Genomic DNA, 55,709 nt, shown 5'->3' with positions numbered 1-55,709 from the left:
TCGAGATCAAGGGCGCCGAGGTCGTGGTCGTCGGCCGCGGTGTCACCATCGGCCGCTCGATGCCGCTGCTGCTCACCCGGCGCAGCGAGAACGCCACGGTGACGCAGTGCCACACCGGCACGCGTGACCTGTCCTCGCACCTCAAGCGCGCCGACATCATCATCGCCGCGGCCGGCTCCGCCCACCTGATCCGTCCCGAGGACGTCAAGCCCGGCGCGGCCGTCCTCGACGTCGGTGTCTCCCGCAACGCGGAGGGCAAGATCGTCGGCGACGTCCACCCCGGTGTCGCCGAGGTGGCCGGCTGGATCTCCCCCAACCCCGGCGGCGTGGGCCCGATGACCCGCGCCCAGCTCCTGGTCAACGTGGTCGAGGCGGCGGAGCGCAGTGCCGCCGGCTGAGCCGCGGGGAACCGGGCGGGGAAACGCCGGAGCGGCGGACGCCGGGTCGGCCGACGCGGAGTCGGGCGAGCGGCACGACGCCGGATCGGCCGGACCGCGGTACCCCGAGCGGGGGAGCGCGGGATCGGAGGAGCGGCCGGGCGGTCGCGAGGCCGGTGTCGCCGAGCCCGCTGAACGGGCCGATCGTTCGAAGGCCGGTGCGCCGGAGGCGCGTGGTGTCGGGACCGGTGGGGCTCAAGAGCCCGAGCAGCAGGCGGAGGCTGTCGTGCGGAGTGCGATCAGTGTGAGCGGTGCCGAGGGCAGTGGTACCGAAAGCAGTGGTGCCGAGGGCACTGATGCGGAGGGCGGCGGTGTCGGGAACGGGCGGAAGTCGCGCCGCGGTACCCGGCGGTTTCCGTTGTTCACGCGGGACACCGCGCGGCCCGAGGGCGGCGGCCGGGCGGCGGCCGGTGACGCGCCGGCGCCCGCGCGGCAGTGGCCGATCCTCGCCGTGCTCGGGCTCGTCGCGCTCGGCCTGCTGCTGACCGCGCTGGACGCCTTCCGCTACGGCACGCTGCTGATCGGCATCGCCCTGGTGGCCGGCGGAGTGATGCGCTGGGTCCTGCCCGACGTCGGCATGCTCGCCGTACGCTCCCGCTTCACGGACATCGCCACGTACGTCCTGCTGGGCCTCGCGATCGTCCTGCTGGCGATGATGGTGCAGCCGAAGCCCTGGCTGCAGATCCCGTTCCTGAAGGACACCCTGCACTTCACGGTGAGCAGTAGTTAGGGCCACCACGCACGACGACGGCCCGTCCTCTCCCCCGAGCAAGGACGGGCCGTCGCCACGCCCCACCCTCGTGCACGCCGAACCGCCTGTTCAACGCCTGTCAGCGCGCTGTGGCACAGCGGTGACCGTTCCGCGACGGTGTCCGCCTCTCGCCACGGGACGCACGGGAACCAACAACCGTCCGACGTCGTCCATCGCACCGACCGGACAACGTGACGCCATGGAGGTGTGTGATGAGCGCCTGGCAGCCGCTGCCCGACGATCTGCCGCCGGAGGTGCGGCACTTCGTGGAGCAGTTGCGGCTCCTCAAGGACCGCACGGGGCTCAGCCTCGTCGCACTCGGCGCCCGCACCGCCTACAGCAAGTCCTCCTGGCACCGCTACCTCAACGCCACCCAGCCCCCGCCCCGCCAGGCCGTCACCGCCCTGTGCCGGATCGCGGGCCTCGCCGGCCCCGACGCCGAACGCTTCACCGTCCGCTGGGAACTGGCCGTCCGCGCCTGGCCCCGCCCGGCCACCCTGCCCGCGAGCCCCGGCGGAACCCCGGGCGGCACAGGCGTCCCCGGCGGCGACGGGTACGAGGACGACCCCACCCTGCCCTGGTGGGACACGCCCCCCGAGGAAAAGCGCGGGCGCCTGCCGGGCGGGAAGCTGCTCCTGTACGCCGTACTGCTGCTCCTCTTTTTGCTGCTGGCCGCGGTCGTAGGCGCCGTCGCACTGGGGTGAGTTGCCCCTGGGTGGGCTGAATAGGGCCGAGGCGGGTGGGGTTGTCCATGTGTGGCTGGGGTGTCGATGTATTGACAAGTTTGCGGATTTGACACGGGGTTGTTCGACGCGGGCGTTAGCGTGGGCGAGTCCGGCCGGCGCAGGCGAGGGGGGCTGCCGGTGGGACACTGGACCATGAGCCGCCGGGCGTGCAACGGTGCATGTCCGCGGCTCGATGCTCCCGTGCGCCCCCACCCCGGGAACTGAGATCCTTAGTGGGCGCATCCCTGTGGGTAGCCAGAACGGGGACTCGGAAGAGGGCGCCACGTGCGGGGGAAAAACGCGAGGAAGACCAGCACGAACCGGGGGGAAGAGGGGGGAAGCAATGCCTCGTTGGAGGGCCTTGCCGGATGAACTCGATCCGCAGGTAAGGGAGTTCGCGAGCCAGCTGCGTCGGCTGGTGGACCGCAGCGGCCTGAGCATCGCATCGGTGGCCGACCGCACGGGCTACAGCAAGACGTCCTGGGAGAGATATCTCAACGGGCGGCTGCTGGCACCCAAGGGCGCGATCGTCGCCCTGGCGGAGGTCACCGACACCAACCCGATCCATCTGACCACGATGTGGGAGCTCGCCGAGCGTGCCTGGAGCCGTTCGGAGATGCGCCACGACATGACCATGGAGGCCATCCGGATCTCCCAGGCGCGCGCCGCGCTCGGGGAGTTCGGGGCGCCTCCGGCGAACGCCAAGGGCAGCAAGACCGCCCGCAAGAGCGGCAGCGCGACGGCGATACCCGGAGTCGCCGGCCCGGCGGGCGTGGCGCCGACGGTGCCGCCCCAGCCGACGGCACCCGACACCCATGACTCGCGGGATGTACGGGACTCACGGGACGTACGAGACGTACGGGATCCGGCGGCGGCTCCGGCCGACGCGTCCGGGAGTTCCTCGGGGGCGTCTTCCTCCGGCGGCAACTCCTGGGGGATCGCCGCGTACCAGCGGCCGCCGCAGACCGCTGCTCGGGCGTCCGGGACCGCGTCACCGGCCTCGACACCGGCGCCGGCCTCGGCACCGGCGTCCGACGGCCCCGGCTGGACGCCGGGGACGCCGAATCCGTTCGGGGAGCCGTCGAGGGGCGGTTCCGCAGGGTCCGGCGGTTCCGCCGGCCCGCGCGGCGACGGCGGTGGCAGGCGGCGGCTGACGATGTTCCTCGCGGGGGTCGTCGGCGTGCTGGTCGTCATAGCGGCCGTGTTCTTCCTGACCGACAACGGCAAGGACGACAAGGACGACGACGCCAAGGCCTCGGCGTCGCCCTCGGTCAGCGCCCAGACCGACCTGCCGCCCGGGGTCAAGTGCGCGGGCGCCTCCTGCACCGGCAAGGACGCCGAGGCGATGGGCTGCACGACGGACGCCAACGCGGTGACGACCGCCAAGACCGCCACCGTCGGCACGACCACCGTCGAGGTCCGGTACAGCGAGACCTGCGGCGCCGCGTGGGGTCGTATCACCCAGGCCGCCCAGGGCGACCAGGTCCAGGTGGCGGCGGGTACCGCGAAGGAGAACGACAGCATCACGACGGCCGGCGACACCATCGCGTACACGCCGATGGTCGCGGTGAAGGACGCGGGCGAGGCGACGGCGTGCGCGACGCTCGCGTCCGGGCAGAAGGGGTGCGCCCAGTAGCGCGGCACGACAGCGGCACAGCGGAAAAGGCAGAAAAAGGGGGGCGGCCGCCCGGTCCGGGAGAGGGGGACCGTGGCGGCCGCCTTGTGGGGGTACCGACTTTGCCGGACTCCCGTGGGGGTACGGTTCGCGTGCCCGGGTTGCGGGCGACTATGCGTACCGCCCGCGAAATGTTGCGACGGTTCACTCGACGGAGTGAGTCACTCCGTGGGGCGAGCCACATGGGACGTGTGGAACGAGCCACATGAGACCTGTGGGACGGGCCACATCGGACCCGGACGTACGCGATCCCGGATGCGCGATAGCCTGACCGGTGGATCTCTCTTGATACCAAGAGATCGATCATCTGTACGTCCCACCCGGACGCTCCACCGCCAGCTGTATACGGAGAACGCCATGACCCGCACTCCCGTGAACGTCACCGTCACCGGCGCGGCCGGCCAGATCGGTTACGCCCTGCTCTTCCGCATCGCCTCCGGCCAGCTGCTCGGCGCGGACGTGCCGGTCAAGCTGCGACTCCTGGAGATCACCCCGGCGCTCAAGGCCGCCGAGGGTACGGCGATGGAGCTCGACGACTCCGCCTTCCCGCTCCTTCAGGGCATCGACATCACGGACGACCCGAACGTCGCCTTCGCCGGCGCGAACGTCGCCCTCCTCGTGGGCGCCCGCCCCCGCACCAAGGGCATGGAGCGCGGCGACCTGCTCTCCGCCAACGGCGGCATCTTCAAGCCGCAGGGCAAGGCCATCAACGACAACGCCGCGGACGACATCAAGGTCCTCGTCGTCGGCAACCCGGCCAACACGAACGCGCTGATCGCGCAGGCCGCCGCCCCGGACGTACCGGCCGAGCGCTTCACCGCGATGACCCGCCTGGACCACAACCGCGCGCTGACCCAGCTCGCGAAGAAGACGGGCACCACGGTCGCCGACATCAAGCGCCTGACCATCTGGGGCAACCACTCCGCCACCCAGTACCCCGACATCTTCCACGCCACGGTCGCCGGCAAGAACGCCGCCGAGACCGTGAACGACGAGAAGTGGCTGGCCGAGGACTTCATCCCGACCGTCGCCAAGCGCGGCGCCGCGATCATCGAGGCCCGCGGCGCGTCCTCCGCGGCCTCCGCGGCCAACGCCGCCATCGACCACGTCCACACCTGGGTCAACGGCACGGCGGACGGCGACTGGACCTCCATGGGCATCCCGTCCGACGGCTCCTACGGCGTCCCCGAGGGCCTCATCTCCTCCTTCCCGGTCACCACGAAGGACGGCGTCTACGAGATCGTCCAGGGCCTGGACGTCAACGAGTTCTCCCGCGCGCGCATCGACGCGTCGGTGCAGGAGCTGGCGGAGGAGCGCGAGGCGGTCCGCGCGCTCGGTCTCATCTGAGCCACCCTCAGTAGGGCTTCGCAGCCCCGTACTCCCCACGGCTTCTGTCACGAGCCTGCACGGGCCCTGTTCCGGTTCCATCCGGAACGGGGCCCGCGTCCGTTTTCGCCGCTACGGTCAGGACAGATGCCCGCCAGGGTGATATCGGGGGGTTCGCGATGAGCGGATGGAACGGCTACAGCTCGGGTTCCGGTGAGCGTGAGCCGAGCGAGGAGAGCGGGCAGGCGGCCTGGTCGGGAGGGCGGCCCACGCCGCCGCCGGAGTGGGCGTCGGCCGAGACCCGCACGAACGTCACGCCACCGGGTCACTCCGTTGGGCAGGGGCAGGGGCAGGGGCAGGGGCAGGGGCAGGGGCAGGGCAACGCGGCCGGTCCGGCACCCGTGCCGGGGTGGCCGCCACCGCCCCCGTCTCCCTACCCGGCCACGTCCCCGTACCAGCCGCCGGCTCCACCGCCCGCCCGGTCCGGCGGTGCCCGTCGGCTGCTCGTCGCATTCACCGCGACGGTGGTTCTCGGCGCGGGCGCGGGAGCCGCGTTCTGGTACGTCAACCGGGACGGTTCGACCGGTGACACGGCGGCCCCCGCGACCAGCGTCAGTGCTGGTACCGGAGCCGGCGCGAGCACGGAGGCGCCCGCCTCCACCCCGCCTGTCTCCACCTCGCCCTCCTCCGCCTCGCCCCTGAACTCCGTGGCGCCCAACTCGCCGTCCCCGTCCACCGGTTACCGCCGCGCCCAGGACCCGACCGGCTACACCGTCGACGTCCCCGCGGGCTGGAGCCGTCGGCAGAAGACCGGGCAACTCGCGCCGGTGGTGTTCTACGACGCTCCCGGCGACGGCCGTCAGTTGCAGATCTTCCGGATCTCCGAGGCGACTCCCGCCGAGTCCCTCGAACTGGCCGAGACCGACCCCGGGTACGGGTTCGCGAAGCAGCCCGGATATCAGGTGATCGAGCGGGACCGCGGGGACACCTGGGCCGAGTTGACGTACCGCTACGACGATCCGGACACGGGGGCGCGGCAGATCGTCGACCATCGGTTCCGGGCGGCCGACGGTTCGCTGTACGCGATTCGTGCGGGTGGACCGGCGGACCTGGCGCAGGAGTCGGTGCGGGAGCCGCTCGCCATGGCGGTGCGGTCCTTCTGTCCGGCGGGCGCCGAGTGCACGTGAGTCGGCCTGCGGCTACTCCAGGCCGCGCTTGCCGGGGGCCCAGAACGGCTTGGTGAGTACCGAGCGCCGGTCCCAGCCGGCCTCGCGGACGAGGACCTGGCGCACCTGCTGCACGGTCCGCGCCTCACCGGCGACGTAGGCGATCCCGCCCGGCTCGGGGGCGAGGTGCTTTACCGCGTCGGGGAGGGAAGTGCCGCCCCTGGTCAGCCAGTTGAGGCGGTCCGTGTGGGGAAGCGTGAGTCGGTCCGCGGGGGTGTCCGTCTCCACGCAGCCGGAGATGCGGGCGTCCTCGGGCAGCGCGGCCAGCATCGCGCCGAAGGCGACGGACGCCGTCTCCTCGCCGACGAAGACGTGGTGGGCGGCGTCGGGCCGGAGGGTGAACGAGCCCTCGGGCTTCCGCAGGCGCACCTGCTCGCCGACGCCGACGCTCTTCCCCCAGCGGGCTCCGGGTCCGCCCTCGGAGTGGTCCAGCACGCACAACTCGACGCCGCCGGACGGGTCGTAGCGCCATATGGAGTACGTCCGCAGGGTCAGGCCGGTGACCAGGACGCGTACCTGTTGGCCGGGGTGGACGTCGAGGCCGGCGAGTGTGTCGCTCTCGATGCGCAGTCGGCGCATACGGGCGGTGATCGGTTCGGCCGCGGTAACGGTGCCTCGGAGTGTCACCAGGTCGAGGACGGGGTTCAGGAGGGCGACGGGCACGGGTGGCTCCTCAACTGGGTGGCGCGTGGGGGGAGTTGATGATCAGGGGCGAGATGGACGCGATAGTACGCGTTCCTCGCCGGACGCGATAGTGCGTGTGGTGGGCCGGTCGCGGTGTCCGACGATCACGAGTGCTGTGGCCGCGAGGACGATCAGGGCCACCGTGCGCAGCGCCGGGGCCATGCCGTCGGCGAGGTCGGGGTGGGCGGCCAGGATCGTGCCGGTGACCGCGACGCCGAGGGCCGCGCCGAGTTCGCGGGCAGAGGTGCCGAGACCGGAGCCGAGCCCCGTCCGGTGCGGCGGGAGCGAGGTGACGACACCGACCGTGAGCGCGGGCATGGAAAGGCCGGTGCCCGCCGAGATCACGAGCGGCCAGCAGGCGTACGTCCAGTACGGGGTGCCCGCGTCGGCGGTGGACGCGCCGAGCAGGCCCAGGCCGATGAGGGCGAGGCCGGTGCCGATGACCGGACGTGGGCGGTGCGACCAGCGGACGGCGAGTTTCGGGACGAGGGCCATGCCGATCGTCAGCGGCACGATCGCGACGCCGGTGACGGCGGCGCCGTAGCCCTTGATGCCTTGCAGGTACTGGGAGTTGACGTAGAAGAGGGAGAACAGGCCGAAGAAGCCGGTGGCCGTGCCGAGGGTGGCCGCGCGGAGGGTGGGGGAGGCGGGTCAGCGGGCGCCGGCCAGCCGCTTCTCGAACCAGTGGTCCGCGTAGACGTGATCGACGTAGGCCGGGATCTCCGTGTAGCCGCACGCCCGGTACATCGCCTGCGCCTCCGTGAGCACGGCGTGCGTGTCCAGTCGTACGACGTCGAAGCCGTGCGCCACGGCCGCGCGCTCCAACTCCGCCAGGATCCGGCGGGCCAGGCCGAGGCGGCGGGCGTCGGGATGGACCCAGACGTGCCGGATCTCGCCCACGCCGGGCTCCAGCGTCCGTAGCGCCCCGCACGCCATCGGCCGCCCCTCCTCGTACGCGACGAAGAAGGCGCCCGCGTCGCCGGTGACCTCCCGCGGCCGTACGAGATCGGACTTGTCGAAGCCCTCCGGGAAGCGGGCGCCGATGTCGGCGGCGTAGGCGTCGAGGCAGGCGCGGGCGTCCTGGGCGGCGCCGTCGACCAGGGCGACCGTGATGGCGGCCAGGCGGAGGAGGCGCTGGGCGGTGGCCATCGCACGGGTGAGTTCGGTGCGCTGGGGCTCGCTGAGGGTGTCGAGAAGGCCGGCCGCGAGCGCGTTGGCCCGGCGGTTCTGCTCCTTGATCTCGACGCGGCCGGCCGCGGTGAGCGCGACCCTGCGCAGCCGGTTGTCGTCCGGGTCCACGCTGACCCGGACCACGCCCTGCGCCTCCAGGGTCTTCGCCATCCGGCTCAGATATCCGGCGTCCAGGCCGAGGCGGCTCCGCAGCTCGCGCAGCGAGACCCCGTCGCCGGACTCGGCGTCCCCGGACTCGATCTCGAACAGCAGCCGGGCCTCGCCGAGCGGGCGGTCCTGGCCGAGGTAGTGGTCGTCGAGCGCGCCGATCCGGCGGGTGAAGTAGCGGTTGAACCGGCGGAGGGCCGCGACCTGCTCCGCCGGGACCGGTTCCGAGTGTTCTTGCTCCATATTTCTTTGACTTTAGTCAAAGGTTCCGGATCCGTCCAGGCCTGCCATTCGCCTTACGCCCGTCACTTCCGTCGCTCTATGCTGACGGTTTGTCAACTGAACGTATGACAACGGTCTTTCCACGCATCGGGGGAACAGCGTGACTACCGCTTCCTTGCCTTTCTTACCTCCGCACGCGAGTGAGGCGACCCGGCTGCTGTGTGCCGGTACCTATGTGGACCCCGGTTACCGCGACCGCGTCATCGAGGAACTCCACCTCAACGAACAGCGGATGGTGGCCCCTTCACTCGGCTTCGACGCCGCCGTGTCCTCGCCCACGCCCTGCGCGCCCGCCGCTACGAACTGCTGTGGGCCGGCGCCGTCATCGGCCTGTGGGTGGTGGGGGCGTCGCTCAGCGGCGGGCTCCTCTGCTCCCGGCGTTCCTGATCCGGTGGTGGGGGCGGGTGTTCTTCGCGGTGTTCCTGGTGTTCACGGTCGTCGCCGCGTTCGGCAGCGGCCCGGACGACCCGTATGCGTCCGGCTCCTCGGACCCGGCGAGCCTCAGTGACGTCCTCGTCCCGAGCGCCGACGGCATCAGCGGCCTCACCGAGCCGTGGCACGCCTGGGTCACGCTCGGGGTGTTCGCGCTCATCGCGCTGTGCCTGCACGCCCAACGCACCCAGTTCAGCCGGGTGTTGGCCGCCGAACTCTCCCCGCAGCGGTTCCCGGACGCCGCCTCCGACCCCGCCGAACAGGCCGAGGGCCACCGTTTCCAAGAGCTCAAGCAGCGCATCCGGCTGGAACAGCACGCGCCGCTGGTCATGTACCACTAGGCCCGTCCGTTCTGCGGGGCCGGTTCGGCGTACGACACCTGGGTGCTCGCGGTGGAACTGCGGCCGGACGAGACCCAGAAGCGCCGGCCGCTGAGCAACCGCACGGTCCTGGAGCGGATCCGTCCGCTGCTCGAACAGCTCCGGGTCCCCGCCGAGTACGCGGGCCCCGGCGTCCGCGACCGGCTGCGCTGGCTGGAGATCGACGAGTGCGTGTTCCTGCCGGCCGAGGGGCTGACCAGCCGGGAGCAGGCGCCGTACACCCCGCAGGCCTTCGAGGAGCACCGGGCGCGGGCGGTCGAGGAGGGCGCCGAGAAACGGCGGCACTTCCTGCGCATCCGCGTCGGCGGCTGGGAGGAGGAGCTGGTCGTCACGGTCTTCGTGCGCATCCACACGCAGGGCCGGATGCTGATGCTGGAGATCGCTCCGCATGTACTGACGCCGGTGCGGGCGGAGTTCAAGGACGCCGACCGTACGGCGCACCGGTTCCGCAACAACAACGCGCTCGGCAAGGCGGCCGAGGCGATCACCCTGGTGCCGGCCTCGGCGGGGCGCGCGCTCGCCCAACTCGGCCGGGGGCTGCTCTACTTGTGGCGCCTGCTGACCGGCGGTTACGCGGGCGCGCTGCCCGACGGTCCCGCGCTGTCCGTACGCGAACTGGGCGCGGAGCCGAACGGTTCGCTCTTCCAGGAGATGGACGTCGCCCGCTATCTGCGCAGCGTGCAGGACCGGGTCGCGAACGGCGTACGGTCCGCGCTCGCCGAATGCGGTTACGAGACCGGCGAGTTCGTCCAGAAGATCGTCAACATCAGCAACGGCGACGTGAACATCGGCCGGGTCGAGGGCAGCACGTTCGCCGTCGGCAGCCATGCGACCGCGTCCGCCACCGCCACTGTCTCGGGCGGCCCCGCGCCGTCGAAGGGAGCCGACAGCAATGGCCAGTGAAGAGCCCAAGGTCAGCTTCGGGAACGTCTCGGGGAGCACCTTCGCCGTCGGCAGCCACGCGCACGCCGAGAGCCATCACCAGCACGGGGCGGGTGGAGAGCGCGACCAGGCGACGGAGGAACTGCTCGCCGCGGTACGGGAGTTGAGAGCCGACCTGGAGCGCGTGCGGGCGAGCGAGCAGACGGCGGCGCTGGCTGCCGAGCTTGCGGAGACCGAGGCCGAGATCACCGGGACGGGGCAGGCGGGGTCCACTCGTCGGCAGCGCTTGCGTGAACTGCTCAACGACTCCCAGTCCTTGCTCAACGTCCTTGCCTCGGCGGGGGCGGTCGCCGGGTTGTTGGGGATGTGAGAGGGGCGCCATGAGCGGGGGAGAGCGGTACTGGAACGAGGACACACAGCGGTGGGAAGAGGGGGAGCGGGAGGAAAAGGGGTCGGTGACTCCGTCGGCCCCGCCGACTCTGCCACCGCCTCGCCGGCCGGAATTCTTGCCCGGGGCCGGGGCGGGTGACGAGAACCGGGCGCCGGGGGCGGACGCGGGGAACGGCACTGCCGGTGCCGGTGCCGGTGGTGGTGGCAGTGCGTGGCATGGGCCCGGAGCCGGGGGCACCGTGGTGGACGGCGGTGCGGGGAGTGGAAACGGTGCCGCTCTGCCTCCGGCCGGTGCGGCTGCCGGGGACGGGGGTGCTTGGCCTGCGGCGGGTTCGGCCGGGGGCAGTGCTCCCGGGGCGTGGCCTCCCAACGAGTGGGCGACCGCAGGCGGTTGGGCGCCCGGCGTGCCAACCCACGTCCCCGTGCCCGCCCCCGCGCCCGCCGGTGGGATGAATCGGCGCCTCGTGTGGTCCGTGGTCGTCGGGGCCGCCGTGGTGGGCGTGGCCGTGAGTCTCGTACTGACGTTGGTCGTCGGGAAGGACGACGGTGGGTCGGACAAGAAGCCGCTCGGGGCGAGTTCCGTGGGGTCGCCGACGCCCTCGGAGTTGAGTGCCTCCGGGGTGACGCCCACCGAGGACACGGCCTCCCCGTCGCTGTCGGCCGCCGTGCCCGCGGACGGGTACGAGAAGTACGACGACGCGGAGGGGTTCCAGATCGCGATCCCCGAAGGGTGGACGCGCAGTACGGTCGACTCCCAGTTCGGGATCGCCGTGGTCAACTACCGCAGCGCGGACCGTACTCGCCGGCTGCAGGTGTATCAGGTGTCGGAGCAGTCGCCGGCCGCCTCCTTCGAGCTGTATCTGTCGGACCAGACCGGCAAGCCGGCCGGCTTCCAGAAAATTGATCTGGAGACGCTCGACGACGGGGAGTTCACCGGCTCCCGCCTCGAATACCTGGCGGACACCATCAAGGGCGACCCCGACGTCGGTACCTGGCACGTCTACGACGAGCGTTTCGTCGCGGCGGACGGCAACATCTACGCCCTCGCCTCCTACGGTCCCGACTCCAACGGCAGTGACGACGAATTCGCCGTCCTCACCAACGCGTTGGAGTGGTTCTGCCCGCCGTACACCAGCTGCGGTACGGATTCCGGCCTGGACTGATCGGAAACAGAGACGGGACAGACACAGAGACGGGACGGGAGCGGGGACGGCGGGGTGACGGACGCTCACACGTTCCGCAGTTCCTGCTGCAACTTCCCGATGTCCACCGTCTCGTCCGGCGCGGGCGTCGCCGACGGCACCGGTTTGCCGTAGTCCGTGAAGGTCAGCGTCATGTCGGTGCCGCCGCCCTTCTCGGTGGCCTCGACCAGCCGGTGCGGCGCGGCCGAAGTGACGTACAGGACCGCCTGTTTGCCGTCCCGTGTGCCCTTCAGCGGAATGACCTTCGTGCCGTCGATCTTCGTCTCGGCGCCCTTGGTGAGGGGTGCGTCGGTGGACGAGCCGGTGTCGACCTCCTTCTGGAAGGCGGTGAGGTCGCAGGTGTCGGAGAGGCCCTTCAGCATCGTGTCCTTCGTGGAGCCGTGGATGTAGCGGTTCTTGAAGAGTTCGGCCACGGCGTCGCCCTGGCTGCCGGGCACCTGGGCCTTCCAGAACGCGGTGTCGGGCTTCATCCACACCTCCTTGCCCCGCTTGACCAGTTCGAGGGTGCCCCCGCCGGAGCCCATCCGCATCGTGCCGACGCAGTTGCCGTCCCGGTCCAGGGACAGGTCCATCGAGGTGGGCTGTGTCCTGCTGCCCTTCGCGTCCGCACCGCGGTCGGTCAGCTTCAGGTGCACGGAGTCGGTCTTGAGGAGGTTGTCCTTGGCCTGCTCGGACAGTTCCTTGGCGGAGGGGCTGTCGTCGTCGGCCGCCGCGAGGGCGGGTGACAGCAGCGGTGGCAGCAGCAGGACCGCGCTCGCCGCCGTGCAGATCGCCGCCGTGCGGACCGCCCCCGTACTGATCGGCGCCTTCCTGATCATGGCGTCACCTCCAGGCTCTGCCCCACCGGTCCGCCCCGTCTCGCTCACTGTTCAGCGTACGGTTCGCCCCATTTGCCCGCATGCCCAGTGACACAGCGCACTTTCGGCCACCGATTGCGCATGCAATTCGGGGGTGGGGGCATGTGCTCACGGTCCCGCTGGGTGACATCCGTGTGACCCAGGGGCACTGAACAGGAACGGAAGGCAACACCGATCATGGCGGACACAGCAGACGGCCTGGGGCTAGAGGCGCAGGCGACCATCCACGTGAGCGGGGAATGGCGTGAAGCCGTCTCCGGCGCCACGCGTGAGGTCCTCGACCCCGCGGACGGACTGCCGTTCGCCGTGGTCGCGGAGGGTGACGAGAAGGACACGGACCTGGCGGTCGCCGCCGCCCGCCATGCCTTCGACCACGGCGACTGGCCGCGCACCCCCGTCACCGAGCGCGCCGCCCTGCTGCGCCGCGTCGCCGACCTGCTGGTGCGCGACCGCGAACAGCTCGGTCTGCTGGAGAGCCGGGACGCCGGCAAGACCGCCGAGGAGGGCCGCGTCGACATCGACTGTGTCGCCGACGCCTTCCGCTACTTCGGCGACCTCGTCGCCGCCGAGTCCCCGGGCCGGATCGTCGACGCGGGCTCGCCCGACATCCACAGCGTCGTCGTACACGAGCCCGTCGGTGTCTGTGCGCTGATCACCCCCTGGAACTACCCGCTGCTGCAGGCCAGTTGGAAGATCGCCCCGGCGCTCGCGGCCGGCAACACCTTCGTGGTCAAGCCCAGTGAGATCACCCCGCTGACCACGATCGCCCTGATCGACCTGCTCGCCGAGGCCGGCCTGCCCACCGGCGTCGCGGGCCTGGTCACAGGACCCGGCCACACGGTCGGCGCCCGCCTCGCCGAACACCCCGACGTCGACCTGGTCTCCTTCACCGGCGGCCTGGTCAGCGGCACCAAGGTCGCGCAGGCCGCCGCGCCCAGTGTGAAGAAGGTCGCCCTCGAACTCGGCGGCAAGAACCCCAACGTCGTCTTCGCCGACGCCTGCGCCACCGACGAGGACTTCGACACCGCCGTCGACCAGGCCCTCAACGCGGCCTTCATCCACAGTGGCCAGGTCTGTTCGGCAGGCGCCCGCCTCATCGTCGAGGAGTCCCTGCGCGAGCGCTTCGTCGCCGAACTCGCCCGCCGGGCCCAGAAGATACGCCTGGGCCGGGGCACCGAGGACGGCGTCGAGTGCGGCCCGCTCGTCTCCGAGCAGCAGCGCGCCAAGGTCGAGGCGTACGTCGCCTCCGCGCTCGCCGAGGGTGCCGTGCTGCGCGCGGGCGGCCGACGCCCCGAGCCGTCCGCCGAACGGGCCGCCGGCGGCTACTTCTACGAGCCCACCGTCCTGGACCAGTGCCACCGCGAGATGCGGGTCGTGCGCGAGGAGGTCTTCGGCCCGGTCCTCACCGTCGAGACCTTCCGCACCGAGGACGAGGCCGTGACGCTCGCCAACGACACCGAGTACGGCCTGGCCGGCGGCGTCTGGACCACCGACGGCGCCAAGGCCCGCCGGGTCGCCGCCCGGCTCCGACACGGCACCGTCTGGATCAACGACTTCCACCCCTACCTCCCGCAGGCGGAGTGGGGCGGCTTCGGAAAGAGTGGCGTGGGGCGGGAGTTGGGCCCCGCCGGACTCGCCGAGTACCGCGAGACCAAGCACGTCTACCAGAACCTCGCGCCGAAGCCGGTGCGTTGGTTCGCGGGCTGAGTCACCCGGCTGACCCGGCCGTCCTTCGACCTCTCCCTCGTCGACCCCTCCCTGGAGCAACAGGAGTAACACCGCCATGTCCCACACCCCCCACGAGTACGACTACGTCGTCATCGGCGGCGGCACCGCGGGCTCCGTCATCGCCTCCCGCCTCACCGAGAACCCCGACGTCACCGTCGCCGTCATCGAAGGCGGCCCCAGCGACGTGGGCCGCGAGGACGTCCTCACGCTGCGCCGCTGGATGGGCCTGCTCGGTGGCGAACTCGACTACGACTACCCCACCACCGAGCAGCCACGCGGCAACTCCCACATCCGCCACAGCCGCGCCCGGGTGCTGGGCGGCTGCTCCTCCCACAACACCCTGATCGCCTTCAAGCCGCTGCCGTCCGACTGGGACGAGTGGGAGGCGGCCGGCGCCCGGGGCTGGGGCGCGGTGCCGATGGAGGCGTACTTCGCCCGGCTGCGCAACAACATCGTGCCGGTCGACGAGAAGGACCGGAACGCCATCGCCCGCGACTTCGTCGACGCGGCCCAGACGGCCCTGGGTGTCCCGCGCGTCGAGGGCTTCAACGGCAAGCCGTTCACGGAGGGCGTCGGCTTCTTCGACCTCGCCTACCACCCCGAGGACAACAAGCGGTCGAGCGCGTCGGTGGCGTATCTGCATCCGGTGATGGACGAGCGGCCCAACCTCCGCATCTTCCTTGAGACCTGGGCCTACAGGCTGGAGCTCGACGGCACCCGTGCCAAGGGCGTGCACGTGCGCACCCAGGACGGCGAGGAGCTGCTGATACGGGCCCGCCACGAGGTCGTCCTGTGCGCGGGCGCCGTCGACTCGCCCCGCCTGCTGCTGCATTCGGGCATCGGCCCCCGCGCCGACCTCGAAGCGCTCGGCATCCCGGTCGCCCACGACCTGCCGGGCGTCGGCGAGAACCTCCTCGACCACCCCGAGTCGGTCATCGTCTGGGAGACGAACGGACCCATCCCCGAGAACTCCGCGATGGACTCCGACGCGGGCCTGTTCGTGCGCCGCGACCCCGAACACCCGGGCCCCGACCTGATGTTCCACTTCTACCAGATCCCGTTCACGGACAATCCGGAGCGCCTCGGCTACCAGCGGCCGGAGTTCGGCGTCTCGATGACCCCCAACATCCCCAAGCCGAAGAGCCGCGGCCGGCTCTTCCTCACCAGCGCCGACCCGTCGGTCAAGCCCGCCCTCGACTTCCGCTACTTCACCGACCAGGACGACCACGACGGCCGCACCCTCGTCGACGGCATCCGCATCGCCCGCGAGGTCGCGAAGACGGAACCGCTGGCCGGCTGGCTGAAGCGTGAGGTGTGCCCCGGCCCGGAGATCCTCGGCGACGCCGAGCTGAGCGAGTACGCCCGCAAGGTCGCCCACACCGTGTACCACCCGGCGGGCACCTGCCGCATGGGCGACCCCGACGACGAACAGGCCGTGGTGGACCCGGAGTTGAGGATCCGCGGCCTGGACGGCATCCGCATCGCCGACGCGTCCGTCTTCCCGACCATGCCTGCCGTGAACCCGATGATCGGGGTGTTGATGGTCGGTGAGCGGGCTGTCGACCTGATCGGAGGTGGTGCGTGATGAGCATCGACGACACCAGCGCCAGTACCGGTATCGCTACTGCCACCAGTACTTCCACCGCTTCCCAGAACCCCGTCTTCTCGGTCGACGGTCTCTGGAAGGTATTCGGCCCCAAGGCCGACACCGTCCCCACCGACCCCGACCTGCGCGCCCTCGACCCCGTCGAGCTCCGCGCCCGTACCGGCTGCACGGCCGCCGTCCACGACGTCTCCTTCGACGTGCGCAAGGGCGAGGTCTTCGTGGTGATGGGCCTGTCGGGCTCCGGCAAGTCGACCCTCGTGCGCTGTCTGACCCGGCTGATCGAGCCGACCGCCGGCACGATCGCCATCGACGGCGAGGACGTCCGCGCGATGGACAAGGCCCGGCTGCGCGAACTGCGCCGGCACCGCGCCGCGATGGTCTTCCAGCACTTCGGCCTGCTCCCGCACCGCACGGTCCTCGACAACGTGGCCTACGGCCTGGAGATCCAGGGCATGGGCAAGGCCGAGCGCCGGGCGCGGGCCCAGGAGGTCGTCGCCAAGGTCGGGTTGGAGGGCATGGAGCAGCGCAAGCCGGCCCAGCTCTCCGGTGGTCAGCGGCAACGCGTGGGCCTGGCCCGGGCTTTGGCGGTCGATCCCCAAGTCCTGCTGTTCGACGAGCCGTTCAGCGCGCTCGACCCGCTGATCCGGCGGGACATGCAGGAGGAGGTGGTCCGCCTGCACCGCGAGGAGGGCCGCACGATGGTCTTCATCACCCATGACCTCAGCGAGGCCCTGCGGCTCGGCGACCGTATCGCCCTGATGCGCGACGGCCGGGTCGTCCAGTTGGGCACGCCCGAGGAGATCGTCGGCAGCCCCGCCGACGACTACGTCCGCGACTTCGTCCGGGACGTCCCGCGCGAACAGGTCATGACCGTCCGTACGGCCATGCGTCCAGGCGACTGCGGCGGCCCGGACCACCCGGGCGCGCTCGCCCCCGACGCCGTGGTCGCCGACGCGATCAAGGTCGTCGCGAGCAGCGGTCGGGCGGCCTGCGTGGTGGCCGACGGCCACTGCCTGGGCGTCGTCGACCACGAGCGCCTCCTCGCGGTCGTCGCGGGGACGGAGCGGTTCGAGGAGGCGGTCTGATGGCGACGTTCACCGCATCCGTCCCCCGTACCCTGCCCACCGATCTGCTCAGGCGCCGCGCGGTCCAGAAGCTCCTGCTCCTCGCGGTCGCCGCGGCGATCCTGGTACCGCTCGCCAACGCCCGCTGGGCCAGCGGCAGTTGGCCTGATGCCCTCACCGTCGACCTCACCAAGCCGCTGACCGACGTCAGCGACTGGATCATCGACAACCGCGACAGCCACCCCCTGTTCCTCTACTTCTTCGGCTACGTCAGCAACGCGGTCGTCATCTGCGTACGCGCCGTCTATCTCGTGCTCCTCGCCGCGGGCTGGGCCGGCGTCACGGTCTTCGGCGCGCTGGTCGCCTGGCGGGTGGCCGGCGTCCGGCTCGCACTCGGCACGGGCGCCGCTTTCCTCGCCTGCGGGCTGCTCGGCATGTGGGTGCCGACCATGCAGACCCTCGCGCTGATGGTGGTCGCCGTCCTCGCATCGGTCGCCGTGGGCCTGCTGCTGGGCCTGGCCGGCGGTCTCTCCGACCGGCTCGACCGCGCCCTGCGCCCGGTCCTGGACACCATGCAGGTGCTGCCCGCCTTCGCCTACCTGCTCCCCGTCGTCCTGGTCTTCGGCATCGGCGTGCCCGCGGCCGTCCTGGCCACCGTCGTCTACGCCGCCCCGCCGATGGCCCGCCTCACCACCCTCGGCCTGCGCGGCGCCGACAAGGAGGTGCTGGAGGCGGTCGACTCGCTCGGCGCGACCGCCCGCCAACGGCTGCTGACCGCCCGTATCCCGCTGGCCCGCAGGGAACTGCTGCTCGGCCTCAACCAGACGATCATGATGGCGCTGTCCATGGCGGTCATCGCCTCGGTGATCGGCGCCGGCGGCCTCGGCGACCGCGTCTACCAGGCGCTCGCCTCCGTCGACGTGGGCGCGGCCCTCGCGGCCGGCATCCCGATCGTGCTCCTCGCGGTCGTCCTGGACCGGGTGACCGGCGCGGCGGGCGAGAGCGCGGGCGAGGAGACCGGCAGCCGCCGCTCCTGGCTCTACGCGGCCGTCGCCGTCGTGGTCGTGGCACTCGCCGCACGTCTCGCGGGCCGCCTGGACTGGCCCGACGCCTGGACGCTGAACATCGCCACCCCGGTCAACCGTTCCGTCGACTGGATGACCGCCCACCTCTACTCGGGAGTCCCCGTCGTGGGCGGCACCGCCGACTGGGCCGGGCACTTCACCACCTGGGTCCTGGACCCCGTCCGCGGCGGCCTGCAGTGGCTGCCCTGGTGGTCGGTGCTGCTCCTGGTCGCCACCCTCGCGTGGCTGATCGGCACCTGGCGCACCGCCCTGACCGCGGTTCTCGCCATGGCCGCGATCGGTGTCCTCGGCGTGTGGAAGCCGTCCCTCGACACGCTCTCGCAGGTCCTCGCGGCGGTCGCCGTCACCCTCGTCCTGGGCTTCGCGACGGGCATCGCGGCGGCCCGCAGCGACCGCTTCGAACGGCTGCTCCGCCCCGTCCTGGACGTCTTCCAGACGATGCCGCAGTTCGTGTACCTGATCCCGGTCGTCGCGCTGTTCGGCGTCGGTCGCGCACCCGCCGTCGCCGCGGCCGTGGTCTACGCGCTGCCCGCCGTCGTCCGCATCACCACCCAGGGCCTGCGTCAGGTCGACCCGGCCGCCCTGGAGTCGGCCCGCTCACTCGGCGCGACCCCCGGCCAGCAACTGCGCCAGGTCCAACTCCCGCTCGCCCGACCGGCGTTGCTGCTCGCCGTCAACCAGGGGGTGGTCCTCGTCCTCGCCGTCGTCATCATCGGCGGCCTGGTCGGCGGTGGCGCGCTCGGCTACGACGTCGTCTTCGGCCTGGCCCAGGGCGACCTGGCGACCGGCCTGGTCGCGGGCGGCGCGATCGTCTGCCTCGGCCTGATGCTCGACCGGGTGACCCAGCCGACACAGCGCCGCACGAAGAAGGGAGCGTGACATGCGCGTCCGTACGACCGCCGCCGTCGCGTCGCTGGTCCTGCTGACCGGCTGCGGCGCCGCCGACATGACCAAGCAGGCCTCGCCCTTCGCCAACGCGCAGGGCGCCAAGACCGTGACCCTGTCCGTGCAGTCCTGGGTGGGCGCGCAGGCCAACGTGGCCGTCGCGCAGTACCTGTTGGAGCACCGGCTCGGCTACCGCGTCGACACCGTCCAGGTCGACGAGGTGCCCGCCTGGGACGCGCTCAGCCAGGGCCGGGTCGACGCGATCCTGGAGGACTGGGGCCACCCCGACCAGGAGAAGCGCTACGTCGACGACAAGCACACGATCACCCGGGGCGGCGGACTCGGGGTGACCGGCCACATCGGCTGGTACGTGCCGACGTACCTGGTCAAGCAGCACCCCGACATCACCAACTGGAAGAACCTGAACAAGTATTCGTCGCTGTTCCGCACCCCCGAGAGCGGCGGCAAGGGCCAACTCATGGACGGCTCCCCGTCGTACGTCACCAACGACAAGGCCCTGGTGAGCAACCTGAAGCTCGACTACCAGGTGGTGTTCGCCGGTTCGGAGGCCGCGCAGATCACGCAGATGCGGCAGTTCGCCAAGGAGAAGAAGCCCTTCCTGACGTACTGGTACGCGCCGCAGTGGCTGTTCAAGAAGGTCCCGATGACCGAGGTGAAGCTGCCCGCGTACAAGGAGGGTTGCGACGCGGACGCGGCGAAGGTCGCCTGCGCCTATCCGCACACCCCGCTGCAGAAGTACCTCAACGCGGACTTCTCGAAGAAGGGCGGCAAGGCCGCGGTCTTCCTGAAGAAGTTCAAGTGGACGACCGAGGACCAGAACGAGGTCTCCCTGCTGATCGCCGACCAGAAGCTCACACCCGAGCAGGCGGCGAAGAAGTGGGTGGACAGCCACGCGTCCACATGGAAGGCGTGGCTGTCCTGAACGCCCTTGTCCCTTGGGGCGGTCGGCCGTGTCCTACTTCTTGAGTCGGTCGGCCGTCCCGCGCAGCGCCTGCGCCGCCGCGCGCTGCAGCCCCGGCCCGAACGTCACACGAGTGGCCCCGAGTTCACCGAGTTCGGTGGGCGAGGGGCCCTCGCCGTCCAGCCGCCCCAGCACGTTCATCGGCCCCTGGATCCCGGACCGCAGCAGCGGCAGTACGTTCTTCGGGGCGCCGATCGGATAGACGCAGTCGGCGCCGGCGGCGACGTACAACGCGGCCCGCTCGATGGCCCGTTCGGGATCGCCGTCCCCGTACAGGAACGTGTCCACCCGGGCGTTGACGAAGAGCCGGTCACCGGCCGCGTACCGCACCTCGGCGAGCCAGTCGGCGTGCTCGCGCGGGTCCTTGAGAACTCCACCCCCGTGGGAGTCCTCAAGATTGCAGCCGACGGCTCCCGCCTCCAGCAGCCGCTCCACCAGCTCCTTCGGCGCCAGCCCGTACCCGCCCTCCACATCCGCGGAGACCGGCACGTCCACGGCCCGCGTGACCCGCGCCACCGCGGCGAACATCTCGTCGCCCGGTACCTCCCCGTCCGCGTACCCGAGCGACGCGGCGACCCCCGCGCTCGGGGTGGCGAGCGCGGGGAAACCGGCCTCCACCAGGACCCGCGCACTGCCCGCGTCCCAGGGACCGGGCAGCACGAGGGGGTCGCCCGGCACACGGCCCCGGTGCAGGGAGCGGAAGGCGGCGACCTTGCTCAGGGTCACTGGTGCTGGCCCGCGGTGTAGTGGCCCGGGACCATGCGGCAGGTCACGCCGAAGCGGTTCCAGGCGTTGATCACCGTGATCGCGGCGACCAGCTGCGCCAGCTCGGCCTCCTCGAAGTGCTTGGCGGCCTTCTCGTACACCTCGTCCGGCACGAAACCGTCGGTCAGGACCGTGACCGCCTCGGTCAGCTCGATCGCCGCGAGCTCCTTCTCCGTGTAGAAGTGCCGCGACTCCTCCCACGCCCCGAGCTGGATGATCCGCTCCACGCTCTCGCCCGCCGCGAGCGCGTCCTTGGTGTGCATGTCCAGGCAGAACGCGCAGTGGTTGAGCTGCGAGGCACGGACCTTGACCAGCTCGCGGAGCTTCGGGTCGAGGCCCTTACGGGCGGCGGCGTCCAGGCGGAGCATCGCCTTGTAGACGTCGGGCGCGTGCTCGGCCCAGTTCAGGCGGGGAGTGTGCTCGGGGGCGTATTCGTTGGCGTATTCGGCGGTCTGCTCTGTGGTCATGTCTCGACCCTAGGTTCCGGGCAGCCCAGGAGTATGGTCCATTTCCATGGAGAAAACGTGGGCCACTTTCGGCGTAGACCTCCACCTGGAACCCACCGGACCGGGCGTCCGCCGCGGCCTGACCGACGCCCTCCGCGAGGCCGTCCGCACCGGCCGCCTCACCCCCGGCACCCGCCTCCCCTCCTCCCGCACCCTCGCCACCGACCTGGCCATCGCCCGCAACACGGTGGCCGACGCGTACGCCGACCTGGTGGCGGAGGGGTGGCTCACGGCCCGACAGGGCTCGGGCACGCGGGTCGCGGCGGGGGTGGGCGACGGCGGTGTGGAGGCCGGCGTGGAAGGGGGCGCGGAAGGAGGTCCTGCCGCGGGCTCAAGTTGGAGGGCGCATGCCACGCCCGCGGAGCAGCGGGGGAGGCCCGACGCCCGGCCGACGGACTCCGCACCCCGCCCCGACCCCCGACGCCCCCGCGAAGAACACCGCCCTCGCCCCCGCGAAGAACACCGCCCCGCCTACGACCTGGTCCCCGGCACCCCCGACCTGGGCTCCTTCCCGCGCGCGGAATGGCTCAAGGCCGCCCGGCGCGCCCTGGCCGAGGTCCCGTCCCAGTCGCTCGGCTACGGCGACCCGCGCGGCCGCATCGAACTGCGCACCGCCCTCGCCGGCTACCTGGCCCGCGCCCGGGGCGTACGCGCCGACCCCGACCGCATCCTGGTGTGCGCCGGCATCTCGCAGGGCCTGCGCATCCTCGGCGCGGTGCTGCGGGCGCGCGGCGCGAGCACGGTCGCGGTGGAGTCGTACGGCCTCTACATCCACTGGCGGCTGCTCGCGGCCGACGGCCTGCGAACCGTCCCTCTTCCCTTCGACGAACGCGGCACGGACCCACGGGAGTTGACCGACGAGGGCGCGGTCCTGCTCACCCCGGCCCACCAGTTCCCGATGGGCGGCACCCTGCACCGCGACCGGCGCGCGGCCGTCGTCGACTGGGCCCGCCGCACCGGCGGCATGGTCATCGAGGACGACTACGACGGCGAGTTCCGCTACGACCGCCAGCCCGTAGGCGCCCTCCAGGGCCTGGACCCGGACCACGTCGTGTACGCGGGCACCGCCAGCAAGGCCCTCGCCCCCGGCCTGCGACTGGCCTGGCTGATACTGCCCCCGGACCTCGTGCGGGAGGCGGTACGGGCGAAGGGCGGCATCGACTCCTGCGGGGCCCTGGACCAGCTGACCCTCGCCGAGTTCATCACCTCCGGCGCCTACGACCGCCACGTCCGCGCCTCCCGCCTCCGCTACCGACGCCGACGCGACGCCCTGGTCGCCGAACTCGCCCACCGCGCCCCCCAGGTCCGCGCCACCGGCATCGCGGCCGGCATGCACCTGGTCCTCCGCCTCCCCCCGGGCACCGAACAGGAGACCCTGCGCGCGGCAGCCTGGCAGGGCCTCGCGGTCCACGGCCTGCACCGATACCAGCATCCCGACGCGAGGGTGGAGCGGCGCGATGCGTTGGTGGTGGGGTACGGGACTCCGCCGGAACATGCGTGGTCGGGGGCGCTGGAAGCGCTGTGCCGGGCGTTGCCGTAGGGCGGGGGACCGGAGGTGCCCCTTTCGAGCGTGCGTACCCGGATGTACCCGGATGACGAGGCTCAGGGAAATCCCGGGGGAAGGCGGGCCCTGCCCCGAGTCCTGGCCCGGGTTCGGCTCCGGCGCCTACCCCAGACCCTGCTCGGGCTCCCGCCCCGGCTTCTACCCCAGACCCTGCTCGGGCTCCCGCCCCGGCGCCTCCCCGAACCGTGCCAGTGCCAGCGCCCCCGCGACCGCCACGCAGAACCCCAGCACCGCGAGCCACACCAAGCCCTCCCGCGTACGGTCCCCGAGCCAGACCACGCCCACCGCCGCCGGGCCGATCGTCTCGCCGATGACCATGCCGGCGGTGGCCGCGGTCACCGAACCGTGTTGGAGGGCCGCGGTCAGCAGGAGGAAGGCGGCGGCGCCACCGAGGAGGAGGGCGTAGGTCGCCGGATTGGTGAAAAGGGTCGACGGCGACAGCGAGTCGATCAGGCGTACCGCCACCTCCACCACCCCGAACCCCAACCCGGCCCCCAGCCCGAGCGCCGGCGCCCGGCCCCGCCCGGACCAGCGCCCGCCGACCAGCGCGAGCAGCAGTACCGCGACGGCGACCGCGAGCATCGCGTACTTCAACGCGGCCGACCCGGCACGGTCCCCCTCCGCGCCCGAGGCCAGCCCCAGCATCGCCAGTCCGCCGCAGACCACCCCGACCGCGCCCCACTCCATCCCGCTCAGCCGCACCCGCAGCAACCGGGCCGCGACCACCGCCGTCACCGCCAGGCTGGAGGCAAGGGCCGCCCCGACCGCGTAGATGGGGATCGACCGCAGCGCGGCGATCTGCAGCACGAACCCCACCCCGTCCAGCCCGAGCCCGACCAGATACCGCCACTGCCGCACCGCCCTGAGCAGCAGCGCCGCCTCCCCACCGGCACCTGCCGTGCGCGTACCGGCCGTCCCCGCGTCGGCCTCCCGCGTGGCGACGGCCTGCAACACCGTCGCCGTACCGAAGCAGACCGCCGCACCGAGCGCGCACACCATCCCAAAGATCACAAAGTGACTGTAGGGGAGGCCAAGACGGGCGGGGTGCCTCGGAGCGCGCTCTCACCGATCTCTAGGCTGTCCGCCGAAGATCACGCAGCGGTCCGGCAACAGACGGCAGGCGTCGGCCATCAGACGGCAGGCGTCGGCCATCAGACCGCCCGTCAGCATTCCGACCGCTACCTGATCAATCGCACGGCAGCCTGATCAACGGGGAGACGAACATGGCGGACGCACGCCGACAACTACGCTCGGGCACAGTCGTACTCGGCGGCATGGGACTGCTCGCCGCGGCCCTCACCGCCTGCTCCTCCGAGCCCGACAAGCGCTGCGTCGACCGTGACAGTTACAACCTGGCCAAGGGCTACAAGGTCGTCGCCGACAAGAGCTGCAAGTCCACCAAGTCCTCGGCGAACGGCGCCTGGTACTACGGCGGCAAGAAGAAGGGCTCCTGGGTCGAGGGCGGCTCCTTCACCAAGCCGCGCAAGGGCTCCGGCTCCTCGGGCGGCGGCAGCCACGGCAGCAGCGTCGATCGCGGCGGCTTCGGCAGTGGCAAGGGAAGCTCCGGCGGCTGATCCACCCATGCAACGGCACCGCATCACCCCCCGCCCCGACTGGCAGCGCACGGTCGAGGAACAGGGCCTCGTCCTTCCGCTCACCCGGCACCCCGACGACTCCCTGCGCCCCTACTGGGACGAGAGCGCCTACTACTCCTTCACGCTCCCCGAGGTCGAGGCCCTGGAGGAGACCGTCGAGGAACTGCACCGCATGTGCCTGGCGGCGGCCGAGCACATGGTGACCCACCACCGCTTCGCCGACCTCGGCATCACCGACCCCCGCCTCGCGCAGACCGTCGCCGAGGCCTGGCACCGGCGCGCCGAACTCCCCTCCGTCTACGGCCGTTTCGACCTCCGCTACGACGGCACCGGCCCGGCGAAGCTCCTGGAGTACAACGCCGACACCCCCACCTCCCTCGTCGAGGCCGCCTCGCCCCAGTGGTTCTGGATGGAGGACCGCTTCCCCGGCGCCGACCAGTGGAACTCCCTCCACGAACGCCTCGTCGCCGCCTGGAAGAACCAGGCCGCCCTCCTCCCGCCCGGCGCCCCCCTCCACTTCGCGCACTCCGCCGCCGACGAACTCGGCGAGGACCTCATGACCGTCGCCTATCTCAAGGAGACCGCCGAACAGGCAGGCCTCGACACCGACTGGATCTCCATGGAGGAGATCGGCTGGGACCCCCTCTCCGGCCGCTTCGTCGACAACCGCCTCCGCTTCATCCGCAGTTGCTTCAAGCTCTATCCCTGGGAGTGGCTCACCGGCGACCGCTTCGCCGACCACGTCCTCGACACCCTCGACAACGGCGGCGGCACCGGCACCACCCTGTGGATCGAGCCCGCCTGGAAGATGCTCCTCAGCAACAAGGCCCTGCTGGCCGTCCTGTGGGAGCTGTACCCCGACCACCCCAACCTCCTCCCGTCCTACCTCGACGGCCCCCGCGACCTCGCCCACACCACGGGCTACGTCGCCAAGCCCCTGCTCGGCCGCGAGGGCGCGGGCGTGACGATCCACGCCCCCGGCACCCTCCCGCCCGCGCCCCAAGAACCCTGCTGCTACCAGCAGTTGGCCCCGCTGCCCGACTTCGACGGCAACCACGTCGTCCTCGGCGCCTGGGTCGTCGAGAACGAGTCGGCCGGCCTCGGCATCCGAGAGTCGTCGGGCCTGGTCACGGACGAGTACGCCCGCTTCCTGCCGCACGTCATCCAGTGAGTCCGCCGCCCCGCCCGACCTGGCTCGCATGGTGGACGCGGCACCTCCGTGCCCCGGCCTCCCCGGTAGGCTGACCGGCGGGCCGTGACTGGCGCGCTGGGATGGGACCAACCATCGGGGAGCGGCCCGAGCGGAAACTGTGTGCCGTGCGCCTGGGCCGTACCGTGAATGCCGAACGCCACGTCCGGAGGTCCTGATGCCCGACAACTCTGCGCCCCTTTCCCCCGAGTCCACCGCCTTCCGCTCCGCCCTCGATGTGATCCGCGCCGTCGAGCCGCGCGTCGCCGACGCCATCGGCCAGGAGGTGGCCGACCAGCGCGAGATGCTCAAGCTGATCGCCTCGGAGAACTACGCCTCCCCGGCCACCCTCCTCGCCATGGGCAACTGGTTCAGCGACAAGTACGCCGAGGGCACCGTCGGACGCCGCTTCTACGCCGGCTGCCGCAACGTCGACACCGTCGAGTCCCTCGCCGCCGAGCACGCCAAGGAACTCTTCGGCGCCCGCCACGCCTACGTCCAGCCGCACTCCGGCATCGACGCCAACCTCGTCGCCTTCTGGTCCGTCCTCGCCCAGCGCGTCGAGGCCCCCGCCCTGGAGAAGGCCGGCGTCCGCCAGGTCAACGACCTCTCCGAGGCCGACTGGGCCGAACTTCGCCAGGCCTTCGGCAACCAGCGCATGCTCGGCATGTCCCTGGACGCCGGCGGCCACCTCACCCACGGCTTCCGCCCGAACATCTCCGGCAAGATGTTCGACCAGCGCTCCTACGGCACCGACCACACCACCGGCCTCATCGACTACGAGGCCCTGCGCACCTCCGCCCGCGAGTTCCAGCCGCTGATCATCGTCGCCGGCTACTCCGCCTACCCCCGTCTCGTGAACTTCCGCATCATGCGCGAGATCGCCGACGAGGTCGGTGCGACCCTGATGGTCGACATGGCGCACTTCGCCGGCCTAGTCGCCGGCAAGGTGCTGACCGGCGACTTCGACCCGGTCCCGCACGCCCAGATCGTCACCACCACGACCCACAAGTCGCTGCGTGGCCCGCGCGGCGGCATGGTCCTGTGCGACGACTCCCTCAAGGACCAGGTCGACCGCGGCTGCCCGATGGTCCTCGGTGGTCCGCTCCCGCACGTCATGGCAGCCAAGGCCGTCGCCCTCGCCGAGGCGCGTCAGCCCTCCTTCCAGGACTACGCCCAGCGCATCGTCGACAACTCCCGCGCCCTCGCCGAGGGCCTGATGAGCCGCGGCGCCACCCTCGTCACCGGCGGCACGGACAACCACCTCAACCTGATCGACGTCACCACCTCCTACGGCGTCACCGGCCGCCAGGCCGAGGCAGCCCTCCTCGACTCCGGCATCGTCACCAACCGCAACTCCATCCCCGCCGACCCCAACGGCGCCTGGTACACCTCCGGTATCCGCATCGGCACCCCCGCCCTGACCACCCGTGGCCTCGGCACCGCCGAGATGGACGAGGTCGCCGCCCTCATCGACCGCGTCCTCACCACCACGGAGCCCGGCACCACCAGCAAGGGCGCGCCGTCCAAGGCCCAGCACGTCCTCGACCCCAAGGTCGCCGACGAGATCTCCCGCCGCGCCACCGACCTCGTGGCCGGCTTCCCGCTGTACCCGGAGATCGACCTGGGCTGAGGCCAGTTGGGCTGAGGCCAGTTGGGCTGACGCCTAGCGGGGTGAGGCCTTCTGGACCGACGCCCGTTGGGCGGCCACCGGTCGGGCCGATGCCTCTGGGCTGACGCCCGCCGGGCTGACGCCTCCAGGCGACGCGTCAGGTCACTCCGACGACCGAGCGAACCGCGCCACACCTCACCTCACATGTCGAGGTCGATCAGTTCATGTCGTGGTTCCTCCCGCGGCGGTCCGGCTCCGTGCCGGGCCGCCGCGCGGCGTATCAGCAGCGCGCCCGCGCCACCGACCGTGAGCCCCACGGCGAGCCCCGGCAACGTCCACCAGATACCACCCCGGCCGAGCCCACCCGCGCCCAGCCTGTCCGCCGAGGCCGCTCTGTCCGACGCGGTGGAGCCGGTCTGCGCGGACCCGCTCCCGGCCGCCCCCTCGCCGGCCCCGCCGGCCGCGTCGACCCCATCCCGTGGCCCGTCACCGAGCCCGTCGAGTACGCCCTGTTGCTCCAGCCGCACGAAGACCGAGCGCGGCGCCCGGTGCCAGCGGATGTCGTCGTCCTCCACATCCGGCGCGAGGTCGCTGCGCACCCAGGGCGAACCGTCCGTGGCCACGAACAGTTGGTCCTGCCGCTCCACCGCCACGTCACCGCCCGGCGCCCGGCTGGTCTGCGGCCAGCCCCCGACGCCCGACAGCCCCCAGATCACCGTGAAGTTCACCGGCGGATACCGACCCTCGGTCCACTCCTCCGGCACGCGCTCCGTGCCGGTGTACGTCGGCTGCAGCAACTCCGACAGCCGGGCGAAAGCAGGCTCGCCGGAACGCAACGCCAACGTCCGCCCCGTGCCACCCGCGACGATCACCGCCGTGTCGGGGCTGTCCCGGCCCTGCGTCGGTGCCCCCGCCGGTATCTGAGTCCCCGTCTCTGCGCTCGCCCCCATCTGCGTAGCCGTCTCCGCCTGCGTAAGTGCTCGCCCTTCCGACCTGACCTCTGCACTCACCGCCCCGTCGGCCGTCGGCACCCCGCACAGAGTCACCGCGACCGCCGGCAGCAACGCCGCGAGTCGTACCGTCACTCGCCCGGCCCGTCTGGCCCGCCCAACCCGTCGGGTCCGCCCGCTCATCCCCACCTCACCCCGTCCCACCCCTCCGCGTCCCCTCATACGTCCTGCAACTCCTGCCTGGGCCCCGACTCCCGCCCTCCACCACGCCACCAACCCGGCGGCAGCCGCGAGGCCAGCGGTCGCAGCACCAGCGCCAGCGCCAGCGCCGCCCCGCCCGCCGCTCCCGGCAACGTCCACCACCAGTTGGACCGCCAGCGGGTGCCGTCGGTCGTGCCCGGCGTTCCGACCGACACGGTGGTCGTCGTCGTGTCCGGTCCGGTGGTCGGGGCCGTCTCCTGCGACTGCCACGGCTCCGGGAAGATGCCCGCGTAGCCGTCGCCCGAGGACTTGGCCATCACGCCCAACTTCTTCAGCAGGGAGCGCAGTTCGGCGGGATGGTCGGCGCGATGCCAGTAACCGTTCGGCGTTTCCGGCATGTCGGCCGCCGTGTGGATCCAGACGGCACGTGGCCCGGAGTCGACAGGGAAGACCTGGTCCACGCGCCAGGGCGACACGTCGTGCGCCATCCATGTGACGTTGATCTGACGCGCCTGCGCCGTAGCGACCTGCGGCGGCACGTCTCGCGTGCCCACGCCCGCCGCGCCGAGCAGCTTCTGCAGCGCGTCGTACTCCTTGTCGGAGTAGTACAACGCGGTGGCCTCGCCGCTGGTCGGCGAGGTCACCAGCACGCTCGTCGGACCGCCCGCCGAAGCCGACGACGCGACCCACGTCATCAGAGCCAGCGTCACCGCCAACGCGCCTGCCAGCACAGCCAGTTCACGGACCCGGCCCCGCCATCTGTTCCGCCACCCGCGCATCCCGTCCCCCAACCAGTCGTCCCCGCGACCCGTCCCCGAGCCGCATGTCACTTCTGGTACACCGCCCGACCCGCCGGGGTTCCCACCCCGACCGCACTATTTCGCCGACCCGTCGGCGGAGCCGTCGGCAGACATCCCGCCGGACTTCTCCAGCTCCCTCGCGATCTCCACCGCCCGCGCCCTCGACGCCACCCCCTCCAACCGGAGCGTCACCTCGTCGAAGCCGGCCCGGTGCATCCACAGCAGCGTCGGCCCGGCGGTCCGCTCCTTGCGGGTGAAGCGCGTTCCGTCCGCGTCGATGAGCCAGAAACTCAGCAGATGGGGGCGGGGGAACCACAGGGCGTAGTCCGGGATGCCGCCGGTCGAGGTCTCCTTGCCCAGCGGGATCCACTCCGGCTGCTCGCGGGCGGTCTTGGCGAAGGTGAGGTCCAGCGGGTTCGGCATCTCGTCCAGCCGGACCGTGTGCCCGTCCACACGCCAGCACAGGCTCACCAGGAACCGCCCGTGCGGCTCACCGCTCACCGCCACCGTGTCCGGGACGCCCAGCGCCTCGGGCACCAGCGGCTCGAACCCGGCGCGGCGCTCGGCCTGCCCCAGCGACAGGGACCGGCCGCAGCCGGGTACCTCGGCGCCCGGTGAGGGCACCGCCGACGGGTCGTACCGCACCTCGACCCCGCCGAAGTCGAACCAGTCGAAGACCGCCGCCCGCACCGGGGGCGTGAGCACGAGCACCGTCAGGAGACCGCACAGCAGGGCGGTGAGCGAGCGCCAGCGCAGCCGCGTCCAGTGCCGGACCGACCGCAGGCGGGCGCGGGCCGGGCGCGGCTCGGGGACCGGGGTCGGCAGCTGTTCGGCGAGTATCTGGCCCAGCACCCGCTCGACCATCGTTTCGGAATCGTCGGTGCCCCCGGTGCCCGGCGCGTGCAGCGACCGGCCCAGCGCCTTCAGCTCCTCCGGCAGCCGGGCGGTCTCCTCCCGGGTCCGCCCTCGCTCCCGTCCCCGCTCACGTCCTCGCGGGCCCCGGTCGCCGCCCCGACCGTCACCACGGCCGCGCGGGCCCCGGCCACCGGTGCCTCCGGCGGCACGTCCACCCTCACCCTCGTAACCCTCGTCCTCGTGCGACTCACTCATGCTCATCACCCCCTTCCCGAGGTCGAAAATCCGGCAGCAGTCTGCCCAGCTTTCGCAGGGCGCGGCTGAGGCGGGACTTCACCGTGCCTCTCGGCCAGCCCAGGGCCTGGGCGGTCTCCGGCTCGTCCATCTCCAGCAGATAGCGGTAGGTGACGACCAGGCGGTGCTCCTCGCTCAGCTTCTCCAGGGCGGACAGCAGGGCCGCGCGGCGCTCCGTCTCGATGGTCGCGACCGCCGGGTCCGCCGATTCCGGTATCAGCGGCTCGGCCTCGGCGAACGCCGCCTCCCGGCCGGCGAGCGTGCGCTGCCGGGCCGCCGTGCGCACTGTGTTCCTCGTCTCGTTGGCGACGATCGACAGCAGCCACGGCTTGAAGGCGGCGCCGTCCTTGAACCCGCCCAGCGCGCAGTACGCCTTCACGAAGGCCTGCTGCACCACGTCCTCCGCGTCCGCACCCGCCCCGAGTGCCGCGGCCGCTCTGAGCGCGATGCCCGTATGGGCCCGCACCAGCTCCGCGTACGCCTCCGGCTCTCCGGCGCGTACGCGTGCGATCACCGCGGCCTCATCGACGATGCGGCCCCCCTCCCGCGTTCTCACACATTTGGTACACCGCCCGAGGCGGATCGGTTCCCACCCGTGTCACATCTGTTTCCGACCAGTTCCGGACCCGCCCCCAACACCTGAGAGAATGGTGAACATGTCCTCAGATCGTCCTCGCGTGCTCTCCGGAATCCAGCCCACCGCAGGCTCGTTCCACCTCGGCAACTACCTCGGCGCCGTCCGCCAGTGGGTGGCCCTGCAGGAGTCCCACGACGCGTTCTACATGGTCGTCGACCTGCACGCGATCACGGTCCCGCAGGACCCGGCGGAGCTGCGGGCCAACACCCGGCTCGCCGCCGCGCAGCTGCTGGCGGCCGGGCTCGACGCGGAGCGCTGCACGCTCTTCGTGCAGAGCCACGTTGCCGAGCACGCGCAGCTGGCGTGGGTCATGAACTGCCTGACCGGGTTCGGCGAGGCCTCCCGCATGACCCAGTTCAAGGACAAGTCCGCCAAGCAGGGTGCCGACCGGGCGAGCGTCGGCCTGTTCACGTACCCGATCCTCCAGGTCGCGGACATCCTGCTGTACCAGGCCAACGAGGTGCCGGTCGGTGAGGACCAGCGGCAGCACATCGAGCTGACCCGCGACCTCGCCGAGCGCTTCAATGGCCGCTTCGGCCAGACCTTCACGATCCCGAAGCCGTACATCCTCAAGGAGACGGCGAAGATCTACGACCTCCAGGACCCGTCGATCAAGATGAGCAAGTCGGCGTCCACGCCGAAGGGCCTCATCAACCTCCTCGACGACCCGAAGGCCACCGCCAAGAAGGTCAAGAGCGCGGTCACCGACACGGACACCGTCATCCGCTACGACGCCGTGGACAAGCCGGGCGTCAGCAACCTGCTCACGATCTACTCGACCCTCACCGGCAAGTCGGTCGCGGAGCTGGAGCGGGACTACGAGGGCAAGATGTACGGCGCGCTCAAGACGGACCTCGCCGAGGTCATGGTCGAGTTCGTGACGCCCTTCAAAGAGCGCACGCAGCAGTATCTGGACGACCCGGAGACGCTCGACTCGATTCTGGCCAAGGGCGCGGAGAAGGCGCGTGCCGTCGCCGCGGAGACCCTCTCGCAGGCCTATGACCGGGTCGGCTTCCTGCCCGCGAAGCACTGAGGCGCACAACCGCACACACGTACCACTGGACAGAGCGCTGCACATCACTACGGTTGCGCCTGCCCGGACCCCAGCCGTGGCCGTACAGTCGATAGCCGAACGGCTGGGAACGTCCGACCGACACGACGACAGGAGATGACGTGGGGACCGTAACGATCGGCGTGTCGATCGCGGTCCCGGAGCCTCACGGCAGCCTGCTCCAACAGCTGCGCACTGGCTTCGGGGACGCCGCGGCTCACGGCATCCCCACGCACGTCACCCTGCTGCCGCCGACGGAGGTCGACGGCGCTTCGCTGCCGGCCGTCGAGGCGCATCTGACCGAGCTCGCCGGGGCCGGCAGGCCGTTCCCGATGCGGCTGTCCGGGACGGGCACCTTCCGTCCGCTCTCGCCCGTCGTCTACGTGCGCGTGGAGGAGGGCGCCGAGGCGTGCACCTGGCTGCAGAAGCAGGTCCGCGACGCCTCCGGGCCCGTCGCACGCGAACTGCAGTTCCCGTACCACCCCCATGTGACGGTGGCCCACGGCATCGACGACGAGGCGATGGACCGTGCCTTCGCGGAACTCGCCGACTACGAGGCCGAGTGGCCGTGCACCGGGTTCGCGCTGTACGAGCAGGGCCCGGACGGTGTCTGGCGCAAGCTGCGGGAGTTCCCCTTCGGGAGCTCGGTGGTGCCGCCGCAGGCCGGTCACGTGGAGCGGGGCACCATCCCCAGCCGGTAGGCCGATCCTCAGTGGGTAGGCCGAGCCCCAGTCGGTAGGCGGATCCCCGGCCGGTGGGCCGGCCGGGGCAGCCGTGGCCGATGCCCGGTCGCCTACAGGGGCAGTCGTCGGAACAGCCCGCGCGGGACGTGCCGCAGGGCCGACATCACCACGCGTAGCGTGCCGGGCACCCACACCGTCTCCGAGCGGCGCCGCAGGCCCAGCTCGACGGCCGTCGCGACCGCCTCCGGGGTCGTCGCCAGCGGCGCCTCAGGCAGACCCGCGGTCATCTTCGAGCGGACGAACCCGGGGCGTACGACCATGACGTGCACGCCGGTGCCGTACAGCGCGTCCCCGAGGCCCTGGGCGAAGGCGTCCAGCCCTGCCTTGCTGGAGCCGTAGATGAAGTTGGCGCGGCGGGCGCGCTCGCCGGCGACGGAGGAGAGCACCACGAGCGAGCCGTGGCCCTGCGTCTGCAACGCGCGTGCGCTGACGAGTCCTGCCGACACCGCGCCCGTGTAGTTGGTCTGCGCGACACGCACCGCGGCGGCCGGTTCGCGTTCGTCGTTCGCCTGGTCGCCGAGGATTCCGAAGGCGAGCAGCACCATGTCGACGTCGCCCTCGGCGAACACCTTGCCGAGGGCCGCCTCGTGCGCGTCGGGGTCGAGCGCGTCGAAGGCGACGGTGTGCACGTCGGCACCGAGGCCGCGCAGCTGCTCCGCGGACTCCTCCAGGGCGGGTGAGGGGCGTCCGGCGAGCCACACCGTGCGCGTGCGGCGGGCGATGAGACGGCGTGCGGTGGCGAGAGCGATCTCGGACGTACCGCCAAGGATGAGCAGGGACTGGGGGAGGCCGAAGGCGTCCTTCACGGGTGCGGCTCCTAGAGGTTGTCTACGAGGTTGCCTAGAGGGTGAGGCGGCGGGCGAGGTCCGACACGAACACCCCGCGCGGGTCGAGTTCCGCGCGCAGTGTCCGGAAGTCGTCGAGGCGCGGGTACATGGCGGCGAGCAGTTCGGGGCGCAGCCGGGAGTCCTTGGCGAGGTAGACGCGCCCGCCGGCCTCGGCCACGTCCTCGTCGAGCCGGTCGAGGAGGGCGCCGAGGCCGGGCAGGCCGGCCGGGATGTCGAGGGCCAGCGTCCAGCCGGGCACGGGGAAGGAGAGCCAGCCGGGGTCGGCCTCCCCGAAGCGCTTGAGGACGGCCAGGAAGGACGGGCACCGGTGCTCGGAGATGCGCCGCACGATCCGGCGCAGGGCGTCCTCCTGGCCGTGTCCGACGACGAACTGGTACTGCACGAAGCCGCCGCGGCCGTAGACGCGGTTCCAGTGCGGCACGCCGTCCAGGGGGTGGAAGAAGGTGGGGATCCGCTGGAGTTGGCCGGTACGCGCGCGTGGTGCTCTGCGGTACCAGAGCTCGTTGAACAGGCCCACGGTCGTGCGGCTGAGGAGACCCTCCGGGAGGAAGGCGGGGGCGGCCAGGAGCCGGCGGGTCTGGAATTCCAACGGTGCTCTACGCGTGCTTGCGGGCAGTGCGTCGAGGGGCGCGTGGTCGCCGCGGGTGAGCACCGCGCGGCCCGTCGCCGCACCCCGCGCGAGGAGGTCGATCCAGGCGACCGAGTACCGGTAGTGGTGGTCGGTCGCCGTGAGGCGTGCCATCAGGTCGTCGAGGTCCGTCGCGCGTTCCGTGTCGACCGACATCAAGGACGTCTCGACGGGCAGCAGTTGGACGGTCGCCGTCAGGATCACTCCGGTCAGGCCCATGCCGCCGGCGGTCGCGTCGAACAGGGGCGTGCCGCGGCTCACCGTGCGGATCGAGCCGTCGGCGGTGAGGAGTTCGAAGGACAGGACGTGCCGGGAGAAGGAGCCCGAGACGTGGTGGTTCTTGCCGTGGATGTCCGCGCCGATCGCGCCGCCGACCGTCACGTAGCGCGTGCCGGGCGTCACCGGCACGAACCAGCCGAGCGGCAGCAGGACCTCCATCAGCCGGTGCAGGGAGATGCCCGCGTCGCACAGCACGGTGCCGCCGGCGGCGTCGATCGCGTGGACGCGGTCCAGGCCCGTCATGTCGAGCACCGCGCCGCCTGCGTTCTGCGCCGCGTCCCCGTAGGCCCGCCCCAGGCCCCTGGGAATGCCTCCGCGGGCCCCGCACTCCCGGACGGCCGTCACGGCCTCCTCGTAGGTCCCTGGGCGGATCAGACGGGCCGCCGTGGGCGCGGTGCGGCCCCACCCGGTGACGGGGACGGGCAGGGAGGCGGGTGCGGTGGCGGATGCGATGTCCTGGGCGGCGTCGGCAGACATGTCGGCGACCGTATCGCCCCTATGTGATCGGTTTGTTCAGAAACATGACCTCCCTCCCCGAAATGGGTGATTAATGGGATGTCGCTCAATATTGCCGGAGTTCCGGCGGTGTTGACGTGAACAGTGAGTCCACATGGACCACACGGACCACATGGACCACCGAATCCTTTCGGCCTGCCGGGCGTACGGCGCCGATCCGCGCGTCGCCGGAGCCGCGCGCGTCCTCTCCCGGGCCGGCGAGCACGGTGCGCTGTGGCTCGCGGCGGGGCTCGCGGGAGCCGCCGTGGACGGCGCGCGGCGCGGCGCCTGGTTGCGCGGCACGGCGCTCACCGCCGGTGCGCACCTCGTCAGCATGGGCGTGAAGAGAGTGGTGCGCCGCCCCCGTCCGACGCACGTCGAACCCCTTGTGCGCACCGCCGGCCGCCACTCCTTCCCGAGTTCGCACGCGACCTCCGCCGCCGCGGCGGCCGTCGCCTACGGGGCGCTCGGCGCCCCCGCGGTCCCGCCGCTCGCCGCCGCGATGTGCCTCTCCCGCCTGGTCGTCGGCGTCCACTACCCCTCGGACGTGGCAGCGGGCGCGGTCCTGGGTGCGCTCACGGCGCGCATCGGATCGCGCTGGGTGCGAGGGGGCGCTCATGACTGAGACCGCGCCCCTCACCGGCGGCGCGCGCACACGTGAGACGGCGCTTCTGGAACAGCGCGCGCCCCAGCGGCATACCCCACCACCCCGTAAAGGCTCCTTCCTCGGCTCCCTCCTCCGCGGTCTGCTGAAGACCGCGCGCCCCAAGCAGTGGGTCAAGAACGTCCTGGTCGTCGCCGCCCCGGCCGCCGCGGGCCAGCTCTTCACCCGGCACGCGCTGACCCAACTCGCGCTGGTCTTCACGCTGTTCACCGCCTGCGCCGCCGCCGTCTACCTGATCAACGACGCCCGCGACGCCGAGGCCGACCGCGCCCACCCCACCAAACGGCACCGTCCGGTCGCCGCCGGACAGGTCCCCGTGCCCGTCGCCCACGCCGTCGGAGGCGTCCTCGCGGCCCTCGCACCGGCGCTCGCGGCCTGGCTGGTCTCGCCGGTCGTCGCGGCGCTCCTGACGGCCTACCTCGGCATGCAACTGGCGTACTGCCTCAGCCTCAAGCACGTCCTGGTCGTCGACCTCGTCGTCGTCACGACCGGCTTCCTGATGCGGGCGATGATCGGCGGGGTCGCCCTCGGGATCCCGCTCTCGCGCTGGTTCCTGATCACGACCGGCTTCGGCGCGCTGTTCATGGTCTCGGCCAAGCGCTACTCCGAGGCCGTGCAGATGGCCGGGAAAGGCGGCACCACGCGCGCGTTGCTCACCGAGTACACCACCGGCTACCTGCGGTTCGTGTGGCAGCTGGCCGCCGGGGTCGCCGTGCTCGGCTACTGCCTGTGGGCGCTGGAGGAGGGCGGTGTCCCGCACGCGAGCGTGCTGCCCTGGCGCCAGCTGTCCATGGTCGCCTTCATCCTCGCGATCCTCAGGTACGCCGTCTTCGCGGACCGCGGCACGGCCGGCGAACCCGAGGACGTCGTCCTGCGCGACCGGGCTCTCGCCCTCATCGCCCTGGTGTGGCTGGCGATGTACGCGCTGGCGGTGGCGAATTGGTGACCCACGCTAGCCCGGCGCCGACCGCGGGCCCTGCGCCCGTCGCGAGCCCCTCGACCCCGGCCACGCCCCTCACACCCCCCACCCGCCCCGCCTCCCCGAGCCCGCCCCGCCGCCGTGAACTCCTCGGCTTCGCGACCGTGGGCCTCCTCGCCTACGCCGTCGACCTCGCCCTCTTCACCTGGCTCCGTGGCCCCGCCGGCCTCGACCCGATCACCGCCAAGGCGCTCTCCTTCGTGGCCGGCTGCTCGGTCGCCTACGCGGGCAACGCGCTCGGCACCTACCGGGGCACGGGACCGGGCGGGCTGCGCCCCTACGCCGTCTTCGTCGCCGTCAACATCGCCGGTGCCCTCGTCCAACTGCTGTGCCTGGCCGTCAGCCACTACGGCCTCGGCCTCACCTCGCAGCGCGCGGACACCGTCTCCGGTGCTGTAATCGGCATGGCCCTTGCGACGATCCTGCGGTTCTGGGGTACTCGCACATTGGTCTTCCGCAGTGAGGGCAGAGTCGGATCATGGACTGGCTGAAGAAGCTCCCCGTCGTCGGGCCGCTGATGACGCGCCTGACCGCCACGCACGCGTGGCGGTCCTACGAGCGCCTGGACCGGGTGAAGTGGTCGCGGCTGGCCGCCGCGATGACGTTCATCAGCTTTATCGCGCTGTTCCCGCTGCTCACCGTCGCCGCCGCGGTCGCCGCCGCCACGCTCAGCACCGAGCAGCAGAACACCCTGCAGGAGAAGATCGCCGACCAGGTGCCCGGCATCTCCGACCAGCTCGACATCCACGGCCTGGTGGAGAACGCCGGCACGATCGGCCTCATCGCCGGCGCCGCGCTGCTGTTCACCGGTATCGGCTGGGTCGGGTCGATGCGCGACTGTCTGCGCGGGGTGTGGGAGCTGCCGGACCGGGAGGGGAACCCGATCCTGGCCAAGGCCAAGGACGCGGTCATCCTGATCGGCTTCGGCGGCGCCGTCCTCGTCACGATCGCCGCCTCGGCCGTCGCCTCCGCCCTGGTGGGCTGGATCGGCGAGCAACTCGGCCTCCAGGAGGGCGGCATCGGCCGGGCCCTGCTGCGGATCGCCGCGTTCGCCGTCGCCGTACTCGCCGACTTCCTGCTGCTCCTGTACGTCCTCACCCTGCTGCCAGGCGTCGAGCCGAAGCGGCGTCGGCTGCTGGTGGCCGCGCTGACCGGCGCCGTCGGCTTCGAACTGCTGAAGCTGCTGCTGAGCGGCTATATGCAGGGCGTGGCCGCGAAGAGCATGTACGGCGCCTTCGGGGTGCCCGTCGCGCTGCTGCTGTGGATCAACTTCACCTCGAAACTGGTCCTGTTCTGCGCCGCCTGGACGGCGACGCAGAGCGAGGAGGACGAGATCCGCGAGGAGGAGGCCGAGGAACGCGACGGGGAGGTCCGCAAGGTCAGGGACGAGGACGACGACGTACCAGATCAGGCAGCGGCCAGCGGCGGTTGACCAGGAACGCGGCGGCTGCGAGCAGCACCAGCGCGCCGCCCGTGATCGCGAGCGCGATCCCCACGCCGCCGGAGTCCTCCTCGGCCGCGGCCTTCTTCGTCGCCGACTTCGGCGATGCGTCGCCGGCCCCGCCCGCCTGGCCGGAGGAGGCCGTGGCGCCCGGCTGGGCGCTCGCCTGCGCGCCCTTCGGCGCCACCAGCTCGCCCACCGGCTGGGCCTTGCCGGCCGCCTTGAAGCCCCAGTCGAAGAGCTTGGAGGTCTCCTTGTAGACCTCGTTGTGCTCGTTCTTCGAGGGGTTCATGACGGTGACGAGCAGCACCTTGCCGTTGCGCTCGGCGACTCCCGTGAAGGTCGCGCCCGCATTCGTCGTATTACCGTTCTTGACGCCCGCGATGCCCTGGTACACGGGGATGTCGGAGTCGCCGCTCAGCAGTCGGTTGGTGTTCTGGATCTCGAAGGACTCGCGGACCGACTTGCCCTTCTTGTTCTTCTTCGTCTCGCCCGGGAACTGCGTTCGCACCGTCGAGCAGTACTCCCGGAAGTCCTTCTTCTGCAGCCCGGAGCGGGCGAACAGGGTCAGGTCGTACGCGGAGGAGACCTGTCCCGGCGCGTCGTAGCCGTCGGGGCTGACCACGTTCGTGTCGAGGGCCTGGAGCTCCTCGGCGTGCTCGTTCATCTGCTTGACGGTGTTGTCGACGCCGTCGTTCATCGCCGACAGCACGTGCACGGCGTCGTTGCCCGAGCGCAGGAAGACGCCGAGCCACAGGTCGCGGACCGTGTAGGTCTGGCCCTCCTTTATCCCGACCAGGCTGGAGCCGGCGCCGATGCCGGCCAGGTCGGCGGGGACGACCTTGTGCTTCTCGGTCTTCGGGAACCTCGGCAGCACCGTGTCCGCGAACAGCATCTTCATCGTGCTCGCCGGGGGCAGCCGCCAGTGCGCGTTGTGCGAGGCGAGCACGGCGCCGGACTCGGCGTCGGCGACGATCCAGGAGCGCGCGGTGAGGTCTTTGGGCAGCACGGGCGCGCCGCTGCCCAGATCGACCTGCGTGCCCGCCTGTCCGAGGCGGTTGCCGCCCACGGTCGACATCCTGGCCGGGGGAGTGGCCGAAGGACTCGTCGAAGGGCTCGGGCTCGTCGAGGGGCTCGGGGCCGCGAGGGCGGCCGGCGCGGTCAGCGCGAGCGACGACAGGGCGGCGGAGGTGACCAGCAGGGTTCGCCTGAGGGTCTTCTTGGGAGCGGGCACGGACGAGAACGTACATGCCGAGGGACGGGAAGTCCCACCTCGCACCCCACCCCGGGAAAGGGACCGGACGGACGGCGGCGATACTGAACGCATGAAGCTCAGCCGCCCGGTCTCCTGGTTCCTGCTCGCCTTCGGGGTGTGGAGCTGGGTCATCTGGGTCACTTTCGTCAAAAACCTTGTCAAGGACAGCAGTGGGCTCGCGTTCGAGGACGGGAACCCGACGGCGTACTTCTGGGTGCACCTGACGCTCGCCGTCGTCTCCTTCGTATTGGGGACGGTTGTCGGGGGCATCGGGTTGCGCGGACTGCGCGCACTGCGCCGCATTTCATAACCGGCGGAAGCCAACAGGGGCCGACGCGTACCGGCAACACAGACAGCGGGGTTCACGGCACGGTGGTCATCGTCTTCGCGCTGCTCGCGCTCACGGTCCTGGTGGCGGGCAACTGGTATCTGTGGCGCCGTCTGTTCCGCGACACGACCCGGGGCCCGGGTGTCATGCGCCGCGTGGGCGCGGTCGTCGTCGCGGGCGGCTGGCTGCTGGCGATCGGCGCGCTGGTCGCCGAGCGGTCCGGCGCGCCCTTCTGGCTCCAGCAGACCCTCGCCTGGCCGGGCTTCCTGTGGCTGGCGCTCTCGATCTACCTGCTGCTCGCGGTGATCGCGGGAGAGGTCGTACGACCGCTGCTGCGACGGCTGCTGGAGCGCCGGGCCCGCACGACGGCGGACGTACGGGAGCCGGAGCCGGTCCCGGCGGGAGCGCCATCGGCCCCTGCCGAGAAGCCGACGCCCGAGGAGGCACCCTCCGCGTCCTCCGCGTCCTCGGCATCCCCCGCGTCCTCCGGGACAGCCGACCAGCCCGACGGACCCCCGGCGGGCCCCGACCCCTCCCGCCGCCTCTTCGTCTCCCGCGTCGTGGCCGGTGCCGCCGCCGCGGCGGCCGTCGGGACCGTCGGATACGGGACCTACGGCGTCCTGCGCGGCCCGCGGGTGAAGCGGGTCACCGTGCCGCTGGCCAAGCTGCCGCGCGCGGCGCACGGTTACCGCATCGCGGTGGTCAGCGACATCCACCTGGGGCCGACGCTGGGCCGGGGCTTCGCGCAGCGGGTCGTGGACACGATCAACGGGACCCAGCCGGACATCGTCGCGGTCGTCGGCGACCTGGTCGACGGCAGCGTGAAGAACCTGGGACCGGCCGCCGCGCCGCTGTCGCAGCTGAAGGCGCCCTCCTATTTCGTCACCGGCAACCACGAGTACTTCTCCGGCGCCGAGGAGTGGGTCGAGGAGGTGCGCCGGCTCGGCCTGCTCCCCCTGGAGAACGCGCGCACCGAGCTGCCGTGGTTCGACCTGGCCGGCGTCAACGACATCGCGGGCGAGAGCGAGGGCCAGGGCCCCGACTTCACCAAGGCGCTCGGCGACCGCGACACCACGCGCGCGTGCGTGCTGCTCGCGCACCAGCCGGTGCAGATCCACGACGCCGTCGACCACGGCGTCGACCTCCAGCTCTCCGGCCACACCCACGGCGGCCAGCTCTGGCCCGGCAACTTCGTGGCGGCGGCCGCGAACCCGACCGTCGCGGGCCTGGAGCGCTACGGCGACACGCAGTTGTACGTCTCCCGGGGAGCCGGCGCCTGGGGGCCGCCCACGCGCGTGGGCGCGCCCTCGGACATCACGGTGATCGAGCTGGCCTCGATGCGCACCTGAGCGTCAACTCCCTTGCCTGGAGCCCGCTTTCACCGGGTTTCACATCCTGTGGATGAGCTGTGAAACTCGGCCGAAACGATCCTGCGGTAAGTGTTCTCTCATCTCGACAGATTTCTCTTCCCCTGGCTGAAACACGTGTGATTAGGTGAGCCGCGCCGCTCGGGGGAGCGGCCTGGGGAGTGATGGTGGGGTGGGTCCCGACGGGGCCCGGAGAGGGCAAACCGATGCGCTCGGTTCGCACGCGGATTCTCGCGACGGTACTGGTACTCGCGGCCGCGGGAGTGGGCGGCTGGCAGTTGCTGCCGTCGCAGGAGAACTCCGGCAAGACGATCACGGTCGGCACGACGGACGCCGTCACGGCGCTCGACCCGGCCGGCGCCTACGACGCGGGTTCGTGGGCGTTGTTCAGCAACGTCTTCCAGTCACTGCTGACCTTCGAGCCGGGCGGTGCCTCGCCCGTGCCCGACGCGGCCAAGAGCTGTGTCTTCGTCGGCAGCGGACTGACCACGTACCGCTGCGTGCTGCAGGAGGGCCTGACCTTCCCGAGCGGTCGCGCGATGACCGCCGAGGACGTCAAGTACTCCTTCGACCGGGTCAAGGCGATCAACTCCGACGTCGGCCCGTCCTCGCTGCTGAGCACGCTCAAGTCGGTGGACGCCGGCGGACTGACGGTCACCTTCCACCTCTCCTCGCCGGACGCCACCTTCCCGTTCAAGGTCGCCACCGGGGCCGGCTCGATCGTCGACCGCACCAAGTACCCGAAGAAGGCCCTGCGCACCGACCCCGGCGTCGACGGCACCGGGCCGTACGAACTCACGTCGTACGCGAAGAACAAGAAGGCCGTCCTCGCCCCGAACTCGCACTACAAGGGCGACGTCCACGGCACCGGACGCCCCGTCGACCTGCTCTACTACGGCAGCGCGGCGGCCCTGGAGAAGGCCTGGAAGGCGAAGCGGATCGACGTCGCCTCCCGGCAGTTGCCGCCCAAGACGCTGTCCCAGCTCTCGGCGAGCGACCCCAACCAGCGCGTCAACGAGTCCGACACCTCCGAGACCCGCAACCTCTACCTGAACACGCGCCAGAGCTCGCCGCTGCACGACGTCCAGGTCCGCAAGGCCATGGCCTGGCTGATCAACCGCGAGGAACTGGCCGCGACGGTCTACCAGGGCACGGTCGACCCGCTCTACTCGCTGATTCCCACGGGTATCACCGGTCACACGACGTCGTTCTTCGACGCCTACCCCAAGCAGGACGAGCAGAAGGCGAAGCAACTGCTCACCGACGCCGGCGTGACGACCCCCGTCAAATTCACCTACGGCTACGCCGAGGGCCGCGGTGCCGCCCAGCCGGAGGCCGAGGACCTCAAGAAGCAGCTGGAGGCCGGCGGCCTGTTCAAGGTCACGCTCAAGGGCTACGAGTGGACCGACTTCCAGAAGCAGTGGGCGGCCGGGAAGCTGGATGCCTACGCCGTCGGCTGGGTCGCCGACTATCCCGACCCGGACACCTTCGGCGGGCCGCTCGTCGGCACCGACAGCACCATGAACACCGGCTACAGCGACAAGTCCGTCGACCAGCTGATCCGGGCCAGCCAGCAGTACCCCGACCGGGGTGACGCCGCGTCCGACTTCAAGACGCTGCAGGAGGACGTCGCGCGCGATGTGCCGGTCATCCCGCTGTGGCAGGGCAAGGAGTACGTCCTCAGCAACGAGGAGGTCGGCGGCGGCCAGTACCTCTCGGACGCCACCGGAGTGTTCCGGCTGTGGAGCCTGACCTGGATCTGACGGGGGTCGGAAGGGGGTCGGACGGCAACGACCTTCACCCGAGTGACGCGCGACGCCCACCCGACGCAGGAGGATGTGACGGAGGCGTGCGTGGGGTGAGGAGGACATGTGCTGAGACGCGACTCCTTCCGGCTGCCCCGCCACCCGGCCTCCGTCGGCCTCGCCCGGCGCCGGGTACGGGACCATCTGGCCGACTGGGGGCACGGGCCGGACGACCCGTCCCTGCACGACGCCGTCCTGCTGGTGTCCGAGCTGGCGACCAACGTCGTACGCCACGGCCCGCTCCTTGAGCGCGAGTTCGAGGTGGCCGTGACCGCGCTCTCCGACGGCTCCTGCCTGATAGAGGTCTCGGACGAGGACCAGACCGAGCCCCGCCTGCGCCTGGTGACGGAGTGGGAGGAGACCGGCCGCGGCCTGCGCCTGGTGGAGCACATCGCGGCGGCCTGGGGAGTGTGGAGCAGAGGCCGCCACGGCAAGACGGTGTGGGCACTCGTGCTGACCGAGGCGTGAACTCGTGAGGCCTACGCCTCCAGGGCCGTCCGGGCCGGCAGCGTGACCGTCACCGTCAGGCCCTCGCCCGGTGCCGTGCGGACCGCCACCTCGCCGCCGTGTGCCAGGACGACGCCCTGCACGATCGCGAGGCCGAGACCGCTGCCCGCGCCCCCGCCGGCCCGGAAGAAACGGTCGAAGACGCGCGCCGCGTCCTCCTCGCACAGCCCCGGCCCCTTGTCCTCGACACACAGCCGTACGACCCCGTCCTCCCGCTCGAGGCCGAGCCGCACCGGCACGTCCTCGGGCGTGTGCGTGCGGACGTTGCCCATCAGGTTGCCGAGTACCTTTCTCAGGCCCGACTCGTCGGCCCGCACCAGCAGCGCGCCGTCGGCGCCGACGGATATCGGCCGCTCCGGCTGCTGCACCCGCAGGTCCTCGGCCGCGTCCCGCACCAGCCGGCTCAGGTCGACGTTGCGCAGGAGCAGCTGCGGCTCCTGGTCCAGGCGGGCCAGCGTGAGCAGTTCGTCCACCAGGCGGCCCATGCGGTCCGTCTCCGCCAGCACCCGGTCCCAGGCCCGCCGGCGCTCCGCCGGGTCGCTGAGCATGCCCTTGTCGTACAGCTGGAGGTAGCCGCGGATCGCGGACAGCGGGGTGCGCAGCTCGTGCGAGGCGTCGCCGACGAAGCGGCGCAGCTGGGCCGCGCTGCGCTCGCGCGTGCGGTACGCCGACTCGACCTGGTGGAGCATCGAGTTGAGGGCGAGGCGCAACTGCTCGACCTCCTGCGTCGGATGGTGGCTGGAGGGCACGCGCCGGGTCAGGTCGCCCTCGGCGATCGCCGACGACGTCTCCACCATGTCCTCCAGCGGCCGCATCCGACGGCTGACGCTCATCATGGTCAGACAGGCGAGCAGGACCAACAGCAGGCCGCCGACGGCGAAGTCGAGCCGCAGGGCCTTGCTCATACCCATGTGCAGGGCCTCGGTCGAGGCGGCCATCAGGATGTACGTGCCGTCGGACAGGCGGACGGCGGTGACCCGGTACGAGGCACCGTTCACCGTCACGTCGTGCGGGCCGGTGTCCTGGGCGAGCGCCGGGGCGTCGCCGGCCGCGCGGGCCAGGCCGATCTGCGCCTCGGTCAGCGGCACGTCGAGGATGCCGACGGCCCTGCCCCGGTCGTCGACGGCCGTGTAGATCGAGTCCGGTGCCGACCGGTCCTTGTCCGTGGCCTCCGGGACGAGCTTGTCCTTGACGAAGCTCAGGGCGCCCAGCGAGTCGACCTTCCGTATCGTGAGCTCCGAACTGCCCAGCGAGTCGCGCATCTTGATCAGCTCGGTGTCGACCTGGTCGAGCAGGTAGTACCGCATCCCCATGAGGCTGACGGCGGTGGTCGCCACGATGCCGAGGGCCAGCAGCGCCACGTTGGCCAGCGTCAGCTTGGCGCGCAGCGAGTGGAGGCCCCGATTGCAGAACGAGTGGCGCAGCGGATGGCGGAACGGATGGAAGACCTTCATGCAAGCCCGTATCCGACACCACGCCGCGTGGTGATCACCGGCGCTCCGAGGGTGTCCAGCTTGCGCCGCAGATAGCTGATGTAGGTCTCGACGACGGTCGACTCGGGCGGGGTGTGCTCGTACTGCCAGACGTGGCGCAGCAGTTGCTCCTTCGACACGATCCGGCCGCCGTTGCGCACCAGGAAGCGCAGCAGGGCGTACTCGGTGGGGGTCAGCTCGACCGTGCGGCCCGCGCGGTGGACGCTGTACGTCGTCTCGTCCAGCTCCAGGTCGCCGTAGGTCAGCGGCGGCCGCTGGGGCAGCACGTCGGCCCGGCGGGTGCGCCGCAGGACGGCGGTGATCCGGGCGACGACCTCGTCGATGTTGAACGGCTTGGTGATGTAGTCGTCGCCGAAGCCGAGGGCGCCGACGATCTCGGCGGGCGCGTCCCGCGCGGTGAGGAAGACCACCGCCAGCTCCGGCCGCTTCGCGCGCAGTTCACGCCCCAGCGCCCGGCCGTCGCCGTCCGGGAGCATGACGTCGAGCAGTGCCGCGTCGGGGCGGGTGCGCTCGACGAGCGCGAGCGCCTCGCGGACGGTGCCCGCGATCATCACCTCGAACCGGTGGTAGCGCAGGGCGATGGCGAGGACGTCCGCGATGCTCGGCTCGTCCTCCACCACCAGCACGGTGCCTGGAGCCGTCGTCATGTCACCAGTATCGGCCGGGCCACTGACAACGGGACCGGATCGGTCTTTGGAGTTCCTTGAGAGTCATGGGCGCGCCGTGTGCACGCACGCGTGGCGGCGCCAATCCTGTTGTCCAGGACCTGGGGGACCAACCGACCGATCGACTAAGGAGTGTTGACAGTGGCGGCATTGGCACGGTGGTGCTATCGGCACCGGCTGGTGGTCCTGTTGCTGTGGGTGGGGGCACTGTTCGGCCTGGGCTTCTCGGCCTCGACGGCGGGCACGAACTACGCGAACGTCTTCTCCCTCCCCGACACGGACTCAAAGAGCGCGTACGACCTGATGGAGAAGGCCTTCCCGAACACCTCCGGGGACACCGACACGGTGGTGTGGAAGGTCGACCAGGGCTCGGCCAAGGACCCGGCGGTCGAGTCCCGTATCCAGCCCGCCCTCGACAAGATCGCTAAGATGCCGGGCGTCGGCGCGGTCACCAGCCCCTTCGCCGGCGCGCAGGGCGCGGCCCAGGTCAGCGGCGACGGAAAGATCGCGTACGCCCAGCTGACCTTCGCCAAGCCCGCCAACGAGGTGCCCAAGGAACTCGTCCAGGACGTCATGGACACCGCGCAGGGCGCCGAACGCGGCGGCCTTGAGGTCGAGTTGGGCGGCCAGGCCATCCAGCGCGTCCAGGAGCCGCCGCAGGGCCTGTCGGAGATGGTCGGCATCGTCGCCGCGGCTGCCGTGCTGTTCCTGGCCTTCGGGTCGTTCTTCGCGATGCTGCTGCCGATCGCGATCGCCATCTTCGGCGTCGGCATGGGCCTGTTCTCCACTCAACTCCTCAGCCACACCACCGACATCCCCGACATCGCCCCGCTGCTCGCCTCCCTGATCGGCCTCGGCGTCGGCATCGACTACGCGCTGTTCATCGTGACGCGGCACCGGCGCGGCATCCAGAAGGGCATGGACCCGGAGGAGGCCGCGGTCACCGCGCTCAACACCTCCGGCCGGGCGGTGCTGTTCGCGGGCGGCACGGTCTGCATCGCGCTCGCCGGCATGCTCGTGACGCGGCTGCGTTTCCTGGACGGCGTGGTCGTCGGCACCTCCCTGACGGTGGTGCTGAGCGTGCTGGCCGCGACGACCCTCCTGCCGGCCCTGCTCGGCCTGCTCGGACCGCGCGTGCTCAGCCGCCGCCAGCGGCGCCGGCTCGCGGCCGAGGGCCCCGAGACCGAGTCGTCGAGCAACCTCTCGGCGCGCTGGTCGATGAACGTGCAGAAGCGCCCCCGCCGGATCGCCGTGCTCGCCCTTGCCGTCATGGCCGTACTCGCCCTGCCCGTGCTGTCGCTGCGACTTGGCGCCACCGACCAGGGCAACGACGACTCCGCGTCGACCACCAGGAAGGCGTACGACCTGCTCGCCGAGGGCTTCGGGCCCGGCTTCAACGGGCCGCTCCAGGTGGTCACGGACGGCGGCGACACCACCGCCCTGGTCAAGGGCATCCAGGGCGCCGACGGGGTCGCCAAGGTGGTCGCGCTGCCGCCCGCGCAGGGTGTGACGGTGATCCAGGTCGTGCCGACCACGTCACCGCAGTCCAAGGAGACGGACGACCTGATCGACACCCTGCGGAACGACGTGATCCCGCAGGCCGACGTCACCGCGCACGTGGGCGGTGTGACGGCGGTGTCGAAGGACTTCGCGACGGTGACCGGCGAGCGGCTCCCGCTGTTCATCGCGACCATCATCGGCCTGGGCTTCCTGCTCCTGCTGGTCGCCTTCCGGTCCTTGGTGGTCCCGTTGACGGCCGCCCTGATGAACCTGATCGCCGCGGCTGCCTCCTTCGGCGTTCTGGTGGCGATCTTCCAGTGGGGCTGGGGCCTGGAACTGCTCGGCCTCGGTAAGGAGGGCCCCATCAACGCCTTCCTGCCGGTCATCATGCTGTCGCTGCTGTTCGGCCTCTCCATGGACTACCAGGTGTTCCTGGTCAGCCGCATGCACGAGGAGTGGGTGCACACCAGGGACAACGCGCGCGCGGTGCGCGTGGGCCTCGCCGAGACCGGCCGGGTCATCAACTCCGCCGCCCTGATCATGGTCTGCGTCTTCATGGCGTTCGTGCTCAGCGGCGACTCGGGCGCGGCGATGGCGGGCGTGGGACTAGCCGCCGCGGTGGCGCTGGACGCCTTCATCCTGCGTACGGCGCTGGTGCCGGCCGCGATGCACCTGCTCGGCAACTCCAACTGGTGGCTGCCGGAGTGGCTGGAGAAGCGGCTGCCGCATCTCGCGGTCGAGCCCAAGGAGGAGGCCGAGGCGGGCGAGCGGGCCGACGCGCCCGCACCGGCGGCCGACGGTCCCGCCTCCGCGGTCCACGGCTTCGTCCGCAGCCCGGACGGTGACGCGGTGGAGGGCGCGGCGGTCACGGTCCTGTCCAAGGGCGGACGCCAGCTGGACCGCGTGACGACCCTGGCCGACGGCTCGTACATCGTGTCGGTGCCCGGCCCCGGCGCCTATCTGCTGGCCGTCACGTCCGCACTGCACGGCTCGCGGGCCGGCCATGTGATGGTGGCGGACGGGCCATTGGTCTACGACGTCGAGCTGGCGGAGGACGAGGTGGACGCCGTCAACTGAGCGGTCAGGGGCGCCCGTCGTCGTCAGGCCCGTCGTCGGGCTCGTCGGCGGGCGCCCCCCGCTTCTTCTTCGCCGGGTCGGACAGCTTCCTCGCCGGGTCGGGCAGCGCGTGGGTCATCCCCGGCAGGAAGTCCGTGAACAGCTCGTGCACCTCCAGGACGAGCGGCCGCAGCACCCGGAAGCGGGCGAGTGAGACCCCGCGCGCGGTGAGCTTGGCTCCGCGCTCGGCGAGCCGGTAACTCCGCTCACGCCCTTCGGTCCGGTCGAACACCCAATACAGCACGAGCCCCATCTGGGAGAGCCACATCAACTCAGGGAGCACGTCCCGCAGTTCGGGTGCCACCTTGGTCTTCGCGCCGGCCAGCACCTCTTTGTGGACGCTGATGGCCTCCACGCGCGCGTGCTCGCTCTCCGGGGAGAACGGGCTGAGCGGGCTGTCCGGGTCTGCCGCGTTCTTGAAGAACTGCACCGCGAACTCGTGGTACGGCGCCGCGATGTCCAGCCACACCTTCAGCACGCCCGCGAGCCGCGCCTCCAGGTCCGTCTCCCGGTCCAGGACCTCGCGGACCGCCACCTGGTGCTCGGCGGCGATCCGGTCGTAGAAGCCCTGGATCAGGTGCTCCTTGCCGGCGAAGTAGTAGTACGCGTTGCCGACGGAGACGCCCGCCTCCTTGGCGATCGCCCGCATCGTCGTCTTGTCGTAGCCGTGCTCCTGGAAGAGCCGCATGGCCGTCTCCAGGATCAGCGCGCGGGTCTGTTCGGACTTGCTGGGCACGCTGTCGCTGTGCGGGGCGCTGTCGTTCGTCGCGGACACGGACAGGAGCCTACGGGGTGCCCGACCGGGCCCCGGCCACCGCCCGCGGCCCCCGGCTCACCGACTGCGGCCCAGCTCCGGGCGCTTGGTGTAGTCCGTGAACCCGATGACGTTGCCCCACGGATCGGCGGCCTCGACGGTCCAGCCGGTGGCGACGGAGAAGGGTTCGTCGAGCAGCGGGACCCCCGCCGAGCGCAGGGAGCGGGCGGCCGTCCGGGCGTCCGCCACCTCGATCCACAGACGGGACGCGGGCCACGACGGCGGCCGGTGGCCCAGCGCCTCCTCCTGCCGCAGCAGGATCCCGGGCGTCTCGGCGCCGACCTTCAGCAGGGCGATCCCGGCCTCGTCGAAGCGGAACGCCACGGTGAACCCGGCGCTCTCGTAGAAGCGCACGGCCTCGGCGAGGTCACCGACGGGCAGCAGCGCGTTGTCGAATCCGAGCAGCTCGTACGACTGGTCATCTGACATGGCATCAGGTTAGGCGGAAGATCGGCCGGAACCCGTGATTGTCAGTGGCGGCCTCTACTGTCGGCGGCATGGCAATCGTGACGTTCGTCGACGAGACGACTGCGGGGGAGCGGGGCGCGGGCTGGGAGCTGGAGGTCGCCGAGGAGCGGCTCACCGTGGGTGAGTTGATCAGGCGCCGGGTGTTCCAGGAGGTCGCCGAGTACAACGCGCGCACGCCCCGGGTGTTCCAGGGACTGGTGCAGCCCGAGGACGCGGAGCGCGTGCTGAACGGGTACGCGCTGCGCACGCCCCGCCGGATAGACCCCGAGGCACAGACGGCGCTGGCGCTGAAGGCGTTCGCCGGGAACGGGTTCCTGGTGCTGGTGGGGGACCGTCAGATGACGGAGGTGGCCGAGGAGATCGAGTTGCCGCTCGGCACCGAGGCGACGTTCCTGAAGCTCGTACCGCTGGTGGGTGGCTGATGCGCTCCGCCCGCTCGCACCTGGACCGGCTGCGCAACCGGGTCGCCGCGTTCGACGCGGGCCGGGTGGCCGACGAGACCATGAAGATGGTGGCCTCCAGCCGGGGGTACTTCGGCCGCCCCGGCTGGAGCGAGGCCGTCGAGGAGCTGCACGCGCTGCCGGTGGAGCGGCGCCGCGCGATGCTGCACGCGCTGGCCGACCGCTTCCCCGCCCTCGGCGACGGACTGGACGCCCGCTGCGGTGCCATCGTCCTGACGCTCCGCCTCTCCGACGGCATCGACGACGACCCGCTGGCCGCCGAGCGCCAACGTGCGCTGGACGACCTCAGCCGCGTGCACTCCTTCTGGCACGCCTCCGGTTTCGAGTCCCTCGCCGAGCACGAGTTGGCGCGGGGCCGCGCGCTCTCACCGGCCCTCGTCGCCGTCGTCCGCCGCTCGGCCGTGGAGGCGTACCGCTCGAACGCCGTCGTCGACCTGGCGAAGAAGCTCACCGACCCCGCCCTCAACGTCGGCGAGGAGTGGGCCGAGCAGGCCCTGCGGGACGCCGGCGAGCGCGGCTGGGAGGCGCTGCTGCGGCACGCGGCGACCGCCACCGCCGCCAAGCCCACCGCCAAGTGGGACAAGCAGGCCCGCGCCGTGATCGATGCCGTCGGCGCCGACCGCGTCCGCGAGACCGTGCCGTCCTGGTTCGCCCTCGTCGGCCGCCCGCGCACCGTCCCGCTCGACCGCCGCCAGTACGAGCCGGACGTCAACAGCGCCTACGACCCCTGCAACGCCAACGCGCTGCGCGGCCTGGCCTGGCTGCTCGCCCTCCTCCCACCGCACCCGGACACCGCCCGCGCCCTCGGCGCCCTCGTGGAGACCTCCCTCAAGAAGGTCGCGGGCCTCGGCCCGCGCAACCCGAAGGTCGCCAACGCCGGCGTGAACGCCCTGGCCCGCATCGACAGCGAAGCGGCCCTCGCCGAACTGGCCCGCCTCGCCGCCCGGGTGACGTACAAGGCCACCGCCAAGCTCCTCGACACGGCCCTGGAGACCCGAGCCGCCGCGCTCGGCCTGAGCCGCGAGGAGATCGAGGAACTGGCCGTACCGGCATACGGTTTGACGGAGGTCGGACGCGCGGGCCACCCCCTCGGCGAGGCGACCGCGATCCTCGAAGTCCAGGGCACGAAGGCGGTGTTGACCTGGCAGTCGGCGACCGGCAAGCAGGTCAGGAGCGTCCCGGCGGCCGTCCGCCGCGACCACCCCGAAGCCCTCAAGGACCTCAAGGCCGCGGCCAAGGACATCGACAAGATGCTGTCGGCGCAGAGCGAGCGCCTGGACCGCCAGTTCCTGTCCCGCCGCACGTGGTCGTACGACACCTGGCGCACCCGCTACCTCGACCACCCCTTGGTGGGCACCCTGGCCCGCCGCCTCCTCTGGACGGTCGACGGACACACGGTCGGCTACGCGGACCGCGAACTGCGCACCCTCACCGACACCCCCGTCACCGAAGGCACCGAGGTCACGCTCTGGCACCCCGTCGGCCACGACCCCGCCGAGACGATCGCGTGGCGCGACTGGCTTGAGCGGCACGCCATCACCCAGCCGTTCAAGCAGGCCCACCGAGAGGTGTACCTGCTGACGGACGCCGAGCGCGCGACGGGCACGTACTCGAACCGCTTCGCGGCCCACATCGTGCGCCAGCACCAGTTCAACTCCCTGGCCGCGATCCGGGGTTGGCGCAACAAGCTCCGCCTGATGGTGGACGACGAGGCACCACCGGCGACGCGCGAACTGCCGCAGTGGGGCCTGCGGGCGGAGTACTGGACAGGCGGCGAGGGCCAGGAGTACGGAGCCGACACCACCGAGTCCGGCTCCTTCCTCCGCCTGCGCACCGACCAGGTCCGCTTCTACCCGCTGGCCGCCCCGCAGAACTCGGCCCACTGCTGCGGCGGCGAGTACAGGATGTGGCTCCGGGACGGCGAGGACCCGATGGCCCCCCTCCCTCTCACCGACATCCCACCCCTGGTCCTCTCCGAAGTCCTGCGCGACGTGGACCTGTTCGTCGGCGTGGCCAGCGTCGGCAACGACCCGACCTGGCAGGACGGCGGCCCCGGCGGCCGCTTCCACGAGTACTGGTCGTCGTACAGCTTCGGCGACCTCAACCAGAGCGCCCAGACCCGCCGCGCCCTCCTGGAACGCCTGGTCCCGCGTCTGGCGATAGCCAACCGCTGCACGCTGGAAGGCCGCTTCCTCCACGTGAAGGGCGAACGCCACACCTACAAGATCCACCTGGGCTCGGGCAACATCCTCATGACCCCGAGCGGCCGCTACCTCTGCATCGTCCCCAAGTCCAACCCGGCCGTCCCGCAGACGGGTTACCTCCCCTACGAGGGGGACCGGATGCTGGCGGTGATCCTCAGCAAGGCGATGCTGCTGGCGGACGACGCGAAGATCACGGATCCGTCGATCCTGAGCCAGCTGTGAGGGTCACATGTTGCTCAGCGAGCGGGCGTAGTTGATCTGCCCCATGACCGCGGGGAAGGTGTGCGGCCCGAGGGCCGGGATCATCGTCGAGTGGTGCCGGCCCGCGCTCGTCACGGTGACCTGGATGAAGCCCGTGGTCCGCTTCTCCTTCATGAGGAGGAAGAAGAGACCGAGGAGGCAGAACACGAAGAAGATGATCGCGAGCACGACGGCGACCGTCGGCAGCTTCTCCTCGGTGTGCGACATGTCGGTGGCGTTCCACACGGCACCGCGGAGGGGGAGGGCGCCGGCGGGCGTGACGATCTGGTCGCCCATGACGGTGATGTCCCCGATGGACACCAGCGGGGCGCCGCCCATCGGCGCCGGAGCCCCCGGCTGCTGGGGGTAGCCGTACCCAGGGCCGGGACCTGGATAGCCGTAGCCGGGCGGCGGTGTGGTGGGAGGTTGACCGGGGCCCCACTGAGGGGTCCCGCCCTGGTACGGATTCGGCTCACTCATGGTTGTCCCCCGTTTTTCCAGCCGTGTCGCGTCAGGCTATTGGGTCGGCCTGCCGTCCTGCCAGCAGAAGGGCCGTTCCTCCCGCCTCCGGGAGGAACGGCCCTTTCGCTGTTTCGAGCGTCAGAAGCGCCGAGTGATCAGCGCCCTCTTCACTTCCTGGATCGCCTTCGTGACCTCGATGCCGCGCGGGCACGCGTCCGTGCAGTTGAAGGTGGTGCGGCAACGCCACACGCCGTCGCGGTCGTTGAGGATCTCCAGGCGCTGCTCACCCGCCTCGTCACGCGAGTCGAAGATGAAGCGGTGCGCGTTGACGATGGCGGCCGGGCCGAAGTACTGGCCGTCGTTCCAGAAGACCGGGCAGGACGACGTGCAGGCCGCGCACAGGATGCACTTCGTCGTGTCGTCGAAGCGCTCCCGGTCCTCGGCCGTCTGCAGACGCTCGCGCGTCGGCTCGTTCGTGTCCTTCGTGATGAGGAACGGCATCACGTCGCGGTACGCCTGGAAGAACGGGTCCATGTCGACGACCAGGTCCTTCAGGACCGTCAGACCCTTGATCGGCTCGACCGTGATCGGCTTCTCGGGGTTGAGGTCCTTGATCAGGGTCTTGCAGGCGAGACGGTTCTTGCCGTTGATCCGCATCGCGTCCGAGCCGCAGATGCCGTGGGCGCACGAGCGGCGGAAGGTCAGCGTGCCGTCGATCTCCCACTTGATCTTGTGGAGGCCGTCGAGGACGCGCTCCTTGGGGTCGATCTCCAGCTGGAAGTCTTCCCAGGTCGCTTCCGCCGAGACCTCGGAGTTGAAGCGGCGGATGCGGAAGGTGACCGTGATGTACGGGGAGTCGGCGAAGCCGGGCTCGGGCTGGCCGGCCGCTTCCGCCTTGTCCAGAACAGGGGTAGCCATCAGTACTTACGCTCCATCGGCTGGTAGCGGGTCTGGACGACCGGCTTGTAGTCGAGACGGATGGACTCGGTGCCGTCGTCGCCGACCTCGCGGTACGCCATGGTGTGGCGCATGAAGTTGACGTCGTCGCGGTTGGGGTAGTCCTCGCGGTAGTGACCGCCGCGGGACTCCTTGCGGGCCAGCGCCGAGACCGCCATGACCTCGGCGAGGTCGAGCAGGTTGCCCAGCTCGATGGCCTCAAGCAGGTCCGTGTTGAACCGACGGCCCTTGTCCTGGATCGAGACGTTCCGGTAGCGCTCGCGCAGCTCCGCGATCTTCTCGACCGCCGTCTTGATCGTCTGCTCGGTGCGGAACACCATGACGTTGGCGTCCATGCACTCCTGCAGCTCACGCCGCAGAACGCCCACGCGCTCGCTGCCCGTGGAGTTCCGCAGGTGCTCGACCTGGTCGATGACCTGCTGCGCCGGGTCCTCCGGCAGCTCCACGTACGACGCCTTCTGGCTGTACTCCGCCGCCGCGATGCCGGCCCTGCGCCCGAACACGTTGATGTCCAGGAGGGAGTTGGTGCCCAGACGGTTGGCGCCGTGCACCGACACACACGCGACCTCGCCGGCGGCGTACAGGCCCGGGACGACGGTGGTGTTGTCGCTCAGCACCTCGCCCTCGACGTTGGTCGGGATGCCGCCCATGGCGTAGTGCGCGGTCGGCTGGATCGGGATCGGGTCCGTGTACGGCTCGATGCCCAGGTAGGTGCGCGCGAACTCGGTGATGTCCGGGAGCTTGGCGTCCAGCTGCTCCGGCGGGAGGTGCGTCAGGTCCAGGTACACGTGGTCGCCCTCGGGACCGCAGCCGCGGCCCTCCCGGATCTCCGTGTAGATGGAGCGCGATACGACGTCACGGGACGCGAGGTCCTTCATGACCGGCGCGTACTTCTCCATGAAGCGCTCGCCATCCTTGTTGCGCAGGATGCCGCCCTCACCGCGGGCGCCCTCCGTCAGCAGGATGCCCATGCGCCAGATGCCGGTCGGGTGGAACTGGAAGAACTCCATGTCCTCCAGCGGCAGCCCGCGCCGGTACACGGCCGCCTGGCCGTCACCGGTCAGCGTGTGCGCGTTCGACGTCACCTTGAAGAACTTGCCGCAGCCGCCGGACGCGTAGATCACGGCCTTCGCCTGGAAGACGTGGATCTCGCCGGTGGCCAGCTCGTACGCGATCACGCCGGCCGAGCGCTTGACGCCGTCGACCTCGGTGATCAGCTGGTCGAGGACGTAGAACTCGTTGAAGAACTCCACGCCCTCCTTGACGCAGTTCTGGTACAGCGTCTGGAGGATCATGTGGCCGGTGCGGTCGGCCGCGTAGCAGGACCGGCGGACCGGGGCCTCGCCGTGGTTGCGGCTGTGACCGCCGAAGCGGCGCTGGTCGATCGTCCCGTCGGGCGTCCGGTTGAACGGCAGGCCCATCTTCTCCAGGTCGAGGACCGAGTCGATGGCCTCCTTCGCCAGGATCTCGGCGGCGTCCTGGTCGACCAGGTAGTCACCGCCCTTGACCGTGTCGAAGGTGTGCCACTCCCAGTTGTCCTCCTCCACGTTGGCCAGCGCGGCGGCCATGCCGCCCTGCGCGGCGCCCGTGTGGGAGCGGGTCGGGTAGAGCTTGGTGAGCACGGCGGTGCGGCTGCGCTTCGTCGACTCGATGGCGGCGCGCATGCCGGCGCCACCCGCGCCCACGATGACGGTGTCGTATTTGTGGATCTTCATCAGGAATTCCTCAGCCCCGTGCCTAGCGGATGTTCGGGTCGAAGGTGAAGATCACCAGCGTGCCCAGCAGGATGGTGAACACCGTGGCGGTGTAGAGCAGGCCCTTGAGCCACAGCCGGGTGTTCGCGCGCTCCGCGTAGTCGTTGATGACCGTGCGCAGGCCGTTGGCCCCGTGCAGCATCGCCAGCCACAGCATCAGCAGGTCCCAGACCTGCCAGAACGGCGAGGCCCAGCGGCCGGCCACGAAGGCGAAGCCGATCTTGGAGACGCCGCCGTCGAGGACCAGCTGGATCAGCAGGTGGCCCAGGACCAGGACGAC

The 55,709-nt window shown here is 71.3% G+C and carries 52 protein-coding genes, 1 pseudogene and 1 riboswitch (2 of these 54 only partly in view); of the genes and pseudogenes, 31 read left to right on the top strand and 22 right to left on the bottom strand.

Features of this window, described 5'->3' with window-relative positions:
* The 6 genes from M2283_RS23660 to M2283_RS23635 form a co-directional block, all read left to right on the top strand.
* A protein-coding gene (locus tag M2283_RS23660; protein ID WP_280878351.1) for a bifunctional methylenetetrahydrofolate dehydrogenase/methenyltetrahydrofolate cyclohydrolase crosses the window boundary here: on the top strand, nucleotides 1-398 show its end. 460 nt of this gene lie to the left of the window's left edge; 398 of the gene's 858 nt are visible here — the last part of the coding sequence; its start codon lies beyond the left edge, outside the window; its stop codon occupies nucleotides 396-398.
* Between the two features lie 265 nt (nucleotides 399-663).
* Nucleotides 664-1,167: a DUF3017 domain-containing protein gene (locus M2283_RS23655; protein ID WP_280878350.1), complete on the top strand. Its 504-nt coding sequence runs from the start codon at nucleotides 664-666 to the stop codon at nucleotides 1,165-1,167.
* Between the two features lie 233 nt (nucleotides 1,168-1,400).
* Nucleotides 1,401-1,892 carry a helix-turn-helix domain-containing protein gene (locus M2283_RS23650; protein WP_280878349.1) on the top strand — a complete coding sequence of 164 codons (492 nt, stop codon included), beginning with the start codon at nucleotides 1,401-1,403 and terminating at the stop codon, nucleotides 1,890-1,892.
* 382 nt (nucleotides 1,893-2,274) lie between these two features.
* Nucleotides 2,275-3,549, top strand: coding sequence for a helix-turn-helix domain-containing protein (locus M2283_RS23645; RefSeq protein WP_280878348.1), 1,275 nt, complete (start codon nucleotides 2,275-2,277; stop codon nucleotides 3,547-3,549).
* Between the two features lie 396 nt (nucleotides 3,550-3,945).
* Nucleotides 3,946-4,935, top strand: a complete 990-nt coding sequence (locus M2283_RS23640) for a malate dehydrogenase (protein ID WP_280878347.1) — start codon at nucleotides 3,946-3,948, stop codon at nucleotides 4,933-4,935.
* A 158-nt stretch (nucleotides 4,936-5,093) separates the two neighbouring features.
* Nucleotides 5,094-6,101: a hypothetical protein gene (locus M2283_RS23635; RefSeq protein ID WP_280878346.1), complete on the top strand. Its 1,008-nt coding sequence runs from the start codon at nucleotides 5,094-5,096 to the stop codon at nucleotides 6,099-6,101.
* Nucleotides 6,102-6,113: 12 nt separating this feature from the next.
* On the opposite strand, the gene M2283_RS23630 is transcribed toward M2283_RS23635, so the two are convergent.
* The 3 genes from M2283_RS23630 to M2283_RS23620 form a co-directional block, all read right to left on the bottom strand.
* Nucleotides 6,114-6,803: a siderophore-interacting protein gene (locus tag M2283_RS23630; protein ID WP_280878345.1), complete on the bottom strand. Its 690-nt coding sequence runs from the start codon at nucleotides 6,801-6,803 to the stop codon at nucleotides 6,114-6,116.
* 42 nt (nucleotides 6,804-6,845) lie between these two features.
* Nucleotides 6,846-7,385, bottom strand: coding sequence for an MFS transporter (locus tag M2283_RS23625; protein ID WP_432423123.1), 540 nt, complete (start codon nucleotides 7,383-7,385; stop codon nucleotides 6,846-6,848).
* A gap of 90 nt (nucleotides 7,386-7,475) precedes the next feature.
* The gene (locus M2283_RS23620; RefSeq protein WP_280878344.1) at nucleotides 7,476-8,405 is read right to left on the bottom strand and encodes a bifunctional helix-turn-helix transcriptional regulator/GNAT family N-acetyltransferase; all 930 of its coding nucleotides are present in this window, start codon (nucleotides 8,403-8,405) and stop codon (nucleotides 7,476-7,478) included.
* A 139-nt stretch (nucleotides 8,406-8,544) separates the two neighbouring features.
* On the opposite strand from M2283_RS23620, the pseudogene M2283_RS23615 reads away from it, so the two are divergent.
* The 3 genes and pseudogenes from M2283_RS23615 (at nucleotide 8,545) to M2283_RS23605 (ending at nucleotide 11,691) form a co-directional block, all read left to right on the top strand.
* Nucleotides 8,545-10,159: pseudogene (locus M2283_RS23615) on the top strand (hypothetical protein).
* On the top strand, nucleotides 10,149-10,508 hold the full coding sequence (locus tag M2283_RS23610) for a hypothetical protein (RefSeq protein WP_280878343.1): 360 nt from the start codon (nucleotides 10,149-10,151) through the stop codon (nucleotides 10,506-10,508). The pseudogene M2283_RS23615 and the gene M2283_RS23610 overlap by 11 nt, the downstream one beginning before the upstream one ends.
* Nucleotides 10,509-10,977: 469 nt before the next feature.
* The gene (locus M2283_RS23605; protein ID WP_280878342.1) at nucleotides 10,978-11,691 is read left to right on the top strand and encodes a hypothetical protein; all 714 of its coding nucleotides are present in this window, start codon (nucleotides 10,978-10,980) and stop codon (nucleotides 11,689-11,691) included.
* Between the two features lie 65 nt (nucleotides 11,692-11,756).
* Here the strand turns inward: M2283_RS23605 and M2283_RS23600 are convergent, their stop codons facing one another.
* A complete protein-coding gene (locus M2283_RS23600) occupies nucleotides 11,757-12,548 on the bottom strand; it encodes a hypothetical protein (protein WP_280878341.1) in 792 nt (263 codons plus the stop codon).
* Nucleotides 12,549-12,764: 216 nt separating this feature from the next.
* Here M2283_RS23600 and M2283_RS23595 point away from each other — a divergent pair, with 216 nt between their 5' ends.
* From M2283_RS23595 to M2283_RS23575, 5 genes are all read left to right on the top strand, one after another.
* Nucleotides 12,765-14,294: an aldehyde dehydrogenase family protein gene (locus M2283_RS23595; protein ID WP_280878340.1), complete on the top strand. Its 1,530-nt coding sequence runs from the start codon at nucleotides 12,765-12,767 to the stop codon at nucleotides 14,292-14,294.
* A gap of 76 nt (nucleotides 14,295-14,370) precedes the next feature.
* Nucleotides 14,371-15,900, top strand: coding sequence for a GMC family oxidoreductase (locus M2283_RS23590; protein WP_280878339.1), 1,530 nt, complete (start codon nucleotides 14,371-14,373; stop codon nucleotides 15,898-15,900).
* On the top strand, nucleotides 15,900-17,006 hold the full coding sequence (locus M2283_RS23585) for a quaternary amine ABC transporter ATP-binding protein (RefSeq protein WP_280878338.1): 1,107 nt from the start codon (nucleotides 15,900-15,902) through the stop codon (nucleotides 17,004-17,006). Before M2283_RS23590 ends, M2283_RS23585 begins: the two co-directional genes overlap by 1 nt.
* Complete coding sequence (locus M2283_RS23580) at nucleotides 17,006-18,949, top strand: ABC transporter permease (protein ID WP_280878337.1); 1,944 nt, start codon at nucleotides 17,006-17,008, stop codon at nucleotides 18,947-18,949. The genes M2283_RS23585 and M2283_RS23580 overlap by 1 nt, the downstream gene beginning before the upstream one ends.
* A 1-nt stretch (nucleotide 18,950) precedes the next feature.
* A complete protein-coding gene (locus M2283_RS23575) occupies nucleotides 18,951-19,898 on the top strand; it encodes an ABC transporter substrate-binding protein (RefSeq protein ID WP_280878336.1) in 948 nt (315 codons plus the stop codon).
* Between the two features lie 33 nt (nucleotides 19,899-19,931).
* On the opposite strand, the gene M2283_RS23570 is transcribed toward M2283_RS23575, so the two are convergent.
* Both M2283_RS23570 and M2283_RS23565 read right to left on the bottom strand, forming a co-directional pair.
* Nucleotides 19,932-20,657 (bottom strand): isocitrate lyase/PEP mutase family protein, encoded by a 726-nt coding sequence (locus M2283_RS23570; RefSeq protein ID WP_280878723.1) that lies wholly within the window; start codon nucleotides 20,655-20,657, stop codon nucleotides 19,932-19,934.
* A 2-nt stretch (nucleotides 20,658-20,659) separates the two neighbouring features.
* A complete protein-coding gene (locus M2283_RS23565; protein ID WP_280878335.1) occupies nucleotides 20,660-21,169 on the bottom strand; it encodes a carboxymuconolactone decarboxylase family protein in 510 nt (169 codons plus the stop codon).
* A gap of 46 nt (nucleotides 21,170-21,215) precedes the next feature.
* Between M2283_RS23565 and M2283_RS23560 the strand changes: the two genes are divergently transcribed.
* Nucleotides 21,216-22,748, top strand: coding sequence for a PLP-dependent aminotransferase family protein (locus tag M2283_RS23560; protein WP_280878334.1), 1,533 nt, complete (start codon nucleotides 21,216-21,218; stop codon nucleotides 22,746-22,748).
* A 162-nt stretch (nucleotides 22,749-22,910) separates the two neighbouring features.
* Here the strand turns inward: M2283_RS23560 and M2283_RS23555 are convergent, their stop codons facing one another.
* Nucleotides 22,911-23,771 (bottom strand): hypothetical protein, encoded by an 861-nt coding sequence (locus tag M2283_RS23555; RefSeq protein ID WP_280878722.1) that lies wholly within the window; start codon nucleotides 23,769-23,771, stop codon nucleotides 22,911-22,913.
* 224 nt (nucleotides 23,772-23,995) lie between these two features.
* On the opposite strand from M2283_RS23555, the gene M2283_RS23550 reads away from it, so the two are divergent.
* From M2283_RS23550 to M2283_RS23540, 3 genes are all read left to right on the top strand, one after another.
* Entirely contained in the window at nucleotides 23,996-24,346 is a 351-nt protein-coding gene (locus M2283_RS23550) for a hypothetical protein (protein ID WP_280878333.1), read from the top strand.
* A 7-nt stretch (nucleotides 24,347-24,353) separates the two neighbouring features.
* Entirely contained in the window at nucleotides 24,354-25,538 is a 1,185-nt protein-coding gene (locus M2283_RS23545; protein WP_280878332.1) for a glutathionylspermidine synthase family protein, read from the top strand.
* A 74-nt stretch (nucleotides 25,539-25,612) separates the two neighbouring features.
* A riboswitch (ZMP/ZTP riboswitch) is annotated at nucleotides 25,613-25,703 on the top strand.
* 31 nt (nucleotides 25,704-25,734) lie between these two features.
* Complete coding sequence (locus tag M2283_RS23540; RefSeq protein WP_280878331.1) at nucleotides 25,735-27,189, top strand: glycine hydroxymethyltransferase; 1,455 nt, start codon at nucleotides 25,735-25,737, stop codon at nucleotides 27,187-27,189.
* 179 nt (nucleotides 27,190-27,368) lie between these two features.
* Here the strand turns inward: M2283_RS23540 and M2283_RS23535 are convergent, their stop codons facing one another.
* From M2283_RS23535 to M2283_RS23520, 4 genes are all read right to left on the bottom strand, one after another.
* Nucleotides 27,369-28,118, bottom strand: a complete 750-nt coding sequence (locus M2283_RS23535; RefSeq protein WP_280878330.1) for a hypothetical protein — start codon at nucleotides 28,116-28,118, stop codon at nucleotides 27,369-27,371.
* A gap of 218 nt (nucleotides 28,119-28,336) precedes the next feature.
* Nucleotides 28,337-29,014 carry a hypothetical protein gene (locus M2283_RS23530; RefSeq protein ID WP_280878329.1) on the bottom strand — a complete coding sequence of 226 codons (678 nt, stop codon included), beginning with the start codon at nucleotides 29,012-29,014 and terminating at the stop codon, nucleotides 28,337-28,339.
* A 180-nt stretch (nucleotides 29,015-29,194) separates the two neighbouring features.
* Nucleotides 29,195-30,229, bottom strand: a complete 1,035-nt coding sequence (locus M2283_RS23525) for a hypothetical protein (RefSeq protein WP_280878328.1) — start codon at nucleotides 30,227-30,229, stop codon at nucleotides 29,195-29,197.
* Nucleotides 30,222-30,824: an RNA polymerase sigma factor gene (locus M2283_RS23520; protein WP_401713786.1), complete on the bottom strand. Its 603-nt coding sequence runs from the start codon at nucleotides 30,822-30,824 to the stop codon at nucleotides 30,222-30,224. The genes M2283_RS23525 and M2283_RS23520 overlap by 8 nt, the downstream gene beginning before the upstream one ends.
* A 100-nt stretch (nucleotides 30,825-30,924) precedes the next feature.
* On the opposite strand from M2283_RS23520, the gene trpS reads away from it, so the two are divergent.
* A complete protein-coding gene (trpS, locus tag M2283_RS23515; RefSeq protein WP_280878326.1) occupies nucleotides 30,925-31,938 on the top strand; it encodes a tryptophan--tRNA ligase in 1,014 nt (337 codons plus the stop codon).
* Between the two features lie 140 nt (nucleotides 31,939-32,078).
* Entirely contained in the window at nucleotides 32,079-32,657 is a 579-nt protein-coding gene (locus M2283_RS23510; RefSeq protein WP_280878325.1) for a 2'-5' RNA ligase family protein, read from the top strand.
* A 92-nt stretch (nucleotides 32,658-32,749) separates the two neighbouring features.
* On the opposite strand, the gene M2283_RS23505 is transcribed toward M2283_RS23510, so the two are convergent.
* Complete coding sequence (locus M2283_RS23505; RefSeq protein ID WP_280878324.1) at nucleotides 32,750-33,505, bottom strand: decaprenylphospho-beta-D-erythro-pentofuranosid-2-ulose 2-reductase; 756 nt, start codon at nucleotides 33,503-33,505, stop codon at nucleotides 32,750-32,752.
* A gap of 34 nt (nucleotides 33,506-33,539) precedes the next feature.
* A complete protein-coding gene (locus tag M2283_RS23500; RefSeq protein WP_280878323.1) occupies nucleotides 33,540-34,931 on the bottom strand; it encodes an FAD-binding oxidoreductase in 1,392 nt (463 codons plus the stop codon).
* A 133-nt stretch (nucleotides 34,932-35,064) separates the two neighbouring features.
* Here M2283_RS23500 and M2283_RS23495 point away from each other — a divergent pair, with 133 nt between their 5' ends.
* From M2283_RS23495 to M2283_RS23480, 4 genes are all read left to right on the top strand, one after another.
* On the top strand, nucleotides 35,065-35,574 hold the full coding sequence (locus tag M2283_RS23495; protein WP_280878322.1) for a phosphatase PAP2 family protein: 510 nt from the start codon (nucleotides 35,065-35,067) through the stop codon (nucleotides 35,572-35,574).
* Nucleotides 35,567-36,559 carry a decaprenyl-phosphate phosphoribosyltransferase gene (locus M2283_RS23490; RefSeq protein WP_280878321.1) on the top strand — a complete coding sequence of 331 codons (993 nt, stop codon included), beginning with the start codon at nucleotides 35,567-35,569 and terminating at the stop codon, nucleotides 36,557-36,559. The genes M2283_RS23495 and M2283_RS23490 overlap by 8 nt, the downstream gene beginning before the upstream one ends.
* Nucleotides 36,560-36,696: 137 nt before the next feature.
* Nucleotides 36,697-37,083, top strand: coding sequence for a GtrA family protein (locus M2283_RS23485; RefSeq protein ID WP_280878721.1), 387 nt, complete (start codon nucleotides 36,697-36,699; stop codon nucleotides 37,081-37,083).
* Complete coding sequence (locus M2283_RS23480) at nucleotides 37,071-38,024, top strand: YihY/virulence factor BrkB family protein (protein WP_280878320.1); 954 nt, start codon at nucleotides 37,071-37,073, stop codon at nucleotides 38,022-38,024. The genes M2283_RS23485 and M2283_RS23480 overlap by 13 nt, the downstream gene beginning before the upstream one ends.
* On the opposite strand, the gene M2283_RS23475 is transcribed toward M2283_RS23480, so the two are convergent.
* Nucleotides 37,972-39,267, bottom strand: a complete 1,296-nt coding sequence (locus tag M2283_RS23475; protein ID WP_348538918.1) for a D-alanyl-D-alanine carboxypeptidase family protein — start codon at nucleotides 39,265-39,267, stop codon at nucleotides 37,972-37,974. The genes M2283_RS23480 and M2283_RS23475 overlap by 53 nt on opposite strands.
* 91 nt (nucleotides 39,268-39,358) lie before the next feature.
* On the opposite strand from M2283_RS23475, the gene M2283_RS23470 reads away from it, so the two are divergent.
* From M2283_RS23470 to M2283_RS23455, 4 genes are all read left to right on the top strand, one after another.
* Nucleotides 39,359-39,598 (top strand): SCO4848 family membrane protein, encoded by a 240-nt coding sequence (locus tag M2283_RS23470; RefSeq protein WP_280878318.1) that lies wholly within the window; start codon nucleotides 39,359-39,361, stop codon nucleotides 39,596-39,598.
* Nucleotides 39,599-39,660: 62 nt separating this feature from the next.
* Nucleotides 39,661-40,965, top strand: coding sequence for a metallophosphoesterase (locus M2283_RS23465; RefSeq protein ID WP_280878317.1), 1,305 nt, complete (start codon nucleotides 39,661-39,663; stop codon nucleotides 40,963-40,965).
* A 224-nt stretch (nucleotides 40,966-41,189) separates the two neighbouring features.
* The gene (locus tag M2283_RS23460) at nucleotides 41,190-42,746 is read left to right on the top strand and encodes an ABC transporter substrate-binding protein (protein ID WP_280878316.1); all 1,557 of its coding nucleotides are present in this window, start codon (nucleotides 41,190-41,192) and stop codon (nucleotides 42,744-42,746) included.
* Between the two features lie 108 nt (nucleotides 42,747-42,854).
* Nucleotides 42,855-43,256, top strand: a complete 402-nt coding sequence (locus M2283_RS23455; RefSeq protein ID WP_280878315.1) for an ATP-binding protein — start codon at nucleotides 42,855-42,857, stop codon at nucleotides 43,254-43,256.
* Nucleotides 43,257-43,267: 11 nt separating this feature from the next.
* Here M2283_RS23455 and M2283_RS23450 read toward each other — a convergent pair whose 3' ends face one another.
* Both M2283_RS23450 and M2283_RS23445 read right to left on the bottom strand, forming a co-directional pair.
* Nucleotides 43,268-44,749 carry a sensor histidine kinase gene (locus tag M2283_RS23450; RefSeq protein WP_280878314.1) on the bottom strand — a complete coding sequence of 494 codons (1,482 nt, stop codon included), beginning with the start codon at nucleotides 44,747-44,749 and terminating at the stop codon, nucleotides 43,268-43,270.
* A complete protein-coding gene (locus M2283_RS23445) occupies nucleotides 44,746-45,435 on the bottom strand; it encodes a response regulator transcription factor (protein ID WP_280878313.1) in 690 nt (229 codons plus the stop codon). Before M2283_RS23445 ends, M2283_RS23450 begins: the two co-directional genes overlap by 4 nt.
* Nucleotides 45,436-45,603: 168 nt before the next feature.
* Between M2283_RS23445 and M2283_RS23440 the strand changes: the two genes are divergently transcribed.
* On the top strand, nucleotides 45,604-48,030 hold the full coding sequence (locus M2283_RS23440; protein WP_280878720.1) for an MMPL family transporter: 2,427 nt from the start codon (nucleotides 45,604-45,606) through the stop codon (nucleotides 48,028-48,030).
* A 4-nt stretch (nucleotides 48,031-48,034) separates the two neighbouring features.
* Here M2283_RS23440 and M2283_RS23435 read toward each other — a convergent pair whose 3' ends face one another.
* Nucleotides 48,035-48,844 carry a TetR/AcrR family transcriptional regulator gene (locus tag M2283_RS23435; RefSeq protein ID WP_280878312.1) on the bottom strand — a complete coding sequence of 270 codons (810 nt, stop codon included), beginning with the start codon at nucleotides 48,842-48,844 and terminating at the stop codon, nucleotides 48,035-48,037.
* Nucleotides 48,845-48,901: 57 nt separating this feature from the next.
* The gene (locus M2283_RS23430; protein WP_280878311.1) at nucleotides 48,902-49,312 is read right to left on the bottom strand and encodes a VOC family protein; all 411 of its coding nucleotides are present in this window, start codon (nucleotides 49,310-49,312) and stop codon (nucleotides 48,902-48,904) included.
* A 68-nt stretch (nucleotides 49,313-49,380) separates the two neighbouring features.
* On the opposite strand from M2283_RS23430, the gene M2283_RS23425 reads away from it, so the two are divergent.
* The gene (locus tag M2283_RS23425) at nucleotides 49,381-49,773 is read left to right on the top strand and encodes a hypothetical protein (RefSeq protein WP_280878310.1); all 393 of its coding nucleotides are present in this window, start codon (nucleotides 49,381-49,383) and stop codon (nucleotides 49,771-49,773) included.
* Entirely contained in the window at nucleotides 49,773-52,238 is a 2,466-nt protein-coding gene (locus M2283_RS23420) for a DUF4132 domain-containing protein (RefSeq protein WP_280878309.1), read from the top strand. The genes M2283_RS23425 and M2283_RS23420 overlap by 1 nt, the downstream gene beginning before the upstream one ends.
* A 3-nt stretch (nucleotides 52,239-52,241) precedes the next feature.
* Here M2283_RS23420 and M2283_RS23415 read toward each other — a convergent pair whose 3' ends face one another.
* From M2283_RS23415 to M2283_RS23400, 4 genes are all read right to left on the bottom strand, one after another.
* Nucleotides 52,242-52,736, bottom strand: a complete 495-nt coding sequence (locus M2283_RS23415) for a hypothetical protein (protein WP_280878308.1) — start codon at nucleotides 52,734-52,736, stop codon at nucleotides 52,242-52,244.
* A gap of 120 nt (nucleotides 52,737-52,856) precedes the next feature.
* On the bottom strand, nucleotides 52,857-53,636 hold the full coding sequence (locus M2283_RS23410) for a succinate dehydrogenase iron-sulfur subunit (protein WP_280878307.1): 780 nt from the start codon (nucleotides 53,634-53,636) through the stop codon (nucleotides 52,857-52,859).
* Nucleotides 53,636-55,390, bottom strand: coding sequence for a succinate dehydrogenase flavoprotein subunit (sdhA, locus tag M2283_RS23405; protein WP_280878306.1), 1,755 nt, complete (start codon nucleotides 55,388-55,390; stop codon nucleotides 53,636-53,638). Before sdhA ends, M2283_RS23410 begins: the two co-directional genes overlap by 1 nt.
* 22 nt (nucleotides 55,391-55,412) lie before the next feature.
* A protein-coding gene (locus M2283_RS23400; protein WP_123998166.1) for a succinate dehydrogenase hydrophobic membrane anchor subunit crosses the window boundary here: on the bottom strand, nucleotides 55,413-55,709 show its 3' portion. It continues 186 nt past the right edge of the window; the window shows 297 of its 483 coding nt (coding positions 187-483); its start codon lies off the right edge, out of view — the gene reads right to left on this strand; its stop codon occupies nucleotides 55,413-55,415.

The sequence above is a fragment of the Streptomyces pseudovenezuelae genome, assembly GCF_029892565.1.
GTDB lineage: Bacteria > Actinomycetota > Actinomycetes > Streptomycetales > Streptomycetaceae > Streptomyces > Streptomyces pseudovenezuelae_A.
This window is presented reverse-complemented; position numbering and strand designations above follow the sequence as displayed.

What these genes read in the sequence shown, in the direction of transcription:
- M2283_RS23650 (WP_280878349.1), top strand. Translation starts at nt 1,401, where the DNA reads ATGAGCGCCTGGCAGCCGCTGCCCGACGATCTGCCGCCGGAGGTGCGG.
- M2283_RS23640 (WP_280878347.1), top strand. Translation starts at nt 3,946, where the DNA reads ATGACCCGCACTCCCGTGAACGTCACCGTCACCGGCGCGGCCGGCCAG.
- M2283_RS23635 (WP_280878346.1), top strand. Translation starts at nt 5,094, where the DNA reads ATGAGCGGATGGAACGGCTACAGCTCGGGTTCCGGTGAGCGTGAGCCG.
- M2283_RS23620 (WP_280878344.1), bottom strand. Translation starts at nt 8,405, where the DNA reads ATGGAGCAAGAACACTCGGAACCGGTCCCGGCGGAGCAGGTCGCGGCC.
- M2283_RS23610 (WP_280878343.1), top strand. Translation starts at nt 10,149, where the DNA reads ATGGCCAGTGAAGAGCCCAAGGTCAGCTTCGGGAACGTCTCGGGGAGC.
- M2283_RS23605 (WP_280878342.1), top strand. Translation starts at nt 10,978, where the DNA reads ATGAATCGGCGCCTCGTGTGGTCCGTGGTCGTCGGGGCCGCCGTGGTG.
- M2283_RS23600 (WP_280878341.1), bottom strand. Translation starts at nt 12,548, where the DNA reads ATGATCAGGAAGGCGCCGATCAGTACGGGGGCGGTCCGCACGGCGGCG.
- M2283_RS23595 (WP_280878340.1), top strand. Translation starts at nt 12,765, where the DNA reads ATGGCGGACACAGCAGACGGCCTGGGGCTAGAGGCGCAGGCGACCATC.
- M2283_RS23590 (WP_280878339.1), top strand. Translation starts at nt 14,371, where the DNA reads ATGTCCCACACCCCCCACGAGTACGACTACGTCGTCATCGGCGGCGGC.
- M2283_RS23585 (WP_280878338.1), top strand. Translation starts at nt 15,900, where the DNA reads ATGAGCATCGACGACACCAGCGCCAGTACCGGTATCGCTACTGCCACC.
- M2283_RS23580 (WP_280878337.1), top strand. Translation starts at nt 17,006, where the DNA reads ATGGCGACGTTCACCGCATCCGTCCCCCGTACCCTGCCCACCGATCTG.
- M2283_RS23575 (WP_280878336.1), top strand. Translation starts at nt 18,951, where the DNA reads ATGCGCGTCCGTACGACCGCCGCCGTCGCGTCGCTGGTCCTGCTGACC.
- M2283_RS23565 (WP_280878335.1), bottom strand. Translation starts at nt 21,169, where the DNA reads ATGACCACAGAGCAGACCGCCGAATACGCCAACGAATACGCCCCCGAG.
- M2283_RS23560 (WP_280878334.1), top strand. Translation starts at nt 21,216, where the DNA reads ATGGAGAAAACGTGGGCCACTTTCGGCGTAGACCTCCACCTGGAACCC.
- M2283_RS23555 (WP_280878722.1), bottom strand. Translation starts at nt 23,771, where the DNA reads ATGGTGTGCGCGCTCGGTGCGGCGGTCTGCTTCGGTACGGCGACGGTG.
- M2283_RS23550 (WP_280878333.1), top strand. Translation starts at nt 23,996, where the DNA reads ATGGCGGACGCACGCCGACAACTACGCTCGGGCACAGTCGTACTCGGC.
- M2283_RS23545 (WP_280878332.1), top strand. Translation starts at nt 24,354, where the DNA reads ATGCAACGGCACCGCATCACCCCCCGCCCCGACTGGCAGCGCACGGTC.
- M2283_RS23540 (WP_280878331.1), top strand. Translation starts at nt 25,735, where the DNA reads ATGCCCGACAACTCTGCGCCCCTTTCCCCCGAGTCCACCGCCTTCCGC.
- M2283_RS23535 (WP_280878330.1), bottom strand. Translation starts at nt 28,118, where the DNA reads ATGGGGGCGAGCGCAGAGACGGGGACTCAGATACCGGCGGGGGCACCG.
- M2283_RS23530 (WP_280878329.1), bottom strand. Translation starts at nt 29,014, where the DNA reads ATGACGTGGGTCGCGTCGTCGGCTTCGGCGGGCGGTCCGACGAGCGTG.
- M2283_RS23525 (WP_280878328.1), bottom strand. Translation starts at nt 30,229, where the DNA reads ATGAGTGAGTCGCACGAGGACGAGGGTTACGAGGGTGAGGGTGGACGT.
- trpS (WP_280878326.1), top strand. Translation starts at nt 30,925, where the DNA reads ATGTCCTCAGATCGTCCTCGCGTGCTCTCCGGAATCCAGCCCACCGCA.
- M2283_RS23500 (WP_280878323.1), bottom strand. Translation starts at nt 34,931, where the DNA reads ATGTCTGCCGACGCCGCCCAGGACATCGCATCCGCCACCGCACCCGCC.
- M2283_RS23495 (WP_280878322.1), top strand. Translation starts at nt 35,065, where the DNA reads ATGGACCACACGGACCACATGGACCACCGAATCCTTTCGGCCTGCCGG.
- M2283_RS23490 (WP_280878321.1), top strand. Translation starts at nt 35,567, where the DNA reads ATGACTGAGACCGCGCCCCTCACCGGCGGCGCGCGCACACGTGAGACG.
- M2283_RS23480 (WP_280878320.1), top strand. Translation starts at nt 37,071, where the DNA reads ATGGACTGGCTGAAGAAGCTCCCCGTCGTCGGGCCGCTGATGACGCGC.
- M2283_RS23470 (WP_280878318.1), top strand. Translation starts at nt 39,359, where the DNA reads ATGAAGCTCAGCCGCCCGGTCTCCTGGTTCCTGCTCGCCTTCGGGGTG.
- M2283_RS23460 (WP_280878316.1), top strand. Translation starts at nt 41,190, where the DNA reads ATGCGCTCGGTTCGCACGCGGATTCTCGCGACGGTACTGGTACTCGCG.
- M2283_RS23450 (WP_280878314.1), bottom strand. Translation starts at nt 44,749, where the DNA reads ATGAAGGTCTTCCATCCGTTCCGCCATCCGCTGCGCCACTCGTTCTGC.
- M2283_RS23445 (WP_280878313.1), bottom strand. Translation starts at nt 45,435, where the DNA reads ATGACGACGGCTCCAGGCACCGTGCTGGTGGTGGAGGACGAGCCGAGC.
- M2283_RS23430 (WP_280878311.1), bottom strand. Translation starts at nt 49,312, where the DNA reads ATGTCAGATGACCAGTCGTACGAGCTGCTCGGATTCGACAACGCGCTG.
- M2283_RS23425 (WP_280878310.1), top strand. Translation starts at nt 49,381, where the DNA reads ATGGCAATCGTGACGTTCGTCGACGAGACGACTGCGGGGGAGCGGGGC.
- M2283_RS23420 (WP_280878309.1), top strand. Translation starts at nt 49,773, where the DNA reads ATGCGCTCCGCCCGCTCGCACCTGGACCGGCTGCGCAACCGGGTCGCC.
- M2283_RS23415 (WP_280878308.1), bottom strand. Translation starts at nt 52,736, where the DNA reads ATGAGTGAGCCGAATCCGTACCAGGGCGGGACCCCTCAGTGGGGCCCC.
- M2283_RS23410 (WP_280878307.1), bottom strand. Translation starts at nt 53,636, where the DNA reads ATGGCTACCCCTGTTCTGGACAAGGCGGAAGCGGCCGGCCAGCCCGAG.
- sdhA (WP_280878306.1), bottom strand. Translation starts at nt 55,390, where the DNA reads ATGAAGATCCACAAATACGACACCGTCATCGTGGGCGCGGGTGGCGCC.